Here is a 55,529-nt window from a genome sequence, read left to right as displayed (position 1 = left end):
AACACCAGCACCTGCCGGGCGTGGTCGGGGTGCGGGGCCGCGTGCGCGGGGCCCGCTGCGACGCAGCCGAGGAGCAGGGCGGCTGCCGCAACGGCCGTCGCCGCAAAACCGGTTGAACGCATGGCCGTCTCCTCTCAGCCCGTCGTGAAGGTGAAGTCGTCGACGTCGAACAGGGCGCCGCTGCTCCCCTTGAAGACGAGGTAGAGGGTGGTGGTGCCGTGCGGGGTGCGGGACAGGTCGGCGCTCACGTCCTGGAAGTTCTCCCAGCCGCCGGTCACCGGCACGGTCGCCGCGCCGAGCAGGGTGCCCGTCGCCGATCCCGCACGGACCTCCAGCGTGCCGCCCGCGCCGCCGGACGAGATGCGTGCGGTGATCTTCTGGGCGTTGTCGAGCGCGTACGGAGTGAAGGAGATCCAGTCGCCGTTGTCGATGTCGCCGACCGTCTTGCCGCCGTGTGCGGTCGCCTTGGTGATGACGGAGACGCCCGACGCGTCGCCGAAGTGCTCGGCCTGGCGGTGGCGGGGCTGGGTGACGTGCTGGTCGTGCGAGGTGAGCGGGGCCTGGCCGCCGCCCCCGCCGTCGGTGTACTCGACGTCGACGACCCCGAAGATGTTGGCGTCCTGGTCGTGGCCGCCGTCGGCGCCGGTCTGAATGGTGCCGGAGCAGCCGTTGGCCGAGGTCATCGGGTGGCCGTGGGTGTCGTGGCCGAGGACGAAGGTGACCTTGACCTTCGCGCAGTCGACGGCCGCGCCGTCCTCCGGGTCGGTGACCTTCACTTTGAACGGGACGGCGTCACCGAAGCTGAACAGCTGGCCGTCCTGCGGGAGTTGGAGCACCACCTTGGGCGCGGTGTTGCCGACCACGATCTGCACGCTCGCGCTGCCCGTGCGGCCGGTGGTGTCCTTCGCGGTCAGGGTCGCGGTGTAGGTGCCGTTCGCCTTGTACGTGTGCGCCGGGTCCACCTGCGTGGACCGGGTACCGTCGCCGAAGTCCCAGCTGTACGTGAGCGCGTCGCCGTCCTGGTCGCTCGTGCCCGCGGAGGAGAAGCGGACCCTGAGTCCCGCCTGCCCGGACGTGCGGTCGGCGGCGGCCTGGGCCACCGGTGAGTGGCCGTCGGTGGCGTTCTCGATGCGGTACAGGGCCGAGTTGTCGTCGCCGCCGAACCAGGCGGTGCCGTAGTCGAGGACGTACAGCGCGCCGTCCGGGCCGAAGGCCATGTCCATCACCTGGGTGCCGGTCCACGGGAAGGGGTTGATGGACTGCACGGTGCCGTTGCCGTCGCTCACGATCCGCCTGATCCAGCGCCGGCCGAACTCCCCGGCGAAGAAGTTCCCGTCGTACGCCTGCGGGAACTTGACCGGCGAGTCGAGGGCCGCGTCGTAGTGGTAGACGGGGCCGCCCATCGGGGACTCGGAGCCGTCGCCGAACTCGGGCACGGACGGGCCGTCGTACGGGATCCAGGCGGGCTTGGCCGGAGGCAGGTCGGTGAGGCCGGTGTTGTGGGGCGACGTGTTCTTCGGTGCGTCGCAGTCGAAGGAGGCGCCGGAGGCCTTGGTGCCGAAGTCGTAGTCGACATAGGCGTCGTTGGCGCCCGTGCAGTAGGGCCAGCCGAAGTTGCCGGGGCCGGTGACCCGGGCGAACTCGACCTGGCCGCCGGGGCCGCGCTTCGGGTCGGCGGCGCCCGCGTCGGGGCCGTAGTCACCGACGTAGACGATGCCGGTCTTGCGGTCGACGCTGAAGCGGAAGGGGTTGCGGAAGCCCATCGCGTAGATCTCGGGCCGCGTCTTGTCGGTGCCGGGCGGGAAGAGGTTGCCGTCGGGGACGGAGTACGAGCCGTCGGCGTTCACCTTGATGCGCAGGAGCTTGCCGCGCAGGTCGTTGGTGTTGCCGGCCGAACGCTGGGCGTCGAAGGCGGGGTTGCGGTCGGCGCGCTCGTCGATGGGGGTGTAGCCGTCCGACTGGAAGGGGTTGGTGTCGTCGCCGGTCGACAGGTACAGGTTCCCGGCCGCGTCGAAGTCGATGTCGCCGCCGACGTGGCAGCAGATGCCTCGGGAGGTGGGCACCTCCAGGATCTTCTTCTCGCTCGCCGTGTCGAGGGTGCCGTCCGTCTTCAGAACGAAGCGGGAGAGGCGGTTCACGCCGTCGAAGGGGGCGAAGTCGGCGGCGGTGCCGGTCTCGGGGGCGTCGCCGGGCGGGGTGTTCAACGGGGGCGCGTAGTAGAGGTAGATGAAGCGGTTGTCGGCGAAGTGCGGGTCGACGCCTATGCCTTGGAGGCCTTCCTCGTCGTGCGAGTAGACGTCGAGCTTGCCGGCGAGCCGGGTGTTGCCCGCGGCGTCGGTGAGGCGGAGTTCGCCGTCGCGTGAGGTGTGCAGGACCGAGCGGTCCGGGAGAACGGCGAGCGACATGGGCTCGCCGACCTCCGACTCGCCCTTGGCGAGGGTCACTTGCTGGAAGTCCTCGGCGGCGGATGCGGCCGGGGCGGTGTCCTTCCGGTTCCCCGGGTCGGCGACGGCTGCGCCGGCCTGCGGGCCGGTGAGGGTGAGGGTGGCGCCCGCCAGCAGGGCGCTGCCGAGCAGGGCGATCGCCCTGCGCAGGGACGGGCGTCGTCTGTGCGTCTCGGTTCTGCCGGGGCGGATGGTGCGGTCGTTCCCGTGCACGGATGCCTCCAGAATGGGGCCGGTCGTACGGGGCGGGTGCGTGCGCCGGGATGCGCCGTCATCCCGGAGAGCTGTCGGTGGTACGCGGGCTCAGTTGCCGAACGCCGCGTCGAACGAGGCCGACGGCGGCTCGAAGTCGTAAGCCTTCAGGTGTGCGAGGGCCTCGGGCGCGCCCTGCAGCCGGTCCATTCCGGCGTCCTCCCACTCGACGGAGATCGGACCCTGGTAGCCGATGGAGCGCAGCATGCGGAAGACGTCCTCCCAGGGGACGTCGCCGTGCCCGGCGGACACGAAGTCCCAGCCGCGGCGCGGGTCGCCCCAGGGCAGATGGGAGCCGAGGCGGCCGTTGCGCCCGTCGAGGCGCTTGCGGGCCTCCTTGCAGTCGACGTGGTAGATCCGGTCGCGGAAGTCCCACAGGAAGCCGACGGGGTCGAGGTCCTGCCAGACGAAGTGGGAGGGGTCGAAGTTGAGGCCGAAGGCGGGACGGTGGTCGACGGCGTCCAGTGCGCGCCGGGTTGTCCAGTAGTCGTAGGCGATCTCGCTCGGGTGCACCTCGTGGGCGAACCGCACGCCCTCGGCGTCGAACACGTCGAGGATCGGGTTCCAGCGCTCGGCGAAGTCGTCGTAACCGCGCTCGATCATCGCCTCGGGGGCGGGCGGGAACATCGCGACCAGGTGCCAGATGGCGGAGCCGGTGAAGCCGACGACCGTGTCGACGCCGAAGGCGGCCGCGGCGCGCGCGGTGTCGGCGATCTCGGCCGCGGCACGCCGCCGTACGCCCTCGGCGTCGCCGTCGCCCCAGATGCGGGCGGGCAGGATGGCCCGATGCCGTTCGTCGATGAGGGCGTCGCAGACGGCCTGGCCGACCAGATGGTTGGAGATCGCCCAGCACTTCAGGCCGTACTTGTCGAGGAGTTGATGGCGGGACGTCACGTACGACGAATCGGCGAGGGCCTTGTCGACCTCGAAATGGTCGCCCCAGCAGGCGAGTTCGAGCCCGTCGTAGCCGAAGTCGCGGGCCAGTCGGCAGACCTCCTCCAGGGGCAGGTCGGCCCACTGTCCGGTGAAGAGGGTGAAGGTGCGCGGCATCTGTGGTGGCCTCCTCGGACCGCTTCGGTGGTGTGTCAGACCGCGATGGGCGTGTAGACGGAGTTCTTCTCGGCGCTCTCCTCCACCGCGGCGAGGACGCGCTGGACCTGGAGTCCGTCGGCGAAGGAGGGATCGGGACGGCGTCCCTCGGCGATGGCGTGCACGAGGTCGCGGGCCTGGTGGACGAAGGTGTGCTCGTAGCCGAGGCCGTGGCCCGGGGGCCACCAGGCCTTCAGATAGGGGTGGTCGGGCTCGGTGACGAGGATGCGGCGGAAGCCGGCGTGGGTCGCGGTCTCGGTGCCGTCGTGGTACGACAGCTCGTTGAGCCGCTCCAGGTCGAAGGCCAACGAGCCGCGCTCGCCGTTGAGTTCGATGCGCAAGGCGTTCTTGCGACCGGTGGCGTAGCGGGTGGCCTCGAAGGAGGCGAGGGCGCCGGAGGCGAAGCGGCCGGTGAACAGGGCGGCGTCGTCGACGGTGACGTGACCGCTGCCGCCGGCCGAGACCGCCGACAGTCCGCCGGTCGGGCCGCCGGGCAGGGGCCGCTGCCGTACGAAGGTCTCGGTGAGGCCCGAGACCCCGGTCAGCCGCTCGCCCGCCAGGTACTGCGCGAGGTCGACGATGTGCGCGCCCAGGTCGCCGAGGGCGCCCGAGCCCGCCGCCTCCCTGCGCAGCCGCCAGGTCAGCGGGAACTGCGGGTCCACCAGCCAGTCCTGGAGGTACGACACCCGCACGTGCCGCAGCGTGCCGAGCCGCCCCTCCGCCACCATGTGCCGGGCGAGCGCGGCGGCGGGCACGCGCCGGTAGTTGAAGCCGACCATCGTCACCTGGCCTCGCTCGTACGCCTCTTCGGCCGCCTCCGTCATGGCGACGGCCTCCTCGACGGTGTTCGCGAGGGGCTTCTCGCACAGCACGTGCTTGCCCGCGGCCAGGGCGGCGAGCGCGATCTCGGCGTGGCTGTCGCCGGGGGTGCAGATGTCGACGAGATCGATGTCGTCGCGGGCGACCAGGGCGCGCCAGTCGGTCTCCGCGGCAGCCCAGCCGTGCCGGTCGGCGGCGGCCCGTACGGCTGCCGCGTCGCGGCCGCAGATCGCGGCCAGGACCGGCCGCAGCGGCAGGTCGAAGACGCGGCCCGCGGTGCGCCAGCCCTGGGAGTGGGCGGCGCCCATGAAGGCGTATCCGACCATGCCGACGCGCAGCGCCGGCGCTCCCGCGGGCGACGGTTGCGGGCCCCCTTCCTGCACCGGCCTCACCGGGTCCTCGGGCCCGTCCTGATCGTCCGGCTGCTGGGGCTGTCCCATGCGGATGTCCTCCTCGTCCTCGTCGTGAGGGCGCCGTGGGGTGCGGGCGCCGTGGCGTGGGGGGTGCGGGGCGAAGCGGTCAGCGGAAGCCGGTGGGCATGTACTGGTCGACGTTGTCCTTGTCGACCACGGCCGAGTAGAGGGTGATCGACGCCGGGATCTCGAACTCGGCGAGGCCGCCGACGCCGTTGCCCTGGCCGAGGGCGCGGGCGAGGTCGATCGCGGAGGCGGCCATCGTCGGCGGGTAGAGCACCGTCGCCTTCAACACGCCGTTGTCCCGCTTGATCGCCTGGAACGCGGAGAGCGCCCCGGCCCCGCCGACCATGAGGAAGTCGTCCCGCCCGGCCTGTTCGATGGCGCGCAGCGCTCCCACGCCCTGGTCGTCGTCGTGATTCCACAGAGCGTCGAACTTGGGTTGCGCCTGCAGGAGTTGGGCCATCTTGGCCTGTCCGGACTCGACCGTGAACTCGGCCGCCTGGCGGGCGACCTTCCTGATGTTGGGGTAGTTCTTGAGCGCGTCGTCGAAGCCCTGGGAGCGCTGCTTGGTGAGCTCCAGGTTGTCGAGGCCGGCCAGTTCGACGACGCGGGCGTGCGGCCTGCCCTTGAGCTTCTCGCCGATGTAGTGGCCGGCGTTGAGGCCCATGCCGTAGTTGTCGCCGCCGATCCAGCAGCGATAGGCCTGCGGGGTGTTGAAGATCCGGTCCAGGTTGACCACCGGGATCCCCGCGCGCATCGCCTTCAGCCCGACCTGGGTGAGCGCCTTGCCGTCGGCGGGCAGCACCACCAGCACATCGACCTTCTTGTTGATCAGCGTCTCGATCTGACCGATCTGCGCGGCGGTGTCGTTGGAGCCCTCGGTGATCTCCAGGCGCACGTCCGCGTACTTCTTGGCGCGGCTCTTGGCGTTGTCGTTGATGGCGTTGAGCCAGCCGTGGTCGGCCTGGGGACCGGCGAAGCCGATCGTGACGTGCTTGCCGGGCTTGGCGTCGGCGGCCGGCCGGTCGTTCGCGGCGGCCTTCTCGTCCTTGGGCTCGTTGCTGGTGCAACCCGCGAGGACGGCACCGGCGGACACGGCGGCACTCCCGAGGAGCAGTCCTCTGCGGCTGGTGAGGTGCGACATGACGGTGAACCCTTTCCTCAGGTCGTGCTCGCGGTACGGCGCTGGACCAGCACGGCGGCGACGATGATCGCGCCCTTGGCGATCTGCTGGACGTCGCTCTGCAGGTTGTTCAGGGCGAAGATGTTGGTGATCGTGGTGAAGATCAGGACGCCGAGCACGGAGCCGGTGATGGTGCCGCGTCCCCCGCTGAGCAGCGTGCCGCCGATGATCGCGGCCGCGATGGCGTCGAGCTCGTAGAGGTTGCCGTTGGTGTTCTGGCCGGAGCCGGACAGGATGACCAGCAGGAAGGCGGCGATCCCGCAGCACAGCCCGGACAGCAGGTAGAGGTAGAGCCGCTGGCGGCGCACGTCGATGCCGGCGAGCCGGGCCGCCTCCGCGTTGCCGCCGACGGCGACCGTACGGCGCCCGAAGGTGGTGCGGTTGAGCACCAGCCAGCCGATGGCCGTCACGACCGCGAAGACCAGCACCAGCGGCGGGATGCCGAGGACGTAGGAGTCGCGCTCGCCGAGGTTCAGGACCCCGTCGACAGTCACGATCTGCGTCCTGCCCTCGGTGATCTGCAGGGCGAGGCCGCGCGCCGAGGCCAGCATGGCGAGCGTGGCGATGAACGGGACCATGCCGCCGTAGGCGACGAGCAGCCCGTTGACCAGGCCGCAGCCCACACCGACGACCACCGCGGTGAAGAGGATGCCCGCGAAGCCGTACTCCTGGGTGGCCACCGTGGTCGCCCACACCGAGGCGAGGGCGACGATCGCGCCCACCGAGAGGTCGATGCCGCCGGAGGTGATGACGAAGGTCATGCCGACCGTGACGACGCCGATCACCGAGGCCTGGGTGAGGACGAGTTGGAGGTTGCGGGTGTCGAGGAACTCGTCCGGCTTGGTGGCGCCGCCGATGACGACGAGCACGGCGAGCACCCCGACGAGCGAGAGGGTGCGGACGTCGGCGCGGGCCACCAGGTGGCGCCAGCCGGGGAGCCGACCGGCCGACGGCACCTGGGCCGTGCTGTCCCGCGGCGGGGAGACGGGCTGCGTCATGACGCCGGGCTTCCTTCCAGAACGAGGTCGAGTACGCGGTGTTCGTCCAGTTCGCAGGCCGGCGCCTCGTGTACGACGCTGCCCTCGCGCAGTACCAGGACACGGTCGGCGAGGCCGAGCACCTCGGGCAGCTCGCTGGAGACGAGCAGGACGGCCAGGCCTTCGTCGGCGAGGCGGCGGACGACGGCGTACAGCTCGGCGCGGGCGCCGACATCGACACCCCGGGTCGGTTCGTCGAGCAGCAGCACGCGGCAGCCGCGCAGCAGCCAGCGCGCCAGGACCGCCTTCTGCTGGTTTCCGCCGGAGAGCGTGCGGACCGGCACGGAGGGGTTGTCGGGGCGCAGGGACAGCTCGCGGACGGCCGCGCGCGTCGCGCTCCGTTCGGATCGGCGGTCGATCCAGCCGCCGCGCGAGAAGCGGGACAGAGAGGAGACGGACACATTGCGGGTGACCGACTCCAGCATCAGCAGGGCCTGCGCCTTGCGTTCCTCCGGGGCCAGGCCGACGCCGGCGCGGACCGCGGACCGTACGCTGCCCGGCCGCAACGGGCTGCCGTCGACGAGGACTTGGCCGCCGGTGGGCCTGCGGGCGCCGTAGATCGTTTCCAGGATCTCGGAGCGTCCGGAGCCGACGAGCCCGGCGAGGCCGACGATCTCGCCGGGGTGGACGGCGAGGTCCAGGGGCTCGAACTCGCCCTCGCGGGACAGGCCCCGGACCTCCAGCACCGGCGCGACGTCGGGCACGGGAGCGGGAGTCGGCCGCTCGGGGAAGACGTACTCGACGCTGCGCCCCGTCATCAGCGCCACGACCTCGCGGGTCGGTGTCGTCCTGGCGGGCAGTCCTCCCGCGACCGCCCGGCCGTCCTTCAGCACCGTCACGCGGTCGCCGATGCGCCGGATCTCCTCCAGGCGGTGCGAGATGTAGACGACGGCCACGCCGTCCGCCGTGAGGTCGCCGACGATGCGGAACAGGTTGTCGACCTCGTCCGGGTCGAGCGCGGCTGAGGGCTCGTCCATGACGATGAGCCGTACGTCGTGGGAGAGCGCCCGTGCCATCGACACGATCTGCTGCTGCGCCGCCGACAACTCCCCGACGAGGCGAGTCGGTTGGATCTCCGGGTGCCCGAGTCGCCGTAGCACGGAGGCGGTCGAGGTGCGGGCCGCCTTGCCGCGTACGACGAAGCCGGCGGCGGTGGGCTCGTGGCCGAGGTGGACGTTCTCGGCGACCGGCAGGTGCTCCACCAGGTCGAGTTCCTGGTAGATGGTGGCGATGCCGAGGCGCATCGCGGCGAGGGGCGAGCGGAGCGCGATGGGCTCGCCGCGCCAGCGAATGGTGCCGGTGTCGGGCTGGTGGGCGCCGGCGAGGACCTTGATGAGGGTGGACTTCCCGGCCCCGTTCTGCCCGAGCAGGCAGTGCACTTCCCCGGCCTGGACGTCGAGGTCGACGCCGTCGAGGGCGCGGACGCCGGGGAACGACTTGGTGATGCCGGACATGCTGAGCAGCGGTGGTTCTGGTGCCATCTGTGGTCCCCTCGGCGGGCGTACGGGCCGGTGTCAGGGCGAAACCGCTTGCGGGACAGGCGGTTTCGGGCAGGGCAGAGCAGAGGCGCTGTGCTGTGGACGACGGTCGGACGGTGCGCTGACGCGCGTGCGGACGATGGTGCGCTTACGCGGGTGAGAACAGGTGGTCGCTGATGAGCCGGGCCGCGCCGATGACACCGGCGTTCTGGCCCAACTCCCCCAGGACGATGGGCAGGTTGCCGGTGGCCAGCGGCAGCGACTGGCGGTAGACCTGGGTGCGGATCGCGGCGAGCAGGGTGTGGCCGAGGCCGGTCACCCCGCCGCCGATCACCACCAGGCCGGGGTTGAAGAAGGAGACGAGTCCGGCGATCACCTGACCGGTGCGGGTGCCGCCGTCCCGGATCAGGTCCAGCGAGGTGGCGTCCCCGGCCGCGGCCGCGGCGGCGACGTCCACGGCCGTGAGGCCGCCGTTCGCCTCCAGCCGGGCGGCGAGCTCGGGCGACAGACCCTCCCGGGCGGCCTCCAGCGCGTCGCGGGCGAGTGCCGCGCCGCTGAAGTGGGCTTCAAGGCAGCCGCGGTTGCCGCAGGCGCACGGCCGCCCGTCGGGCACGGCCTGGATGTGCCCGATGTCGCCCGCGCTGCCGGTGACCCCGCGATGGACCTCACCGCCCGCGACGATGCCGCAGCCGATGCCGGTGCCGATCTTGATGCAGAGGAAGTCGCCCACGGAGCGGGCGACGCCCGCGTGCTGCTCCCCCATCGCCATCAGGTTGACGTCGTTGTCGACCATGACCGGGCAGCCGAGTTCCTGGCTGAGCGCCTCCCGCACCGGGAAGCCGTCCCAGCCCGGCATGATCGGGGGCGCCACCGGGACGCCCTCGGGGAAGCGGACAGGGCCGGGGACGCCGATGCCGGCGCCGTCGAACCCCTCCGCGAGCCCGGAAGCCCTCAACTTCCCTGCCATGGAGAGGACTTGCTCGAAGACCGCGACCGGTCCCTCGCGCACGTCCATGGGCTGGTTGAGGTGCCCCAGTATCTCCAGCTCGGCGTTGGTGACCGCGACGTCGACGGAGGTCGCGCCGATGTCGACGCCGAGGAACCGCAGGTTCGGGGCGAGCCGGATGTTGTGCGAGCGGCGGCCACCGCGCGAGGCGGCGAGTCCGTCGGCGACGACCAGGCCCGTGTCGAGCAGGCGGTCGACCTCCACGGCCAGCTTGGACCGCGAGAGGTCGATCTGGTCGCCCAGCTGGGCGCGGGAGTTGGGTCCCCCGTCACGCAACAGCCTGAGCAGCCGGGCCTGATGGGCGTTAGCGGGTCGTGCGGTCATGCGTCTCACGTGCCCCTCCCCGCCTCAACTCGGCTGTCTGGCTCCGGCTTTCGAGGGGAACGTAGCAGCGGCCGCCGAATCTGGGAAGAAGTTGCGCACGTATTGCCGCCGACTTTCGCCACTCCCAGGACAAAGCCCGGTCGCCGGACCACGGGGTCCCGGACCGCGGGACGCCGGAACGCCGGGGCACACGGCCCCGCCCCCCCTACGATCACCTCACCGATCGGTTCAGGGGGCCCCATGAATGCCGCTGCGCAGGAGTCGGAGCGACGCGTCACCACGCTTGAGCTCTTCTTCGACCTCGTCTTCGTCTTCACCCTCACCCAGCTCACGGTGCTGCTCGCCGCCGACCTGTCGTTCGCGACGGCCGGCCGGGTGGCGTTGATCTTCGTCGTGCTGTTCTGGATGTACGCCGCGTACGCGTACCTCACCAACCAGGTGCCGCCCGACCGCCCGTCCCGGCGCCTGCTGCTGATGCTGGGCATGGGCGGCTTCCTGGTGTGCGCACTGGCGATTCCCCGAGTATTCGACGACACCGGCGTGGTCTTCGGGCTCGGCTTCCTGCTCGTCGTGGTCGTGCACACGGCGCTGTACACACGCAGCCACGGCCGGGACTCGGTCTGGTACGGGGTGCCGAACGCGCTGGCCGCCCTCGCGGTGACCGCCGCGGGTCTGGTCGACGGTCTCGCGGCGGACGGGCTGTGGGGGCTGGCGCTCGTCCTGCAGTTCGTGACGCCCTTCGTGGCCGAGCACGGCCCCGGCCGGCGCTGGAGCCGCCTGCGCACCGGCGCCACCGCGCACAGGGAAGCACGTACGGCCGCGACCATGCGGGTCCAGCTGGGCAGTCTCGACCCGGCTCACTTCGTGGAGCGGCACGGGCTGCTGCTGATCATCGCGCTCGGCGAGTCGGTCGTCTCCATCGGCATCGGAATCGGCGATCTGCCGCTCACGCCGGGACTGTTCGGCGGCGCGTTCCTGGCGCTCGCACTCACCGTCGTCCTGTGGTGGACGTACTTCGTGCGCGACGAGGAGGGGGCGGAGGCGGTGTTCCGGGCGACACCGGCGCCGCGGCGCTGGCGCCTGGCGATGAACGCGTACTACTACGCCTTCCTGCCGATGCTGCTGGGCATCGCCTGCCTCGCCGCCGGCCTGAAGAAGACCCTCGGGCACCTCACCGAACACCCGCACCAGGGTCCGGCGCTGGCGCTCGCGGGCGGTGTCGCGCTGTTCCTCCTCGGCGACGTGGCGTTCCGGCTGGTGATGGGGCTTCGTCCCGTACGCCACCGGGTGGCGGCCGTGCCGGTCGTCCTCGCCGTCGCACCGCTCGGCGTGCGGCTGCCGGCCTACGCCGAACTCATCGTTGCGGTAGCCGTGTTGACGGCCATGCTGGCCGCGGAGAACCGCGCGTGCGCCACCTCCTCGCAGCGGCCGGAGGCTGTGCGCGTGTGATCCGCGCCCTGCGGGAACGGTGCCGTCACGCGGTACCGGTCAGGACTCCGCGCGCTCGTGATACGACCGTCGCGTGTGCTCGGTGTGCTCGCGCATCAGCCGCGTGGCCAGCTGTTCGTCGCGGTCGCCGATGGCGGCGATCAGGCCCCGGTGCTCGATCCAGGACTGCTGACCTCGCTGCCGGGCCACGGGCGTGTAGTACCAGCGCACGCGGCGGTCGACCTGCGCGGCGAGCTCGGCGAGGACGGCGTTGCCCGCCAACTCCATGATCTTGGCGTGGAAGCGGGCGTTCAGGGCGACGGCGCCGTCCACGTCGTCCGTGGCGACCGCCTTCTCGCCCTCCGCGCACAGCTCCTCGAGCACGGCGATGCCGGGGCTGCCCGCGTTCGCGGCGGCGAGCCGGGCCGCCTCGGCCTCCAGGAGCGTACGGACGGTGAGGAGCTGGTCGGCCTCGTCCTCGGTCGGCTCGTGCACGAACGCGCCCTGGGCGGGCCGCAGATCGACCCAGCCCTCGGTGTTGAGCCGCTGAAGGGCCTCGCGCACCGGTTGCCGGGAGACGCCCAGATGACCGGCGAGTTCGCTCTCGACGAGGTGCTGGCCGGGGCGCAGCGCACGGGTGGTGATGAGTTCGAGCAGCGCCTCGTAGACGCGGTCGCGCAGCGGGCCGGGCCGTTCGAGCTTGGGCACCGCCCCCTGCGGAAGTCCCTTCGACAACATCGCGCTCCCCCTCCTGGGCGGGGCCGCGCACGGCGGCCGGAAGGCTCGTGCTCACGGGAAGCCCAGTATCGATTGTCTTTCGTCTACAGTCTACGGCGCACAGGTGCCAGGAGGGGCGGGAGTCGGGCGCGGAGTAGGGCACGTCACAGCGCGGCTCGCGCCCCGGCAGCCTTGCGACTCAGGGACTCAGAGGCTCAGGGGCAGCGCACGACCTGACCGGCGTACGACAGGTTGCCGCCGAAGCCGAACAGCAGCACCGGGTCGCCACCGCTGACCGCTCCCCGCTCGACGAGCTTGGAGAGGGCGAGGGGGATGCTGGCCGCGGAGGTGTTGCCCGAGTCGGTGACGTCGCGCGCGACGACCGCGTTGACGGCGCCGAGCTTCTGGGCCAGGGGCTCGATGATGCGCAGGTTGGCCTGGTGCAGGACGACCGCGGCCAGGTCCTCGGGCGCGACCTGGGCCTTCTCGCAGGCGCGGCGGGCGATGGGCGGCAGCTGGGTGGTGGCCCAGCGGTAGACGCTCTGCCCCTCCTGGGTGAACCGCGGCGGCGTGCCCTCGATCCGCACCGCGTTCCCCATCTCCGGCACCGAGCCCCACAGCACCGGCCCGATCCCGGGCTCGTCGGAGGCCTCGACCACGGCGGCCCCCGCACCGTCGCCGACCAGCACACAGGTCGACCGGTCGCTCCAGTCGGTGACGTCGGACATCTTGTCGGCGCCGATCACGAGCGCCCGGGTCGCCGCGCCCGCGCGGACCGTGTGGTCGGCCGTGGCCAGCGCGTGGGTGAACCCGGCGCAGACGACGTTGACGTCCATGGCGGCCGGCTGCGGGATCCCGAGCCGGGCGGCGACCCGGGCCGCGGTGTTGGGGGAACGGTCGACGGCCGTGGACGTGGCGACGAGGACCAGATCGATGTCGGCGGGAGTGAGGCCGGCCGCCGCGAGGGCCTTGGCGGCGGCGTGCGCGGCCAGCTCGTCGACCGGCTCGTCGGGCCCGGCGATGTGCCGGGTGCGGATGCCCACGCGGCTGCGGATCCACTCGTCGCTGGTGTCGACCATGCCCGCCAGGTCCTCGTTGGTGAGCACCTTGGCGGGCTGGTAGTGGCCGAGCGCGGCGATGCGCGAGCCGTTCATCTGGTGTCCCCCTCATTGCGTGGGTAGCGGGATCCACCAGTCTCGTCCGTGACTCGCGGGTACGACGGCAGGTGAAGTCACAGGAATCGGGCGCCCGTATTGTCGGCTTCCGTCAGACCCTCAGACGCCCGCCCGAACATTCAACCCGTGAACAGTTGCGTGGCCTTCTGTACGAGCTCGTACAGGCCATAGGCGAGAGGCACCCCCACCCACAGCCAGGCGAAGGCGATCAGGCCCCGCCGGCTAGGCGGACTGGTGTCGCTGGGCATCGGAGGCCTCCCTCTGGGCGGGGATGTGGTGGCGTGCGTGCACGGGACGGACGAGCTCGTTGGCGACGAAGCCGACGACGAGCAGGCCGATCATGATGGCGAACGACAGGCCGTACAGGGACGAGCCGTGCTTGCCCGCCGCCTCCTGCCGATCGGCGATCCAGTTCACGATCAGCGGCCCGAGCACGCCGGCGGTGGACCACGCGGTCAGCAGCCGGCCGTGGATCGCGCCCACCTCGTACGTCCCGAACAGGTCCTTGAGATAGGCCGGGACCGTCGCGAAGCCGCCGCCGTAGAAGGAGAGGATGACCAGCGCGCACAGGACGAACAGCGGCTTGGAGGAGTCCCCGAACAGGGCGATGAGCAGGTACATCAGCGCCCCGACGCCGAGGTAGACGCGGTAGATGTTCTTGCGCCCGATCAGGTCGGAGGTGGACGACCAGCCGATACGGCCCGCCATGTTGGCCGCCGACAGCAGCGCCACGAATCCGGCGGCCGCGGAGACCGAGACCGGGGTGGCGGTGTCCGCGAAGAAGTCGCCGATCATCGGGGCGGCCTTCTCCAGGATGCCGATACCGGCCGTGACGTTCATGCAGAGCACGATCCACAGGCACCAGAACTGCGGGGTGCGCACCGCCGTGGAGGCCGACACCTGCACACCGTCGAGGCCGCCCGGCCCACTGGCCGCGCCCGCCGTGCCCGTCGTGCTCGCGGCGCTCTCGGCGCGCGGCACCCGCACCAGGAGCACGCCCAGCGCCATGAAGACGGCGTACGACAGCCCGTGCACGAGGAACGCGAGCGCGATCCCGGAGTGGTCCGAGCCGAAGGACTTGAGCATCTGGGCCGACCAGGGCGAGGCGATGAGTGCGCCGCCCCCGAAGCCCATGATGGCGATGCCGGTGGCCATGCCGGGACGGTCCGGGAACCACTTGATCAGGGTGGAGACGGGCGAGATGTAGCCGATGCCGAGGCCGATCCCGCCGACGAAGCCGTAGCCGAGGACGATCAGCCAGTACTGCTGCGTCTCGGCACCCAGCGCCGAGATCAGGAAGCCGGAGGAGAAGCAGACGAGGGCCACGGACATCGCCCAGCGCGGCCCGTTGCGCTCGACGAGCGTGCCGCCGAACGCGGCCGACAGTCCGAGCATCACGATGGCCAGCTGGAACGGCAGCGCGCTCTCGGTGCCGCTGAGGTGGAGCGAGGACTCCAGCGGCGGCTTGAACACGCTCCAGGCGTAGGCCTGACCGATGGAGAGGTGGACGGAGAGTGCGGCCGGCGGGACGAGCCAGCGGCTCCATCCCGGCAGCGCGACAGGTGGGCTGCTCATGAGTCCCGAACGGTAGGGCTCCGCAGGGCAGTTGAGAAGGAGTCCGTCGACCGTATGCGATGAACGGTATCCAGTCTGCGGCGAACGGTCACCGGGCCGTGATGTTCCCGCGAACGGCCGCACACCCCCCGGCCGGATGACTCGTTGTTTCAGGCGAGTTCAACGGGTCATGCCCTGTGCGGCCCGTCGTCCCGTAGGAGGCAGTCACGTGGATGCCGGCACCACCCTGGTCGGCTCGTTGCTGGCCTGTGCGGGCGTGCTGGGCGCGGCCGTCGTGGCGTACCTGGGCAAGCGCGGGGAGAACGCCCTGAACGGCTACTCCAGTCTGACCGAGAAGCTCCAGGCCGAGCGTGACCGGCTGGAGCGCCAGGTGGCGGAGCGCGATACGCGCATCAGCGAACTGGCCTCGCTGCACTTCGCCGACCAGTCGGAGATCGCGCGGCTCAGGCTCGACGTCCACCGACTGGGAGGTACGCCGTGACGGCCCGTTTCGAGCGGCTGCTCGCCCGGCGCTGGCGCAGCGTGGCCCTCGTCTGCGTGCTCATCGCGCTCTGCGGCGTCGCGGTGATCCTGTGGGCGCGCATCGACGCCGGCGACCGGCGGGCCGACCAGATGCGCGCCGAGGCCGACCGGCGCGGCAAGGCGCTGTCCACCCTCGCCGCGGACGTCCGCACCCTGCGCGCCCAGGTCAGGGCCGGGGGCGGCATCCCGGCGGCGCCCGACCCGTCCGAGGCCGTGCGGGACCTCCATGACCGCGTCCGGGTGCCCGCCGGGCAGACCGGTGTCCCGGGTGCGAAGGGCGACAAGGGAGACAGTGGGGCCAGGGGGGCCGCGGGCGCGGCCGGGGCCCAGGGCACGGGCGGCACGGCCGGGCCGTCGGGTCCGCCCGGGGCGGCAGGCTCCCCGGGGCCGTCCGGGCCGCCCGGCGAGGCCGGGCCGCAGGGGCCCGCGGGCGCCGACGGGGCTGCCGGGCCGGCGGGCGGCAACGGGGCCGACGGCAGCCAGGGCGGGGCCGGCCCCAAGGGTGACAAGGGGGACAAGGGCGATCCGGGGCCGAAGGGCGATCCCGGGCCCGCCTGCCCCGACGGCTACGCGCTCCAGGCCCCGGCCGACGATCCCGACGCCCTGGTCTGCCGGAGGGCGGGGGCGGCATCGGCGTCGCCCGGTCCGGGGTCGGCGACGGCGCTTCCGGTCCTTCCGTTCGCCCGCCCCCCGCACCACCGGAAGCCGCACCGTCGCAAGCCGGGCCGGTCGCATGCCCCCTGAAGTGGCCGCACGCTCCTTGTGGGGCACTCGGGGGCCAACTAACGTCGATGAAGCGCACGTTGGACGTGGGATGTTCGGATCTCCGGATGTACGGATGTGCGGATGTCGTGCCGTCCCGATGCCTCTTTCTCGACGCATGAAGGGCAGGTCGCACATGCCGTCAGGAATCCGCGCCCGTCTGAGAACGACCCTGGCCGTCGCCCTCACGGCCGCCGCACTGCTGGTCCTGCCGAACCCGGCGCGGGCCCAACAAGCCGCCGACACCCCGGGGTTCGAGCAGCAGGTCCTCTTCAAGGCGTCCCGGGATCCGGGCTACGCCTGCTTCCGCATCCCCGCCGTCGTCAGGACGAACGACGGCACGCTGCTGGCGTTCGCCGAGGGCCGGGTCCTCAACTGCGGGGACTCCGCCGACATCGACATCGTGCTCAAGCGCTCCACGGACGGCGGGCGCACCTGGAGCCCGCTCCAGGTGGTCGACGAGGGTGCGGGCGACACCCACGGCAACCCGGCGCCGATCGTGGACCGCGAGACCGGCCGCGTCCTGCTGGCCGAGACGTACAACACCGGCCGTACGGACAGCGCCAGTTGCCAGGTCCCGTGCGACCGCACCCCGCACCTGCGGTACAGCGACGACGACGGCCGCACCTGGTCCGCGCCGCGCGATCTGAGCCCCGAGATCCTGCCCGCCGACTGGAACTCCTGGTACGCGACCGGCCCGGTGCACGGCATCCAGCTCACCCGGGGCACATACGCCGGACGGCTGGTGTTCGGTGTCAACACCGAGACCTGGCACGGCAGTCGGGTCACCGCCAACCACGCGGCCCTCATCGTGAGCGACGACGGCGGCGACCACTGGCGGACCGGGGCCACGGACACCTGGCCGATCGCCGACGACAACACCTTCCGGCAGAAGCCGTCCGAGCTGACGATGACCGAGCGCGGCGACGGCTCGATCCTGGTCAGCGGCCGCGAACAGGACGGCACCGACCTCGGCCACCGCACCCAGACGGTCAGCCGCGACGGCGGCACCGGCTTCACCGCACCCTTCCGTGACGTCCCGGACCTCTACGCGCCGCAGGTGCAGGGCTCGACGCTGCGCCTCGGCGACCGCATCCTGCTGGCCTGCCCGGGCGACCCCGACCGCCGACGCACGATGATGATCCGCTCCTCGTACGACGGCGGGCGCACCTGGGACAGCGTGGACCGGGGCACGGTCGTCACGACCGACTGGTCGGGCTACTCCGACCTGGTGCGCATCGGCCACGACACCGTGGGGCTGATGTACGAGGGCGGGGCGGTCGACGCGCGCGACGAGATCCGCTTCGCCCGCTTCACCGAGGACTGGCTCCGGCCGCGCCGCGGGCCCGACCCCACCACCCGCGACCGTGCCCCGTACGCGCGGCGCGCGGCCGTGCTCGGTGGCGCGCGGGAGACGGACGGCGTGTCAGGGGGCGCCCTGGAGTTCGACGGCGCCGACGACGCCGTACGACTGCCGTACAGCGATCGACTCCCGCTCGGCACCAAGGACTTCACCGCGTCGCTGTGGTTCCGGTACACGGCCGCCTCCGGCGAGCAGCCGCTGCTGTGGATGGGCGGCATCGGCACGACCCAGCCCCAGGTGTGGCTGCGCGGGGAGCCCGCGAGCAACCGGATCCGCGGGCTCATCACCGTACGGGAGGGCGCCACGGCCGTGCGCACGGCGGCGGTGGGTACGACGAGCGCGTACAACGACGGGCAGTGGCATCACGTCGTGCTGCGCAGGGGCGGAGGGGAGTTGTCGCTCTTCGTCGACGGCGTACGGTCCACCGTCGCCGACGTGTCCGGCTCGGTCAGCCGTAACTCGCCCTTCGGCGTACACATCGGCCAACGCATGGACAGCCGGGCCTTCTTCACCGGTTCCATCGACGAAGTGCACGTCTGGGACCGCGCGTTGAGCGACGCGGAGCTGTCCGACCCGCAGGCGCTGCGGTCGGCGCGCGACACGGTGCTGTGGCTGCCCATGGACGAGGTGAGCGGCGGCTGACGCCACGGCAGGGGTTACGCGGGGGCGTGGGGGCGTGGGGGCCGGCCACGACGGCCCGGCCCCGCTCCCCCGTCGGGCTCGGCCGACGGTCAGGCCTCCTCCGACAGCAGCCCCGCGCTGCCGAACCAGACGCGGTCGAGCGCGACGCCCTGCCGGACGTACTCCGTGACCGCGTCCCACGGCGCGTCCGCGGGCAGCGGGTCGAGGCCGACAGCGACCGCCAGGGCGGCCCTCCGGCGCGCCAGCAGGACCACCTCGGGGGACGCCGGCAGCACGAGCGTGTAGGCCGCCGCGGCGAATCACAGGGCCAGTTGGGACGCGGAGGACACGTGCATCAGCTGTCCGATGTCCGGTATCGGCTCCGAGGCGGGCGTCATCCCGGCCGACTCGGCCAGGGCCCGCACCGCTCGCGCCACGGTCCGTCCGGCCTGTGGGGGAGGCGCGAGAAGCGCGATCGCCACCGGGCGCTCCGGAGCCCCCGCGCCCCAGGTCCACCGGCCCATCGCGCCCAGGAGGCGGGAGTCGAGGAGCGCGCCCGCGGCGGGCGTGAGGTGTGTCTCGTCGGCGCGTGCCCACCGTAACTCCTCTGATTCCAGCAGGAGTTGACGTGATGCGGCACCGCCCGCGAGATCTGCCATGACGTCAACTGTGGGGCGATAGAGACGTCCACGCAACCAGCTCGACGATAATTTCGTGACGTCAGTTTTGCCCTGGGCAAGACGAGACACGCGTGGCAGACTGCCCGTCACCATTGATCCGGGAGGTAGGGCGTGGCCGACGCGCGTCCATGGACGGGGGCGGGCATCGCACCCACGGTGCGACGGGTCGTCCTCAGTCACCAGCTCGCACAGTTACGGAAAGAAGCCGGGGTCTCACTGGACGAGGCCGCCGGCCTGATCCACACCACCGCGCTGACGGTCCGCCGCATCGAGCGCGCCGAGTTCGCGGTGCGCCTGGTGTACGTGCAGCAGTTGCTGCCGTACTACCTGCGCGACCGCCCCGCCGAGGAACGCGAGCGGATCACCGCGGACCTGCTGGAGCTGGCCGGCGACGCCAACCAGCCGGGCTGGTGGGCGGACTACCGCGACGCGATGCCCACCTGGCTCAGCCCACTGCTCAGCCTGGAGGACGAGGCCTCCCTCATCCGCTCGTACAACCCGCACTTCGTGCCCGGCATCCTGCAGACGGCCGAGTACGCGCGGGCGCAGCTCCTCATGGGCGCGCCGGACGCACCGGCCGAGCAGATCGAACGCGCCGTCCAGGTACGGCTGCTGCGGCAGGAGCGGCTCGAGCGGCACACGACGCCGGTACGGCTGTGGCTGCTGCTGGAGCAGAACGTGTTCGCACGCCCGGTGGGCGACGCCGCCGTCATGCGCGGCCAGATGGACCGGCTCCTCGACCTGTGGGACCAGGAGCACATCACCCTGCAAGTGCTGCCGTTCACCTCGGGTGCCCACCCCGGCGCGTACGGCGCCTATTCCCTCTACCGGCTGCGCACCCAGGTCCTGCCCGACGTGGTCTACGTCGAGAACCTGACGCGGGGCTCCTACATCGACGACCCCGACGAAGTCGGCACCTACCTGGAAACACTGGACCGCATGGCCGGCAGCTACGCGGTCTCCCGCAGCGCCACCAGGAACTATCTCGAGCACGTCCGCAAGGAGTACGTATGACCGCCGTCCACCCCGCCGACGACGCGGTGGCCGCGACCGCCCCTGACGACGACGGCCTCGTGAGCGGGATGCCGGCGTACCGGCTCGGGAGGCACGGCTGGGAGTGCCCGTGGTCCAGCCCGAACGGCGGCGACTGCGTCGAGGTCAAGCGGCTGCCCGGCGGCCGCGTCGCCTTCCGGCAGTCGAAGGACCCGGACGGCCCCGCCCTGATCTACGACGCGGACGAGATCTCCGCCTTCCTCCGCGGAGTGAAGCGCGGCCTGGCCGACCATCTGTACGCGGCGCAGAGCAGCACCGTCTTCGCCGTATGAGAGCACCGATCGAGGGAGCACGCATGCCCGCGCAGGACCCGTCCCTGGCCCTACGGACGACCGCCCCGCACTCCGCCCGGATGTACGACTACTACCTGGGCGGCAAGGACAACTACCCGGTGGACAGGGAAGCCGCCGAGGCGGTCCTCAGCGTCCTGCCCAACGCCAGGATCATCGCGCGGAGCACACGGGAGTTCATGCACCGTGCCACCCGGTGGTTCGCCGCCCAGGGCATACGCCAGTTCCTGGACATCGGCACCGGCATCCCCACCGAACCCAACCTGCACCAGGTGGCCCAGCGCGAGGCGCCCGAGTCGCGCGTGGTGTACGTGGACCACGACCCGATCGTGCTGGCCCACGCGGACGCGCTGCTGCGCTCGGCGCCCGAGGGGCGCACGGCGTATCTGCACGGGGACGTGTACGCCCCGGAGCACATCCTGGGCTCGCCGGAACTGGAGCGGACACTGGACCTGTCCCAGCCGGTCGCCCTGTCGATGAACGCGCTCTTCCACTTCATCCCCGACGAGGACGACCCGGTCGGCATCATCCGCCGGATGATCAAGCCGCTCGCCCCGGGCAGCTATCTGTCCCTCACCCACGGGACCGCCGACTTCCTCGATCCCGAGGCCGCCGCGAGGGCGAGGGCGGTGTACCAGAAGGGCGGTATCCCCGCGGTGACGCGCAACAAGACGGAGTTCGAGGCCCTTTTCGCCGGGCTCGAGCCGGTGGAGCCGGGCATCGTCCCCGCATACCGCTGGCACCCCGACGGCCCGCCCAGAAAGGACGAGACCGACGAGACCACGTCCATCTACGGGGGCGTCGCGATCAAGCGGTGAGCGGGGTCGGCCACGGGCCTCGACCCACCGCGGTCACGGACGCTTCGGGGCGTCAGCGGGAACGCAGCCCCGAACCGACCGCGGTCCGTGACTCCGCGACCGGCGCGGGCGCGGGCGCGGCCTTCTCCGGGTCGCGCGCCCGGCGCTTGGCGAGGACCGCGCACACCATGAGCTGCATCTGGTGGAAGAGCATCAGCGGCAGCACGGCGAGGGAGGCGTGCGCGCCGAACAGGACGCTCGCCATGGGCAGTCCGGCCGCGAGGGACTTCTTCGACCCGGCGAACTGGATGGCGATCCGGTCCTCGCGGTCGAACCGCAGCGCCTTGCCGCCGTACCAGGTCAGCACGAGCATCACGGCGAGGAGCACGGCCTCGACGCCGAGCAGCACGGCCAGCCGGACGGGGCTCACCTGGTGCCAGATGCCCTGCACCATGCCCTCGCTGAACGCGGTGTAGACGACGAGCAGGATCGAGCCGCGGTCGACCAGCCCGAGCCCCTTCTTGTGCCGGGTGACGAAGCCCCCGATCCAGGGCCGCAGCGCCTGCCCGGCGAGGAAGGGCACCAGCAGCTGAAGCACGATCTTGAGCAGCGAGTCGGCCGAGAAGCCGCCGCCGCTGTTGCCGAGCAGCACGGCCGCGAGCAGCGGGGTGAGCACGATGCCGACCAGCGAGGAGAAGGAGCCGGCGCAGATCGCGGCGGGCACGTTGCCGCGGGCGATCGAGGTGAACGCGATCGACGACTGGATCGTCGACGGCACCAGGGTGAGGAACAGCAGGCCCTGGTAGAGCGGGTGGGTCAGGAGCGTCGGCACGAGCCCGCGGGCGGCCAGGCCGAGCAGCGGGAAGACGACGAACGTACAGGCCAGCACCATGATGTGGAGCCGCCAGTGGCGGAGTCCGTCGAGCGCCTCCCGGGTGGACAGGCGGACGCCGTACAGGAAGAAGAGGAAGGCGATCGCGGCGGTGGACGCGCCCGACGCCACGTCGGCGGCCGTGCCCCGGGCCGGGAAGAGCGCGGCGAGGCCCACCGTCCCGAGCAGAAGCAGGATGTAGGGGTCGATCGGCATCCAACTCGGCCAGTGCAGGCGTTTCACGGTGCTCCACTTGCTGTGCGTCGTGCTGTGGGTCGGTCCGGGGCCGGACGGCCCCTCTCCATCGTCCTCCTCCCTTTCGTGATCGGGAATCCGGCACACCACACTGACTGTCATCACGTTCCGCGATAGCCTCGCGGTGTGTACGACCCCTCGCACCTGCGGACGTTCCTGGCGGTCGCCCAGACGCTCAGCTTCACGCAGGCCGCCCGGCGGCTCGGGCTGCGGCAGTCCACGGTCAGCCAGCACGTGCGACGCCTGGAGGACGCCACGGGGCGGCAGCTGTTCCTGCGTGACACGCACTCCGTGGAGCTGACCGAGGACGGCGAGGCCATGCTGGGCTTCGCGCGCCGGATCCTGGCGGTGCACGAGCAGGCGACGGCGTTCTTCACCGGCACCCGGGTGCGCGGCCGGCTGCGGTTCGGCGCCTCGGAGGACTTCGTGCTGACCTGGCTGCCACAGATCCTGGAGGCCTTCCGCTACGACCACCCCGAGGTCGACCTGGAGCTGACGGTGGAGCTGTCCGGCACGCTGTACGAGCGGCTGGCGGCCGGGAAGCTGGACCTGGTGCTGGCCAAGCGGCGCCCGGAGGATCCGCGCGGTGAGCCGGTCTGGCACGACGAGCTGGTGTGGATCGGCGCGGAGCGGCTGCGCCTGGACCCGGGCGGCCCCGTGCCGCTCATCGTGTTCCCGCCGCCTGGCATCACCCGGGCGCGGGCGCTGGAGGCGCTGGAGCGGCAGGGCCGGCCGTGGCGCATCGTGTGCACGAGTGGCAGCCTCAACGGCCTCATCGCGGCCGCGCGCGCCGGACTCGGGGTCATGGCGCACTCCCGGCGACTGGTGCCGCCCGGGCTGTTCCGGGTGCCCGAGCGGGCGGGGCTGCCGGAGCTGGGCGAGGTCGACTTCGTGCTGGTGCACGGCCGACGGCGGGCCTCGGCCGCACAGGCGGCGGACGCGCTGGCGGCGGCGATCCTGGCGGGCGGGGAGCGACTGCTCCGGCCCGGCGGATAGCCGGCCGGCCCTCGGGGCGACGGGTGTGTGCATGCCCGGCCCGGACCCCGGCATGTAGCGCGAAACGAACGGTCGGACACCCACTTCGCAGGCGCCAGGCATGGTGACCAGGGCGTACAGATTCAGTGGAGATTGCGGCACCGAAACCTACGGAACCGTAAGAATTATGTCCGGCCCTTCCCCTTGTGCGGGCATTTTCCGGGCGCTACCCCCCGCGCACAAGGGCGTTGACCGGTTTCAACCCCCCTCCCGCCTCGTGAACAGGTGGGGTAGCTTTCACGGCGCTGCGCTGAGCGCACACGAAGAGCGAGGATCGGGGAGCGGGGAGTGCACGAGTTCACCAACCCTCAATGGGCGTCGATGCCGCCGGTTGGCGGTCTGGCCGACACCGTCTTCGAACTGGCGGCCGACGATCCACTCCATGTCGCGTTCGGCCGCAAGGACGAGAACGGGGAATGGCGGAATGTGACCGCCGCGGAGTTCCGGGACGAGGTCCTCGCGCTCGCCAAGGGGCTTCTCGCGGGCGGCATACGCTTCGGTGACCGGGTCGCCATCATGTCCCGCACCCGCTACGAGTGGACGCTGTTCGACTTCGCGCTGTGGACCATCGGCGCCCAGGTGGTGCCGATCTACCCCACCTCCTCCGCCGAGCAGTGCTTCTGGATGCTGTACGACGCCGAGGTGTCGGCGGCGATCGTGGAGCACGAGGACCACGCGATGACGATCGCCACGGTCATCGACCGGCTCCCGCAGCTGCGCCAGCTGTGGCAGCTGGACTCGGGCTGCGTGCAGGAGCTGTACGACGCGGGCGCGCACATCGACGACGACGTGGTGCAACGGCACCGGCGGGCCATCACCCCCGAGTCGATCGCCACGATCATCTACACCTCGGGCACCACAGGGCGCCCCAAGGGCTGTGTCCTCTCGCACGGGAACTTCATGTTCGAGTCCGAGACCATGGCCACCAAGTGGGAGCCGGTCTTCCACTCGAAGAAGGGCGACGAGGCGTCGACGCTGCTCTTCCTGCCGCTGGCGCACGTCTTCGGGCGGATGGTCGAGATCACGGCGTTCCGCGGCAAGGTGCGCCTCGGCCACCAGCCGCAGCTCAACGCCTCCGCTCTGCTACCCGATCTCGCCGCGTTCAAGCCGACGTTCATCACCGCGGTGCCGTACATCTTCGAGAAGGTGTTCAACGCGTCCCGCCGCAAGGCGGAGCGGGACGGCAAGTCCGGGCCGTTCGAGAAGGCCGTCGACGTCGCGGTGCGGTACGCGGACGCGGTGGAGGCGAAGGCGTGGGGCACCGGGCCCGGCCCTTCCGCCGGGCTGCGCCTGCAGCACCAGTTCTTCGACAAGGTCGTCTACGCGAAGGTGCGCGCCGCGATGGGCGGCCGTATCCGCAACTCCATGTCCGGCGGCTCCGGCATGGACCGCAGGCTGGGCCTGTTCTTCGCGGGCGCGGGCGTGCAGATCTACGAGGGGTACGGCCTCACGGAGTCGACGGCGGCCGCGACCGCCAACCCGCCCTACCGCACCCGCTACGGCACCGTCGGCCAGGCGATCCCGGGCGTCACCGTGCACATCGCGGACGACGGGGAGATCTGGCTGCACGGCGGCAACATCTTCCAGGGCTACCTCAACAACCCGAAGGCGACCGACGAGGCGCTGCACGAGGGCTGGCTGGCCACCGGCGACCTGGGCGCCCTGGACGAGGACGGCTTCCTCACCATCACCGGCCGCAAGAAGGAGATCCTGGTGACCTCCGGCGGCAAGAGCGTCTCGCCCGGCGTGCTGGAGGAGCGCGTCCGCGACCATCCGCTGGTCAACCAGTGCATCGTCGTCGGCAACGACCGCCCCTACATCGCGGCCCTGGTGACCATCGACCAGGAGGCCGTCGAGCACTGGCTGACCATGCGGGGCAAGCCGCAGCTGTCCGCCGCCCAGCTGGTGCGCGACCCCGATCTGGAGACCGAGGTGCGGCGTGCGGTGGTGGCCGCCAACACGCTGGTCTCCCAGGCCGAGTCGATCCGCACGTTCCGCATCCTCGCCCAGCCGTTCACCGAGGAACAGGGCCTGCTGACACCGTCGTTGAAGCTGAAGCGCAAGGCGATCGAGAAGGCGTACGAGAACGAGGTGGAGGCGCTCTACCGCGCGTGACCGGCCACGCCGGCCCGGCGGATTCCGCGGTCAGGAATGCGCGACGGCCCGTGGTCGTTGACGATGGGAGTACCACCTGTCGACAAACAAAGGATCAAGAGCTCGTGAGCAGCAAGGTCCCCCCGATCATCCTCAACAACGGCGTCGAGATGCCCCAGCTGGGCTTCGGCGTCTGGCAGGTGCCGGACGACGAGGCCGAGCAGGCGGTCGCCACGGCTCTTGAGGCCGGGTACCGCAGCATCGACACAGCGGCGATCTACGGCAACGAAGAGGGCACCGGCAAGGCCATCGCTGCCTCCGGCGTCCCCCGCGAGGACATTTTCGTCACCACCAAGCTCTGGAACAGCGAGCAGGGGTACGACAGCACCCTGCGCGCCTTCGACACGTCGCTGGAGAAGCTGGGCCTCGACCACCTCGACCTGTACCTGATCCACTGGCCGCTGCCGGGCCAGGACAAGTACATCGACACGTACAAGGCGCTGGAGAAGTTGTACAGCGACGGCCGTGTCCGTGCCATCGGCGTCTCCAACTTCCTTCCGGAGCACCTGGAGCGGCTGATCTCCGAGACCTCGGTCATCCCGGCGGTCAATCAGATCGAGCTCCACCCGCAGCTACAGCAGCACGCGGCGCGCGAGTTCCACGCCGAGCAGGGCATCCGCACCGAGGCCTGGTCGCCGCTCGGTTCGGGCAAGGGCCTGCTGGACGTTCCGGCCATCATCGCGATCGCCCAGAAGCACAACCGCACCCCGGCCCAGATCGTGCTGCGCTGGCACATCCAGCAGGGCAACATCGTGATCCCGAAGTCCGTGACGCCGTCCCGGATCATGGAGAACATCGACGTCTTCGACTTCAACCTGGACCCCGAGGACCTCGGGGCGATCAGCGCGCTGAACGAGGACCGCCGCCTGGGTCCCGACCCGGCGACGTTCGACATGGTCTGAGCCCCGCTTCCCGTACGCACGGTGTCGTGCGTACGGCCGGACGCCCCGCCGCGCGCCTTCCCGCACGGCGGGGCGTCCGCGTTCACGGCCCGCGGGCCGAGGAGGCCGGTCAACTCCCTTGAGGGGCGGCTCGGTCGGGGTGCACGTCCTCGTGGATGACCTCGAACTCCTCCTGTCCGACCACGGCCGTGTGGGACTTGACCGCCCCTTCGCGCCGCAACGCCGCGTGGCCCGCGCGGGACGCGGCCAGGGAGTCACGGTCGAGGAAGAGGGCGTCCGAGAGGCCCTGCCCCCGTTCCGGGTCCACGAACAGGGAGGCCCGGGCCAGCCCGTGCAGGCTCTCCAGCCGGGGCAGCACGGCCGTACGGAACGTGTCGACGAGCAGGTCCGCGTCGGCCGGGTCGAACTCCAGCCTGCTGACGCGCAGTCCGCCGCCGGCCCGCGGATGCTGCGCGGCGTGGAAGACCGCCACCTCGTAGTTGCGGACCGCCACCGTCCCGCCGAACGGCCCCATCAGGGCTCCCCGTCGCTCCCGCATCACCTCGTCGCTGTTGTGTCTCGCCTCCGCGGAGCCCCACCAGCTCACGGCCAGCAGCGTGCCGCGCTCCCGGTCCACGAAGACGCCTGCTCCGCGGTATCCCGGACGTTCTTCGAGCAGATCGCGCCCCTCCGTGTTCAGGGCCCTGATGGCTGTGTCGATCTTCGCGGGGTCGCCGGTCGCGTAAACGGTGCGGACGAACATGACGCCTCTCCCTGAAGCCGCGTGGCTCGTGAACTCTCGAGGAATTTCCAGGTTCAATGTCCGGAATGTCCAATATTCCCAGTTTTCCCGCAGGCGGCCAGTCGCCGCAAACGGCACAGCGGGCCGGGGATGCCATCGGACGACTTGACGGGGCCACGCAAAAGGCCGGTTCACCTCGGACCACGTCGAGTGACGGAAACTTTCCCTACAGAAGGGTCCACGCACCGTGCGCATGCGAACACCGACCTTCGCCGCAGTCTCGACAGCGTTGCTGCTGGCCGCCGGAGCACTCTCCGCGGGTGCCGCCCGCTTCCCCGTCGCTGCCTATGTCAGAAAGGACGCGGCCTGGGAGGGCTCCGTCAGGGCGGCCGACCTGCTCGCCAAGGTGACGTCCTGCAAGCGGGTTTCGCACGGCTTGTACCGGACCGACGCCGGCACCGCGGCCACGATCCCGGTGTGCGGCAAGAACGGCGCGGTGTTCTGGAAGGCCGACATGGACATCGACTGCGACGGCCAGAGCACCACGCACTGCAACGCGGACAACAGCCCCTGGTTCCAGGGGGACACGGCGTTCCACCAGTCCAACGGCGAGCCCCTGAGGTCCGATGCGCTGCCCTACGTCGTCGTGCCCGGCCCGAGCTCCATCTGGAACTACGCCGACTACGGCATCAAGGGCGGCGGCGTGGCCGCCGTCATCCACGGCGGCAAGGTCGAGTACGCGGTCGTCGGCGACACCGGACCCGCGAACATCATCGGCGAGGCCTCGTACGCCACCGCAAGAGCCCTCGGCGTCAACTCGGACCCGGCGACCGGGGGCATCCCGTCCGGCGTGACGTACATCCTCTTCAAGAACTCCCGCGTCTCCCCCATCGAGAGCCACAGCGCGGCCGTCTCCCTCGGGAATCGGCTGGCCCAGCAGTTCCTGCGCGACAACTGACCCCGGATGGCGGCGCAGCCCGGTACCGCGCCCCGCGCGGGCGCCGTGCCGGGCTTGCGGGACAGGTCAGTTGGGCTGCCCGAGCGGCCGTACGACGACGGCGCCGACGGCACCCATGGCGCCGCCCGTCACACGGGCCGTACCGCCGTGTGCACCGTGTACGCCGTCAGCACGAACAGGTCCGGGCGCCGGTGCACGCTCGCCGGGTCGGCCGGGTCGAGGAGGCGGTCCAGCGTGGCGATGTCGTCGGCGTCGAGGTCGTCGGCGAAGTCGTCACGGAAGCGGGAGAGGGACGCGGCGGCGTAGGAGCGGGCCCGCTCGGACGCCGGTGCGGGCAGATCCAGCAGGAAGCTGCGCGTGCGGGTGTGCTTCAGCCCCGCCGCCGTCAGCAGCGCGGCCCAGTCCTCGGTCTCCGCGACACTGCCCGGGAGGTCGGCCCGCATCCGCGCGAACCAGTCCTCCTGCAGGACGTCGAGCCGTGCCTGCAGCCCCGGCCGGCCGATGCCGATGTCCCGGGGCAGGAACCGGACGGGCAGACCGCCCTCCAGAACGGCCACGATGCCGCCGGGCGCGAGCCGGGCGCCGCACGCGGCGAGCGCGGCCCGCTGGTCGCCGAGGTGATGCAGACTGCGGCTCGCCCACAGCAGATCGGCCGGCTGGTCCAACTCGGCCAGAACGGCGGGGAGTTCACCGGCAAGGGTGTCGAACCGGTCGGCGACGCCCTGGCCCACGGCCCGCTCGCGGGCCCGCTCCAGCAGCGGCTCGGCGCCGTCCACCGCGACGACCCGCGCGCCCGGGAACGCCTCGGCGAACAGGCACGACACCACCCCCGGACCGCTGCCCGCGTCGACGATCAACCCCGGCCCGGTCACCTCCTCCGCGAGCCAGGCCATGGCCCGCTCGTACAGCGGGGCGAACAGCTCCGCCTGCGCCTCCAGCAGCGGGGCCATCTCGGCCCAGTCGAGGTCGGTGTGGTCGTGACGGTGACCGTGGTGGTGCCGGTGGTCGCGGTCGTCGTGCGGGGGGTGTGCCATGGAGGTCAGCCTCTCGTCGGGGTGCGCCCCAGCGTGCGCCGACGCACCGTCCGCCTGCCAGCCTTGTTGCCGAAGCGGCAAAAACGGGGGCCACTCGGTCAAGGGCTGCGGACTTCACCCGGCGGCTTGCGGAACGCCCTTACGGCGAAGCGAGGGTCGGCGCGGGGGCGGTCCTGGTCGGGGAGGCGGGCCAGGCCCTCGGCGACCCGCTCGGCGAGGGGGCTGCCGGGCGGCATGGTGGTGAACCAGCCGCGCCGTAGGTCGGCGACCATGCGGCGGGGGCTGGGGCCCTGGCCGATGCCGGGGAAGGATGTCTGTCCGGCCGGGTGCAGGCCGTGCTCGGCGGCATGGGCGGCGACGGTGTCGGCAGCGTCCGCGGCGCAGCGGTGCGGGCGCGGGGCGAGGACGGCGTCGATGTCGCTGCCCACGTCGTGCGCGGCGGCCTTGTCGACCGTGGTGACGTACACGCCGCCGGGCCGCAGCACGCGGGCGCACTCGGCGACGACGGACCGTACGTCGGCGGGGTCGGCCAACAGGTGCAGCAGCCACACGCTGGTCACCGCGTCGAACGTGCCGTCGGTGAACGGCAGTCGGCGGCTGTCGGCCAGCAGGATCGAGCCGGGCAGCCGGGCCGCGGCCCTTCGCGCCATGTTGGGCGCGAGGTCCGCCCCCGTCACCCGCAGCCCCGGCCGGCCCGCCGCCAGCCTTCGCGTCACGATCCCGGTGCCGCAGGCGAGGTCGAGGAGGCGACGGGCCCCGTCGGGGATCAGGCCGAGGGCGGCACCGGCGGCGGCTTCGGCCCGTGCCTCGCCGCCGCGTGACGCGTCGTAGGTGTCGGCTTCCTTGTCGTAGTCCAGCACATCCGTCAGTGTGCTCCGTGGCCTGGGGCCAGGTCCTCCACCCTGCGGGCGAGCTCGAAGTCCTTCTCGGTGACGGCGCCGCCGACGCTGTGCGTGTTCATCGTCAGGGACACGGTGTTGTAGCCGAGGGTCAGCTCGGAGTGGTGGTCGAGCTCCTCCTGGACCTGGGCGATGTGCACGACCATCGCCGTCGCCGCCGAGTGCGAGCCGAGCCGGTACGAGCGGGCGATGCGGTCCCCTTCCAGCGACCAGCCCGGCAGCTCGGCCAGCCGGTCCTCGATCTCCTGCTGGGACAGCGGTGCGACGGCCATGGTCTGGTTCCTTCCCGGGGCTGGTGCGCTTACCTGTTCAGCCTCCCACCTCACGCCGCCGCGCACGCGGGCCCACGCCCTTGCCGTCGGCGCAAGTACCCGGGATCGCTGAAGGGTTGACGCCCGGTAACTTCGGATGCCCGCGGCGGACCCGTGTGCGGCGGGGATCTCGCGTGCCACACTGCTCGCACATGCGACGCGGAGGGAGGGTGGGGCGTGAGCGAGCGGCGGGCCGCACCCACCGTGGGCCAGGTGGTGCTCGGCAGACGCCTGCGGGAACTGCGAGAGGCGGCGGGCCTGGGGCGTGAGGAGGCGGCCCGCGTGCTGCGGGTGGCCCCGGCGACCGTACGGCGGATGGAGACGGCCGAGGTCGCGCTGAAGATCCCCTACGTGCAGGTGCTGCTGGCCACCTACGAGGTGCCCGCCGAGGAACGCGCCGCGTTCGTGGCGCTGGCCGAGGAGGCCAACCAGCCGGGCTGGTGGCAGCGGTTCCACGACGTGCTGCCGGACTGGTTCAGCATGTACGTGAGCCTGGAGGGCGCCGCCCGCATCATCCGCTCCTACGAGCCGCACTTCGTGCCCGGCCTGCTGCAGACCGAGGCGTACGCGCGCGCCGTGCTGGAGGCCGGGACCATCGGTCAGGCCCGCCCGGAGACGATCGAGCGCCATGTCTCCCTGCGCATGGCCCGGCAGCGGCTCCTGGAGCGGGACGACCCGCCCCACCTGTGGGTGATCATGGACGAGACGGTGCTGCGGCGCCCGGTGAGCGTGCACGCGGGCGTGATGCGCGACCAGCTGGACAAGCTGCTGGAGTACGCCGAGCGGGGCCGGATCACCCTCCAGCTCGCCGAGTTCGCGGCCGGCCCGCACCCGGGGACGTACGCGCCCTTCACGCTGTTCCGGTTCGCCGAGCCGGAGCTGCCCGACATGGTCTTCACCGAGTACCTGACCGGCGCGCTCTACCTGGACTCGCGCCAGGAGGTGGCGACGCATCTGGAGGTCCTGGACCACATGACGGCGCGGGCCGCGTCGGCGCCGCGCACCAGGAAGCTCCTGCGCGAGCACCGCGAGACCCTCTGAAGACCCTGGAGCGGGGCGGCCTGCCGCAAGGCCGCCCCGGATGTCAGGCCGCGCCGCCCTTCGTGTCCCGCTCTTCGTCGACGATCTCCGCGTCCACGACGCCTTCCTCCTCCTGTTCCTCGGCGGGCCCGGCGCTCTGCGTGGGCGGCTGCTGCTGGGCCTGGGCGTACATGGCCTGCCCCATCTTCTGGCTGACGGAGGCGAGTTTCTCGACGCCGGCGCGCAGGGCCGCCGTCTCGGCGTTCTGCTCCAGCAGGGTCTTCAGCTCCGCTGCGGCCGCCTCGACCTCGGCCTTGGTGTCGGCGGGCACCCGGCCCTCGTTGTCCCGGACGAACTTCTCGGTCTGGTAGACGAGTTGCTCGGCCTGATTGCGGGTCTCGGCCGACTCCCGGCGCTTCCGGTCCTCCTCGGCGTACTGCTCGGCCTCCCGCATCATGCGGTCGATGTCGTCCTTCGGCAGGGCCGAGCCGCCGGTGACGGTCATCTTCTGCTCGCGTCCCGTGGCGAGGTCCTTCGCGGAGACGTGCATGATCCCGTTGGCGTCGATGTCGAAGGCCACCTCGATCTGCGGCACCCCGCGCGGGGCGGGCGGCAGCCCGGTCAGGTCGAAGACGCCGAGCTTCTTGTTGTAGGCGGCGATCTCCCGTTCGCCCTGGTAGACCTGGATGCCGACGGAGGGCTGGTTGTCGGCGGCCGTCGTGAAGATCTCCGAACGGCGCGTCGGGATCGTCGTGTTGCGCTCGATCAGCTTGGTCATGATGCCGCCCTTGGTCTCGATGCCCAGGGACAGCGGGGTGACGTCGAGAAGCAGCACGTCCTTGACATCGCCGCGGATGACGCCCGCCTGGAGCGTGGCGCCGACGGCCACCACCTCGTCCGGGTTGACGCCCTTGTGCGGGTCCTTGCCCGTGAGCTCCTTGACCAGGTCGGTGACCGCGGGCATCCGGGTGGAGCCGCCGACGAGGATGACGTGGTCCACGGCGGAGAGCTGCACGTTCGCGTCCTTGACCGCCTGGTGGAACGGGGCCTTGCAGCGGTCCAGCAGATCGGCGGTGAGCTCCTGGAACTGGGCGCGGGTCAGCTTCTCGTCGAGGTGCAGCGGGCCCTCGGCGGAGGCGGTGATGTAGGGGAGGTTGACGGACGTCTCGGACGAGGACGACAGCTCGATCTTGGCCTTCTCGGCGCCCTCGCGCAGCCGCTGCAGCGCCATCTTGTCGCCCGCGAGGTCGATGCCGTACTGCCCCTTGAACTTCTTGACCAGGTACTCGACGATGCGCTGGTCCCAGTCGTCGCCGCCCAGGTGCGTGTCGCCGTTGGTGGCCTTGACCTCGATGACGCCGTCGCCGATCTCCAGCAGGGACACGTCGAAGGTGCCGCCGCCGAGGTCGAAGACGAGGACGGTCTGCTCCTCGCCGCGGTCGAGGCCGTAGGCGAGGGCGGCGGCCGTCGGCTCGTTGATGATCCTCAGCACGTTCAGACCGGCGATCTCCCCGGCCTCCTTGGTCGCCTGCCGCTGGGCGTCGTCGAAGTACGCCGGTACGGTGATCACCGCGTCGGTGACGTCCTCGCCCAGGTAGGCCTCCGCGTCCCGCTTCAGCTTCTGCAGCACGCGCGCCGACAGCTCCTGCGCCCGGTAGCGGGTGCCGTCCACGGAGCCGCTCTCCGGGAAGCGCCAGGCGCCGTCGCCCATGTGCCGCTTGACCGAGCGCGCGGTGCGCTCCACGTTGGTCACGGCCTGCCGCTTGGCGACCTCGCCGACCAACACCTCGGCGTTCTTGGCGAAGGCCACGACCGAGGGCGTGGTCCGCGCGCCTTCGGCGTTGGCGACGACGGTGGGCTCACCGCCCTCCAGGACGGCCACCACCGAGTTCGTCGTCCCCAGATCGATCCCGACCGCACGAGCCATCTCCGTCCCCTTCCGCACAGGGCGCATCCGTCGAATCCAGCACAAAACCTGACCGCGCCGTTGTCAATGCCACCTGATCCGGGCGGGCGGATACGACGGTGCCGCGCCCCTGTGCGTGCGGGGCGCGGCACCGGAGACGTACGGCGGTCAGGCGAGCTTCGCCGTCAGGGTGATCGGCGTGCCGGTCAGGGCCTGGCTGACCGGGCAGTTCTTCTTGGCGTCCTCGGCGGCGGCCTGGAAGGTGTCCTGGTCCACGCCGGGGACCGTCCCCTCGACGGTCAGGTGGATGCCGGTGATGCCCTCACCCGGCTGCAAGGTGACGTCCGCCGAGGTGACGAGCCTGGTGGGCTGGTGGCCGGCGCTGCTCAGGCCGTGCGACAGGGCCATGGAGTAGCAGGCGGAGTGCGCGGCGGCGATCAGCTCCTCGGGGCTGGTCTTGCCGTTCGGCTCCTCGGCGCGCGAGGGCCACGACACCGGGTACGTGCCGATGCCGGAGGAGTCGAAGGTGACGTCGCCGCCGCCCTGGAGCAGGTTGCCTTCCCAGACGGTGTGTGCGGTGCGCGTGGTGGCCACGGTGGTTCCTTTCGTGTGTGATCCCTTGGTCCCCGTTGGTTCCCGGTTCCCCGCTCCGGGTCCCGGTCCCCATCCGACCACATGCGGGCTCACCGCACCCGGAGCGCCGGACCGCCCGGGTGGATGTACGGCGGGCGGCCGCCCCGCGGGATCGTCCTTGGTGAGCACCCAAGGGCTTCGGGAGGGCTACCGGCCGTCGTACCCCGCGGTCGGCATCGACAGCCGCCGGTGGACGCGGGCCTTCATCTGCGCGTCGTACGACGGCTCCGCGCAGCCGACCGTCTCGACGCGCACCTCGCGCCGGGCGCACTCCGCGAGGAACTGGTCGACGGACGACAGCGCGCTCTCCAGCACGCGCCGGCTGGGCGCGACGAACAGGTCCACGCCGGGCCGGACCCCGTCCCACAGCACGCAGTGGTCGGGCCGCAGCCCCCGTACCAGCAACTCCCGTGCGACGACGTACCCGTGCTCGGCGGCCCAGCGGGCGCACATCGCGTGCTGGCTGCGGGAATCCACGAGGAAGGGATCCGCCTCCAGTTCCTCGAGCGGCGTCAGACTCGCGATCGCCGTGACCCGAACCGGTCTCATGGCGTCCCCCTCACCTCCGGGTTTCGCCGCCGACCCTACTCCTGCCCGCAGGCTTCACGGGAGTCGCGCGAAAGAGGCAAACACGGTGCCGCCCGCGCCGGGTGCGCGCCTGCTGCCGCCTGCGGTCTACGCCAGCACCCGTGAGCCTCCCACCGGAACGTCCCACAGGTCCTCGCGGTCCAGGCCCTCCTTCTCCCACGCGTCCCGTACCCGGGTGAGCGGCTCCAGGACGGGCTCGGCGGACAGGACGAACGTGCCCCAGTGCATGGGGGCCATCCGGCGGGCGCCGAGGTCCTGGGCGGCGCGCACCGCCTCCTCCGGGTCGCAGTGGACGTCGCTGAGCCACCAGCGCGGGTGGTACGCGCCGATGGGGAGCAGCGCGAGGTCGATGCCGGGGTAGCGGCGGCCGATGCGGGAGAACCAGTGGCCGTAGCCCGTGTCGCCGGCGAAGTGGACGCGCTGTCCGTCCGGCGCGGTGAGCACCCAGCCGCCCCACAGGCTGCGGCACGTGTCGGTGAGGGTGCGCTTGGACCAGTGGTGGGCGGGCACGAAGTCGAAGCGGACGCCGGACAGTTCGGACGCCTCCCACCAGTCCAGTTCGGTGACGGTGGTGAACCGGCGCCGCCGGAACCAGCGGCCGAGGCCCGCGGGCACGAACACCGGGGTGTGGCGCGGGAGTCGGCGCAGGGTCGGGGCGTCCAGATGGTCGTAGTGGTTGTGGCTGATGACGACGGCGTCGATGCGTGGCAGCGCGCTCCAGGCGAGGCCCACGGGGGTGATGCGGGCCGGGGTGCCGAGGATCCGGCGTGACCAGACCGGGTCGGTGAGGACGACGAGGCCGCCGATCTGGACGACCCAACTGGCGTGCCCCGCCCAGCTGACGGCGATCGTGGGGGCGTCGAGGCGGGGCACCGGGCCCGGCTCGTAGGGGATGTGGCGGATGTCGGCGAGGCCCTCGGGTCCGGGCCGTACGGAGCCCTCCCGGGCGAAGCGGGCGAAGGCCTTGAGTCCGGGCAGGGGGGCGGTGAGCCGGTCGTGGAACAGCCGTGGCCAGAAGCGGTGTTCGCCCAGCGGGCGGGGTTCGGCGAGCGGCGGGAAGGGGGGCGCGAGGGGGGTCGGGGCGGTGGGTGCGGGGGCGCCGGGGGCTGCGGCTTCCCCGGCTGTCATGGTCGTGGTGGTCGACCCGGACGGCGGCGTCTGCTGCGTCATCGAGGAGGCTCCCATCGCTGAGCGTCGTCGCGAAGGTCGTCGAAGACCGACCTCAAGGAGATCAACGCGCGTTGCACGTGTGGCAGTTCCCACGGTGAGGGTGAGGTGAGGCATGCGGCGCGTTCCTCGTCGGTCCCGCGCAGCAGCGGGCCGGTCGCGAGCCGCACGCGCAGCGCCCCGAGGTCGTCGCCGAAACGGTGGCCGCCGGGCGCCGGCATCCCGAGCCGGGCGGTGAGGAAGTCCTCCAACTCCTGTGCGTCGCCGACGCCTTGCGCTTCGAGCGAGTCCCGCAGCGGATCGAGGTCGACGTAGAGGTGCCGCCCGGCCTGCGGCGGGCGGGACAGGGCCACGGCGGCCACGGCGGCGTGCACGGCGGCGGCCACGCGCGCGTGCAGGCGCACGGCGGCGTCGCGGCGTATGGTGACCGGCTCGGGTTCGTCGAGCGCGTACTCGGCGGCGGCTGCGACCGGCTCCGCGACCCGCGCCCCCAGAGCGGTGAGGACGTCGAGCACGCGCGCGTGGAGCTGCTCCCCCGCCTCTCCGGCCGGGAACCGGGCGACGGCCGCGGGCCAGCCGGGCGGCAGCAGGGCGCCGGCCAGGTCGGTGACGACGGTGACCCCGTCGGGCAGCATCTCGGCGGGGCCGAGCAGCACGGTGTCGTGCGGGGCGTGCACGGTGTCGCGCCAGGTCTCGTCGCTGACCAGGTGCAGCCCCTCGCCCTCGGCGACCTCGACGGTCTCGTGCACCAGCTCGGGCGGGGCGACGGTGGCGGTCGGGTCGTCGGCGACGGAGAGCACGAGCAGGCGCGGGTCGCCGCCCTCCGCGCGCACGCGGCGCACGGTCTCCATGAGGGCGTACGGGTCCGGCACGCCGCCGCACTCGGCGGGGGTCGCCACGGGGAACAGGGGTCTGCCCAGCAGGCGGGCGTACGGCCCCCACCAGGCGGCGCAAGGCCGCGGCACCAGCACGTCGCCGCCGAGCGCGGCGGTCAGCGCGAGCAGCAGGGACGGCGCGCCGGGGCCCGCGGCCACCTGGACCGGTTCGGTGGGCAGTCCGCGGCGCGTCCAGTAGCCGCACGCCGCGTCGAGGACCGCGGGGGCGCCGCCGACCGGCTGCGGCCCGGCCCGGTCGGCCGCCGCGGCGAGCACGTCGGAGAGTGCGGGGAGGACGGGCAGTCCGTCGTCGGGGAAGGGGGGACCGTAGCGGACGGGGCCGTGGCCCTCGTGGTCCGTCCGCCGCATGTCCGCCTCCGTGCGGTCCGTGGTGCCGTGGCCTGTCCCAGTCCCGTCCGTGCTTCGCCGCGGGCGTCCGCCGCTGTTGTGTCCCGCGTTCCGCGTCAGCCCCACGCGTCCGTCCTGCGCTGGAGCAGCCGGTGTACGGCGGCCCCGAGCGCACCCAGGATCAGCACGGCGCCGGCGACCAGCGCCGGTACGGACCCGTTGCCGACGCTCCCCTCTCCGGCCTGCACCCCGTGCTCGGTGGCGTCCGAGCCGCAGGTGTCGTCTCCCGTGGGCTCGTCGCACGTACGGCCCTCGTCACAGGATGCCCCCTGGGACTCCTCGCACGCTGAACTTCCGTCACAGGACTTGGAGTTGCCGCACTGCTGCGCGTCGGCGGAGGCGCCTCCGTCATCGGTGTCGCCGCTGTCATCACTGTCACCGGGATCTGCGGCGGCGTCGGGGTCTTTGGTGCCGGAGTTCCCGACGCCTTGGTCGCTGCCGCCACCGGGACCATCGGTGCTGCCGGTGCTGCCGGTGCCTCCGAACCCGCTGTCACCCGTGCCCGTGCCCGTACCGGCCCCCGCACCGGCGTCGTCCCCCGTGCTCTTGCCACCTGGAGGCACCGTCAACTCCGTGCTCCACGGTTGCCCTTTCGTACCGGCCGAGGCCGGGCAGTCGCCGTCGACCGTCCACGTGCCGTCCTGCCCGGGAGCCCCGGAAGCCCCGAACGCCTTCGGGCCGGGTGACTTCGAGTCGGAGGAGGCCTTCGAGTCGGAGGCCTTCGGGGCGGGTACGGCGTTCGCGCCCGGCGCGATGCGCGCGGTGCCCCGGTAGGCGGGGGCGGACGCCTGGCCGGCGGCGCCGGGGACCCGGCTCAGCCGCACCGTTCCCTTCTCGAAGGCGAGGGAGGAGGCGTTGATGGTGTCCGGGGCGGTCGCGCGGGTCGGGGCACAGGTCACGGACACGGTGACGCTGTCGCCTCGCTGGACGGTGGCCGGGCTGACCTTCGCGGCGGGGCCCGCGGAGGCGGCCTCCGCGAACGCGGCCGGGGCGGTGCCCACGGCCACGCCGGCCAGGGCGACGACGAGGGCACGGGCGGTGCGGCGCATGAACGAGCTCCTTGGACCGACGGCTGCGGGGGCACGACGGTCGTGCCCCCGCAGCCATCACAGCTCGCCTGCCCGCGGCCCGCGCGCGGCCGGGCCCCATTAGCGGGACGCGAACGGCCTATCGGGTGACCCGGACGGCTATGCGACGTCCCGCATCACCTGGTCCCGGAGCCGGTTGCAGCAGCGGTTGATCAGCCGGGAGACGTGCATCTGCGAGATGCCGAGCTGCTCGGCGATGCGGCTCTGCGTCATGTCCCCGAAGAAGCGCAGGTAGAGGATGGTCCGCTCCCGCTCGGGCAGCACGGCCAGCCGGGGCGCCACGGCCTCGCGGTCCACCACCGCGTCCAGCGCGGGATCGGACGAGCCGAGGGTGTCGCTCAGCGAGTACCCGTCGTCGCTGCCGGGCGCCTCCGCGTCCAGCGACAGCGCGGTGCAGCCGTCCAGCGCCTCGAGACCGTCGCGTACGTCGGCCTCGCTCAGGTCCGCGTGCTCGGCGATCTCCGCGACGCTGGGCCGTCCGCCCGGCGCGCTCTGCGTGAGGTCCTGGCCGGCGGCCCGCACCTGGTTGCGCAGGTCCTGGAGCCGACGGGGGACGTGCACCGTCCACATGTGGTCGCGGAAGTGCCGTTTGATCTCGCCGGTGATGGTGGGCACGGCGTAGCTCTCGAAGGCATGGCCGCGTCCGGGGTCGTACCGGTCGACCGCCTTGACGAGGCCGAGCGCCGCGACCTGGCGCAGGTCCTCGAAGTTCTCGCCGCGGCCGCGGAAGCGCCCCGCGAGCCGTTCGGCCATCGGCAGCCAGGCCTCGACGATCTCGTCACGAAGCGTGTCGCGCCGTCGGCCCGGCGGCAGTGCGGCGAGCCTGCGGAAGGCAGCCGCGGTGTCGGGGGCGTCGTCGTGCGGGTGGTGCAGCGTGCTCGCTCGTTTCGGCATGGTGCGTCGCAACTCCCTTGGAGCGCTGGGTCGGACGGTCCCCGTGGGAACGCCTGCCGCGATCGGACAGGCTCTCCCGCGGCGACGACGTGCCACTCCCACGGGCGTGCCTCCTGTCCGAAGCACTGACAGTTCGCCTGCCCCGGCCTCCGGGCCCAAAACCGGTCGTCCGTCGGCGGCGTGTGTCGGCCGCCGCTCATTCGGGTACGCGGTGCGCACGCCCTGAGATTCTGGAGGGAGCCATGCAGCGAGGCAGCGACCGGTTGAGCGTCTACCGGGACGACGTCATGAAGCACGAGTTCCAGGGCCTGCTCAGGTCCGGACACCCGACCCGCGCCGAGGCGTGGCGCGACCCCGAGCCCCCCGCCGACGACGACCCCGAGATCTGGCGGGGCCCGGTGGTGCCGGCGAGCGGCTCACGGACGTCGTTGGAGACGGCACGGCTGGAACTGGCCCAGTTCCTGGGACGCGAGGCCTTCCCCGCTAGCGCGGGCGAACTGGCCGGTGCCCTGCGCCGCGGGAACGCGCCCGACGAGCTGGTCCAGGCGGTACGGCGGCTGCGGGGGTCGGAGCGCTACGACAACATGGAGATGCTGGCCGAGGCACTCCTGTAACGCGGAGTGCCGTTCAGTCACCCGGAGTGATGGTGCCCGCACAGCCCCGTTCGCGGGCACCCTCACGGGTGCGGTTCGCCGCGACCACGCGGCGCGGGTTGCGGCGCAGATACTCGCCTTCGAGCTGGGCCATGCGCTCGTTGTGGGCCCGCAGCGCGTCGTTCGAGCCGTAGAGCAGCGTGTCGTGGCGCGTGCGGTGGATCGTCTCCAGCTCCTTCATGAGCTGCTGGTCGTCCAGCCGGTCAGGTTCGACTCCGGTCATGGTGGTGCCCCGCTCGTCGTGATCGGTCAACCGGTCCGGCACCCGCCGATGAGGCACCGCCCCAAGCGGCGTCCGGCAGGTTGCCGTCGAGCTCATGTTCCTGAATCCACTGTACGAAGCCCCTGCCCCGCCCGCTCCACGTGGTGCGTCCGGACGGCCCTCAGCGGGCCCTCTCCACGCGCCGTTCGTCCCAGACCGGCTCGGCCGTCTCCCGTACCCGGCCGTCGCTGCCGAAGACCAGGAAGCGGTCGAAGGAGCGGGCGAACCAGCGGTCGTGGGTGACCGCGAGGACCGTGCCCTCGAAGGCCTCCAGGCCCTCCTGCAGGGCCTCGGCGGACTCAAGGTCGAGGTTGTCGGTCGGCTCGTCCAGCAGCAGGGCCGTGGCGCCCGCCAGCTCCAGCAGGAGGATCTGGAAGCGGGCCTGCTGGCCGCCGGAGAGCCGGTCGAAGGACTGCTCGGCCTGGCCGGTCAGCTCGTAGCGGCGCAGCCGGGACATGGCCTGGCCCCGGTCCTGGGCGTGCTCCTTCCACAGGATGTCGAGGAGGGTGCGGCCCGCCAGTTCGGGATGGGCGTGGGTCTGCGCGAAGTGTCCGGGGACGACGCGCGCGCCGAGCTTCCACTCCCCCGCGTGCGCCACGTCGTCACCGGCGAGCAGGCGCAGGAAGTGCGACTTGCCGGAGCCGTTGGAGCCGAGGACGGCGACCCGTTCGCCGTAGAAGACCTCCAGGTCGAAGGGGTTCATCAGGCCGGTGAGCTCAAGTCCCTTGCAGGTGACGGCCCTTACGCCCGTACGGCCGCCCTTCAGCCGCATGGTGATGTCCTGCTCGCGCGGCGGCTCGGGCGGCGGCCCCGCCTCCTCAAACTTGCGCAGCCGGGTCTGGGCGGCCTGGTAGCGGGAGGCCAACTCATGGCTGACGGAGGCGGCTTGGCGCAGGTTCAGCACCAGCTTCTTCAGCTGCGCGTGCTTCTCGTCCCAGCGCCGGCGCAACTCCTCGAAGCGGGCGAAGCGTTCTTGCCGCGCCTCGTGGTAGGTCGCGAAGCCGCCGCCGTGCACCCAGGCGTCGGCACCGGCGGGCGAGGGTTCGACGGAGATGATCTTCTCGGCGGCGCGGGAGAGGAGTTCGCGGTCGTGGGAGACGAAGAGGACCGTCTTGCGGGTCTCCTTCAGCCGCTCCTCCAGCCAGCGCTTGCCGGGCACGTCGAGGTAGTTGTCGGGCTCGTCGAGGAGCAGCACCTCGTCGGTGCCGCGCAGCAGCGCCTCCAGCACCAGGCGCTTCTGCTCACCGCCGGAGAGCGTGCGCACCTGCCGCCACTGGGCCTTCTCATAGGGCACGCCGAGCGCGGCCGTGGTGCACATGTCCCACAGCGTCTCGGCCTCGTAGCCGCGCACCTCGGCCCAGTCGGCGAGGGCCTGGGCGTAGGCGAGCTGGGCGGCCTCGTCGTCGACGGTCATGACGGCGTGCTCGGCCCGCTCGACAGCCTGGGCGGCCTCGCGGATGCGGGGCGGCGCGACCGACACCAGCAGGTCGCGCACGGTCGTCTCGTCCCGTACGGAGCCCACGAACTGGCGCATCACACCGAGGCCGCCGCTCACGGTGACCGTGCCCCCGTGCGGCTTCAGCTCGCCGGAGATCAGCCGGAGCAGGGTCGTCTTGCCCGCTCCGTTGGGGCCGACCAGCGCGACGGAGGCGCCTTCGCCGACCCGGAAGGAGACATCGCCGAGCAATGCCCTCCCGTCGGGGAGGTGGTACTCGAGGTGCGCGGCTTCCAGGTGTCCCATGAGGAGGCATTCTGCGCGGCGCCCAGGATCCCGGGCAAACCGATATCCGGATGTCCCGGCCGAGCGGCCGTCCTCCAGGGCCTTTCTTCCGGATCAGGCCGACCCGAGCCGGGGGCGATGGGGGCGACCCCGGCAAGATCCGGAAGAGAGGTCCTAGGGTGCGGCGTCCCCGCGCACCGGCTCGCCGGTCGGGCCGCCCTCTCCCGTGGGTGCCACGACCGCGCCCGCCCAGGACAGCGCCTTCCAGCCGTCGGCCGGGGAGCCCTCCAGGACCACGACACCGGTGTTCGCCAGCGGGCGCGCGGCGGCGAACGGCACGTCGACGTTGTCGGCGCGCGCCGCCGTCCACAGGCGGATGGCCGCGCCGTGGCTGACCAGGGCGACGGTGCCGGCGCCGCTGTCCGCGGCCTCGGCGACCACGGCGTCGTAACGCGCCAGCGCCTCCGTGCCGCTCTCCCCGCCGGGAATCCGCAGCTCGGTGTCCCCGGCGGCCCAGGCGAACACGGTCTTCATGTACAGCTTGCCCGGCTCCGAGTCGCCGGGCAGCATCTCCAGGTCGCCCGCAGACACCTCGCGGATGCCGTCCCGGACGATCACGTCGAGGCCGCGGGCGGCGGCCAGCGGGGCGGCCGTCAGCCGCGTGCGGAGGAGGGTGGAGGCGTAGACCGCGTCGATGTCCTCGCCGGCGAGCGCCTCGGGCAGGGCGGCGGCCTGCTGCTCCCCGAGGGAGGTCAGGCCGGGTCCCGGTGAGACCGTGTCCAGCAGCCAGTCGACATTGGACGGCGTCTGACCGTGGCGGACGAGGAGCAGGCGCATGTCGGGTTTCCTCTCCGTTCCTGCACTCGATCACTCGATCGCACCGTCGGAAAGCAACAACGGGCCACTTCAGGGTACCCGCCGCTCATGAGCCCAGATGTCGATCTCACCGTCCTGAAGCCCGGCCGGCACGCGGTGCGCGCGTGGCTGCTCGGCCTCGACAACCGTCTCTTCGAGGTGGCCGCCGAGCGCCACTGGCCGGGTGCGCAGCGAGTGCTGCCGCGGCTCAGCCGGAGCGCGAACCACGGGGTGCTGTGGTGCGCGGCGGCGGCCGCGATGGCGGCGATCCGCACCCCGCGCGCCCGCAGGGCCGCCGCCCGCGGCCTCGTCTCCCTGAGCCTCGCCTCCCTGACCATCAACACCGTCGGCAAGCGCACGGTGCGCCGTCCCCGGCCGGTCCTGGACCCGGTCCCGATGATCAGGCAGCTGAAGCGGCAGCCGATCACCACGTCGTTCCCGTCCGGTCACGCCGCCTCCGCGGCCGCGTTCGCCACCGGCGTCGCACTGGAGTCCCCGGCCTGGGGCGCGGTGGTGGCACCGGTGGCGTTCTCGGTCGCGATGTCCCGTGTCTACACCGGCGTCCACTTCCCGAGCGACGTCCTCGCGGGCGCCGCCCTCGGTGCGGGGGCCGCGTTCGTCGTACGGTCGCTGGTACCGGCCCGTGTCCCCGTGACGCCGCCCGTCCGGCGGCCGTCTCCGCGGCCCGTGGCGCCGCCCCTGCCCGACGGCGAGGGTCTGGTGCTCGTCGCCAACGCGGCATCGGGCACCGCCGACCGGGTGCGCACGCTGCGGGACGCGCTGCCGAAGGCGGAGGTCGTGGAGTGCGAACCGGGCGTCATCGCGGACGAGTTGGAGAAGGCCGCCGCACGCGCGCGGGTGCTCGGTGTGTGCGGCGGCGACGGCACGGTGAACGCGGCCGCCGCGGCCGCCCTGCGCCACGGCCGGCCGCTCGCGGTGCTGCCCGGCGGAACGCTCAACCACTTCGCGTACGACCTCGGCGTGGAGGACGTGGGGGACCTCGCCGAGGCCATCCGGCGGGGCGAGTCCGTGCGCGTGGACGTCGGCCGCTTCACGTCGGCCGACCGGGAGGGCATCTTCCTCAACACCTTGAGCCTGGGCGTCTATCCGGAGCTGGTGCGGGTGCGGGACCACTGGTCGGGCCGGATCGGCGGCTGGCCGGCCGGGGTGCTCGCGGCGCTGCGCGTGCTGCGCACCGACAGCCATCCGCTTGAGGTCGAACTCGGCGGCTCGGTACGCCCGTTGTGGCTGCTGTTCGCCGGCAACTGCATGTACCACCGCATGGGACTCGCGCCCGGCCGCCGGCTCGACCTGGAGGACGGAAAGCTCGACGTACGGGTCGTGCACGGCGGCCGCCGGCCCACGCCGCGCCTGCTCGCCGCCGCCCTGGCGGGCCCGCTGACCCGCTCCCCGGCCCACGCCGCGATCCAGGTGAAGCGGCTGCGCCTGGACGGTGTCGCGCCCGCCACGCCACTGGCGTACGACGGCGAAGTCACCGACGTGACGGGCGAGGTGACGCTGGAGAAGCTCCCCCGGGCCCTCACGGTCTACCGGCCGCTGCCGGAGAGCCGATGAGGCGTCGGTCGCGCAGCGGGTCGAGTCCGTCCATCATGCGATACGCGGGTCCCGCCATTCGATACGCGCGCGTACGGTGCTGCGTACCGCGCAACGGTGCCGGACCACGAAGGGGCAGACCATGCCGAAGTCACAGGAGACCGCCGTCTACACCCATGGACACCACGAGTCGGTGCTGCGTTCGCACACCTGGCGCACCGCCGCCAACTCCGCGGCCTATCTGCTCGGTTCACTCAAACCGCACATGAAGATCCTGGACATCGGCTGCGGCCCGGGCACCATCACCGCGGACCTGGCGGCCCTGGTCCCGGACGGTCATGTCACCGGCGTCGACCACGCGCCGGGCATCCTCGACCAGGCCCGCGCCACAGCCGCCGAACGCGGCCTGGACAACGTCGACTTCACGATCGGGGACGTGCACGCCCTGGACTTCCCGGACGACACGTTCTGCGTCGTCCACGCCCACCAGGTGCTGCAGCACGTCGGCGATCCGGTGCAGGCGCTGCGCGAGATGCGCCGCGTGACCAGGCCGGGCGGGTTCATCGCCGCTCGCGACGGGGACTACGCGGCGATGACCTGGTACCCCGACGTGCCGGGGCTGACGGACTGGCTGGACCTGTACCGGCGGGTGGCCCGCGCCAACGGCGGCGAGCCGGACGCCGGGCGGCGGCTGCGTTCCTGGGCGCTGGCCGCCGGACTGACGGACATCACCGCCACGTCCGGCACATGGACCTTCGCCACGCCGGACGAGCGGGAGTGGTGGAGCGGGCTGTGGGCGGACCGCACCGTCGCCTCGTCGTACGCCGAACGGGCCACGCAGCTCGGGGAGGCGACCGACGACCGGCTGCGGGCGGTGGCGGAGGCCTGGCGGGAGTGGGGGAAGCAGGAGGACGGCTGGTTCGGGGTCCTGCACGGGGAGATCCTCTGCCGGAAGTAGACCTCCCGGATCCCCACCGTGCGGCGGCCCGCCCGTACCGTCCGCACGGCGTCGGTCACAGCACGACCGCCTCCTCCACCAGCAGCCGTGCGGCCGTGGCGATCGCCTCGGCGTCGATGCCCGCGGCCTGCAGCTGCTCGTCGGGGGCGGCGGAGCCCGGCATCGTCCGCACGGCGAGCCGCACCAGGCGGGGCACGGGCCTGCCGTCGACGAACGCCTCGGCGACGGCGTCCCCGAGGCCGCCCTCCTCGCGGTGGTCCTCGACGGTGACCAGACAGCCGGTCTCCTCGGCGGCCCGGCGCAGCGTCTCCCGGTCGACGGGCTTCACGGAGTACAGGTCGACGACCCGGACGCGGATGCCCTCCCCGGCGAGCGCGTCGGCGGCGGCGAGGGCCTCGTGCACGGTGACACCGGCCGCGACGACGGTCAGCCGGTCCTCGTCCGAGGAGCGCAGCACCTTGCTGCCGCCGATCGGGAACTCCTCGTCCGGCGAGTAGATGACCGGGCTCGCGCCGCGCGAGGTGCGCAGGTAGCGCACGCCGTCCCGGTCGGCCATCGCCGCGACGAGCCGGGCGGCCTGGTTGGCGTCGCACGGGTACAGCACGGTCGAGCCGTACACCGCCCTGAACATCGCCAGGTCCTCCAGACCCATCTGAGAGGGCCCGTCCTGGCCGATCGCGACACCGGCGTGCGAGCCGACGAGGTTGATGCCGGAACCGCTGATCGACGCCATGCGCACAAAATCGAACGCTCGTGTGAAGAACGCCGCGAAGGTCGACGCGTACGGCACCCAGCCGCGCGACGCGAGCCCGACGGCCGAGGCGACCATCTGCTGTTCGGCGATGTAGCACTCGAAGAACCGGTCGGGATGCTCCTTGGCGAAGAACTCGGTACGGGTGGAGTCGCCGACCTCGCCGTCCAGCGCGACGACGTCACCGCGCGCGGTGCCGAGCGCGGCCAGCGCCCGGCCGAAGGCGTCCCGGGTGGCCACCTCGTCCCCCAGGTCGTAGCGCGGGAGCTCCAGCGGGCTCATGGACACCGGGGGCCGCACCCGGTCGGCCGGCGGCCCCTGCACCGAGACGGTCAGGTCACGGACGCCGCCCAGCTCGGCGACGGCCTCCTCGGGGTCCGGCAGGGGCTTGCCGTGCAGGCCCTCGCGGTCCTGGACGGAGGCGACGCCCTTGCCCTTGAGGGTGCGGGCGAGGATCGCGGTGGGCTGCCCGGTGCTGGACTCGGCCTCGGCGTAGGCGCGGTCCACGGCGTCGACGTCGTGCCCGTCGACCTCCACCGTGTGCCAGCCGAAGGCCTGGAAGCGGCGGGCGTACGCGTCGAGGTCGTGGCCGTGCCGGGTGGGGCCGCGCTGGCCGAGCCGGTTGACGTCCACGATCAGCGTGAGATTGTCCAGGTGCTCGTACGCCGCCTGCTCCGCGGCCTCCCAGACTGAGCCCTCGGCCAGCTCGCTGTCCCCGCACAGCACCCACACCCGGTAGCCGGTGTGGTCCAGCCGCTTCCCGGCCAGCGCGATGCCGACGCCGATCGGCAGTCCCTGCCCGAGCGAGCCGGTGGCGGTCTCCACCCACGGCAGCCGGCGCGGGGTCGGGTGCCCTTCGAGCCGGCTGCCCAGCTTGCGGAAGGTGAGCAGTTCGGCGTCGTCGACGGCTCCGGCCGCCTTGTACGCCGAATAGAGCAGGGGCGAGGCGTGTCCCTTGGAGAGCACGAAGCGGTCGTTGGCCGGGTGGTCGGGGTGCTCGAAGTCGTAGCGCAGGTGCCGGGCGAGCAGCACCGCCATCAGGTCCGCGGCGGACATCGAGGACGTCGGATGCCCGGACTTCGCCGCGGCGGCGGCACGCACGCTGTCCACGCGCAACTGCTGGGCGAGTTCAACGAGTTCATCGGTGTTCATGAGGCTCCTTCCGCGGGGTGTCGGGGCGCCGTGGTGTGCGACCGGCGCGGCCCGGCCGTACGGCGCCGCCTGCGACGCTGCTCGCACAGCCCGTCGCCCACGGTCTCACGCGCCGCCCGCGTCGGCTCGTCGACCAGACGCTTGTCCGGGCGCCTGTCCCGGCGTCCGAGATGTCCGAGGTGATCCAGGCTGTCCATCCCCGCCGGGTACCCGAGGGCCCGTACGCGTAACGCGGCCCCCCGGCGGTCCCACGACTGCCCCACGGCGACCCCGCACACGGCCTCGCCCAGCCCCGCACGGACCCGCCCGGCACGGCTCGCGGGCGTCGATCACCCGAAGTGGATCTCTTCGGCCGACCACCCCAACTAGGCTCGTCCGCATGGAAATTCTGGGCGCCTCACTGCGCATCTGCGTCGACGACATCGAAGCCGCGATCCCCTTCTACGAACGCCTCGCGGGCGGCAGAGCGCACCGGTCCGAGCGGGCCGGCGTCCAGGTCGCCGCGGTCGGCTCGTTCCTGCTGATGAGCGGCCCCGAGGCAGAGCTGGAGCTGCTGCGCAAGGTGGCCGCGACCATCGCGGTGAAGGACGTGGACGAGGCCCACCAGATCCTCACGGACCTCGGCGCCCACGTCGTCGCGGGCCCGGTGTCGACGCCGGCGGGCCACACTCTGCTCGCCGTGCATCCGGACGGAACAGTGTTCGAGTACGTGGATCACCGGGTCTGAGCCCCTCTACGTGGCCGGCCGCATGCGGAAGTCGTAGCGCGGGGGCAGCGGTGCGTCGTCGCCCAGACGACGCCACAACCGGTCGATCGTCTCCGCGCCCTCCCGCAGGTCCGCCACCTCGAAGCCGTCGTCGAAGACCGCCCGGGCCTCGTCGCGCCGCCCCTCGGCCAGCAGCAACTCGGCCTCCAGGAGCCGGAAGCGGCCGCGCACCCGGGTCGCGGGGTCGAGCCGTTCCCACACGGCACGGGCCCGCTCCGGCCGCCGCACCCCCAGCAGGGCCTCGATAGCCTCGCGCCCGAGCGCGGCGGTGACGGCGGTCCACGTCGCGGTGGACGTCGCCGCGTCGCCGTCGCGCCCCTCGAGGCACAGCTCCTCGAACGCCTCGGCGTAGCGGTCGGCGGCCCGTGGATGGTGCCCCGACTCCCGGTCCGCGACGGCGAGACAGCGCAGCAACGGCCAGCGGGAGGGGACGAGTCGGAGGGCCCGCTCCCAGCTGCGCACCGCCTGCGCACGGTCGCCGGAGTGCCACTGGGCCACGCCGAGGTGGTACTCGGCGAGCGGCGTGGCGGGGGCCGTCTCCAGCAGGTCCCGCCAGTGCGGGGCGACCAGTGTCTCGCCGGGCAGCCGCAACCGCGACGGCTCGCGGAAGGAACCCGCACGCAGCAGCTCCAGCCACGGCGCCTGCGCGTCGTCCAGCGTGGTCTCGCCGAAAGGCGTGCCGGGCAACTTCCAGCCGCTGCACAACACTTCGAGCGCTCCCCAGCCGGAGCCGGTGGCGAGGATCTCGCCGGGTTCGGTGTCGGCGTACGGCTTCCAGGCGGCGTACGCGGCGTCGACGGCCGCGCGCGGCAGGACCGACTCCAGCCGCTCCTCGGCCGTGCGCAGCACCTCGGACCACTCGCCCTCCGGCGGCGCGGCCAGGGGGCCGTACGCCTCCAGCCAGGACACCTCGCTCTCCGCCTCCAGCCGGACGTGCTCCAGCTGGGTGCGGGCGAGCCCGGCCTGGATCTCGCAGTACCCGCCGGTGCCGGGCTCGGTGAGCCACTGTTGCCAGCGCCGCCCGCCGGGCCCCGAGCCCCATGCGAACAGCTTGCGGCCGCACAGGCCGTCGGTGGAGGTCTGCGCGAGCCCGTGCCCGTCGGCGTCGAGCGCGGCGATCCAGCGGCGCCACCCGTCCGGCACCTCGTAGAAGTAGTCGGCGGCGTAAGGGCTGTTGACGGGATACGTGCGGTCGATTCCGTCGTACGACGGGACGGGCACCCGGCGCAGCTTGCGCTCGTAGCCGAAGTGCCAGGCCTCGTCGGCCGGGACGAGCACCCGGCACTCCTCGGGGACGGCGATGTTGGACCACCAGTAGGCGGGCACGGGCCGCTCGTGCGGATTGCGGACGCGGACGCCGACGTACAGGAAGTCGGATCCGTCGGGCAGCCACAGGTCGACCTGGAACGGCAGGTCGCGCAGCCGCTCCCACTCCCACAGGCGCAGCATCTCCCCGCCGTCGGGGGCCGGGACACGGGCCGCGTGCAGGGGCGAGCAGGAGAGGGCGGTGTGGCCGGTCGCACCGATGTTCCACTCGATGCCGCCGGAGTACCAGGCGCCGTTCAGGGCGAAGTTGGCCGGCTGGAACACCGGGTTGCGGTAGAGGAGTTCGCGGCCGGTCGGCAGGTGGACCAGGGAGGCGATCCGGCCGCCGAGGCCGGGCAGGACGGTGGCGCGCAGCCGGTCGTTCTCGATGACGAGGGCGTCGATCGCGCGCGGCTCGCGCGTCCTGCCGTACCCGTCCCGGACGCGCACCGGCAGCAGGCTGTGCAGCGGCTCGTAGCCGACCTGCCGGGCCATGTCCCGGGGCAGCTCCGCACGGTCGCGGTCCTCGATGCGGTGGACCTCGTCGAGCGTCCCCAGCGGCGGCAGCGGGTTGTCCGGCCCCAACTCGGCGGCGGGCAGCGTCAGTACGTCACGTCGGATCGTCGTCACGATCACCATGGAACCCGGCGTCCCGCGAGCCGACCAGGGGACCTGCCGGTCAGGATTCCGCAAAGGCGGCGACCACGAGGTCGGCGAGCAGGGCGCCGGCCGTGCCGTCCGGGTCCAGGTCGGGGTCGTAGATGGTGACGTTGAGGCCGACGCAGTACGCGGAGGCGAGCAACGGGCGAAGCAGGGCGAGGAGTTCTTCCGGCAGCAGGCCGCCCGGGTCGGGGCTGTCGACGGCGGGCATCACCGACGGGTCGAGGACATCGGCGTCCAAGTGCACCCAGAAGCCGTCGAGTTGCGGGACCTCGAAGCTGTGCACGGTGGCCCGTCCGAGGGGATCGGCGCCCCACTGGCGCAGGTCGGAGACGGTGACGACCGGGATCTTCAGCGCCGCCAACTCGGCCCTTTCCTCGTGGAAGAAGTCGCGGATGCCGAAGAACCGCACGTCCTCGTCCCGGAGATAGGGACCGAGCCCCTCCAGGTCCGTCAGGTCCCGCTGCCCGCGCCCGGTGGCCAGCGCGACCTCCTCGCCGCCCGCCGCCCCGATCCGGTCGGAGTTGCCGGGGTGCCGGAAGTCCGGGGAGGCGTCGACGGCGGCCAGCCCGAACCGCCCGAGGCGGCGCAGCGCGAGCGACGCGCCGAGCTGGATGGAGCAGTCGCCGCCGAGGACGACGGGGAAGTCCCCTGCGCGGACGTGGCGTTCGATGCGGTCGGCCAGTTGGACGGTGTACGCCGCTATGGCGCCCGCGTGGAAGACGCCGTCGCCCTCCTGCCAGTTCCCGCGGTCGTAGCGCGGCGGCGGCACGACGCCGCCCTCCCGTGCCCCGAGCCGCGGCAGGATCCGCTCCCGGCGCAGGGCCCGGGCGAGTTGGTAGCAGCCGGGCTCGATTCCGGGGGCGGGCGGGCGCAGGCCCAGATTGGACGGGGCGTCGAGCACTACGAGATTTGACATGCGGCCGATCTTCACCGACCGGAGGTCGGCCGTCCAGTTGTTCGCGCCTCGACGGTGATCGCCCACCGCTCGTGGTCCCGCCAGGCCCCGTCGATGAAGAGCATCTTCGGCGAGAAGCCCTCCAGACGGAAGCCGGCGCCACGGGCGAGGGCGATGGAGGCGGCGTTGCCGGGCTGCACGCTGATCTCCAGCCGGTGCAGCCGCATCGGCCCGAAGGCGTGGTCCATCACCAGGCCCATGCCCTCCCGCATGAGCCCGCGCCCGGCCGCGTGCACGAAGGCGCCGTAACCGAGGGCACCGGACCGGAAGGAGCCCTCGACGATGTTGTTGATGTTGATGAACCCGGCGATGGCCCCGCCGTCCTTCTCGCACACCAGGAACCCGGCCTTCGCCGGGTCCTCGATCATCCGCGTCACATACGCGGCGTACGCCTCGTCGCTGGTCGGCGGGAACAGCCACGGATGGTGCAGGTCCTTGCTCTCCCGGGCGCGGGCGGTGAACTCCGGGCCGTCCTCGGGGGTGAAGGGGCGTATGCCCACCCGGGGTCCCTCGGCGAGATAGCGGGATGCGCTGTGCGGCATACGGCCACCCTACGCCGGTCGGCCCACGCCGCCGCCGGATTCATTCGCGCCGCTTCCTGCAGTACGCCCCGCACAGCGCGCCGATGGTCCCGGTGCCGAGCAGGGCCATCCACAGCGGCACGGTGACCTCGTGGACCAGCAGCCGGATCCGGGTGGGGCGGGTGTTCTGGAAGACCAGGACCAGCGCGAGGACGACGAGCGCCATGACGGTGATCCGGCCGGACGACATCGCCCCGTCGCGGGAACCGCTCTTCGCGCCGGCCGCGCCGCCGCTCTCGGAGGTCTTCGGGCTCATGCGAACCAGGGTGGGCCCGCGCCCTCCCTCCCGCACGACGAGGGACACCCACCGGGTGACGAGGCGACGCGGTGACGGGACGACGGGGCGAGCCCACTACCGACCGGTCGGTACCGGCGGCCGGCCGGCGGCGGGAGCGCAGATCAGCACAGCGCCGGCTCGTCGAGCGTCAATGTGCCCGTGTCCGCGTCCAGTTCGGCCGTCACCCCGAAGGGCACCGTCAGTGCCTCGTCGCAGTGCCCGAACCCCAACTCCTCGGCCACCGGCACCCCGAGGCCGCCGAGCCGGTCGACAAGGACGGGGCGCAGCTCCTCGTACGGCCCGCATCGCGCCCAGGACCCGAGCCCGATGCCCGTGACGCCGTCGAGCCAGCCGGAGCGCAGGAGTTGGGTCAGCAATCGGTCGATGCAGTACGGCTGTTCGCCGACCTCCTCTAGCAGCAGCAGTCCGCCGCGGGCGCCCGGGTGGGCGAGCGGCGTGCCGAGGTCGGTGGCGAGCAGGGCGAGGCAGCCGCCGAGCGTGACGCCCCTGGCCCGCCCCGGGACCAGGGCCGTACCACCGGTCGCGACGGTCCGCACCGTCTCCGGGGCGAAGAGGGTGGCCCTCAGGTGTTCCTGCGCGTGCGTGCTCTTGATGAAGTCCACGCCCGCGGCCGCGGGCCCATGCAGCGTGACCAGGCCCAGCCGGGTGGCGAAGGCCTGGTGCAGCACGGTGACGTCGCTGAAGCCGACGAGCACCTTCGGCCCGGCGGCCCGCATCGCGTCCCAGTCGAGCAGGTCGACCATGCGCTGCGCGCCGTAGCCGCCGCGGGCGCACAGCACGGCCGACACCGTCGGATCGCACCAGGCCCGCTGGAGGTCGGCGGCCCGGTCGGCGTCCGCGCCCGCCAGGTAGCCCAACTCGCCGTGCCGGTCCAGCACATGGGGCGCCACGACCGGGTCGAGGTCCCAGCCGCGCAGGATGTCGAGGCCGGCCTGGAGCCGCTCCTCCGGCACGGGCCCGCTCGGGGCGACCACCGCCACCCGGGCACCGGGGGCAAGGCGCGGCGGCCGCAGAAGTTCCTTCACGCGGGTTCCTTCACTCACGTTCCGTCATTCGGACAGCTCCAGCTTGCGGATGTCGGGCACGGTCAGCCCGAACACCTGGGCGTACAGGGAGAGTTCGGCCTCCAGGGCGCGCACCATCGTGTCGGCCCGCCGGAAGCCGTGGCCCTCGCCCTCGAAGGTGAGGTAGGCGTGCGGCACCCGGCGCCCCTCGATCCGCGTGAGGAAGCGCTCGCACTGTACGGGCGGGCAGATCACGTCGTCGAGGCCCTGGAGCAGCAGGAAGGGCGCGGTGATCTTGTCGGCGTGCTCGCTGGGCGAACGCTCGGCGTACCGTTCAGGCACCTCGGCGAGCGGTCCGACGAGGCTCTCCAGATACCGCGACTCGAAGTCGTGGGTCTCCCCCGTGCCCCAGCCGGTGAGGTCGAAGATCGGATAGCTGATCGTGCCGCAGGCGTAGACGTCGGTGGTGGTCAGGGACGCGGCGGTGGTCCAGCCGCCCGCGCTGCCGCCCCGGATGGCGAGCCGGGCGCGGTCGGCGGTGCCCTCGTCGGCGAGGGCGACGGCGACGGCCGCGCAGTCCTCGACGTCGACGACGCCCCACTGCTCGCGCAGCCGGTCGCGGTACTCCCTGCCGTACCCGGTCGAGCCGCCGTAGTTGACCTCGGCGACCCCGATGCCGCGCGAGGTGAAGTAGGCGATCTCCAGGTCCAGCACCAGCGGCGCCCGGCTGGTGGGGCCGCCGTGCGCCCAGACGACGTACGGCGGAAGCTCGCCCTCGGGGGCGGCGCAGTCGGGATGGCGGGGCGGGTAGATGTGCGCGTGCACCTCGCGTCCGCCGGGGCCGGTGAAGGTGCGGATCCGCGGCTCGGGGTAGTGGGCGGGGTCGACCGGGTCGCTGTGCGGGGCGCCGATCACCCGGGTGCGGCCGGTGCGGGTGTCCAGCTCGACGACCTCGTACCCGCGGTGGGGTCCCGCGCCCACGGCGACGACCCGGTCGCCGTGGGCCGCGAGCGTGGGCGCGAACTCGGTCCAGGGTCCGGGCACGTCGACGACCTCGCCGGTCTCCGGGTCCAGGATGCCGAGCACCTTGGCGCCGTGCCCGTGCACGACGGCGATCAGGCCGCTGTCGAGCGGGGCGAACCAGCGGTGCCCGAGCTTCCACAGCGGTCCGCCGAACTCCTCCTCGCGCGGGCACACCGGCGCGCCGTCGCGGTACAGGTTCCACCAGCCGGTGCGGTCGCTCGCGTGGAGCAGACGGCCGTCGTGCGACCACTCGGCCTGGGCGACGGACTCCTCGGGTCCGCCGGCGACGGTCCGCGCCCCGCGCAGGGTGCCGTCCTCGCCGACGTCGGCCACGACGAGTTCCGTGCCGTCCCACGGCATGCGCGGATGGTCCCAGGCGAGCCATGCGGCGCGCCGGCCGTCGGGCGACAGTCGCGGACCGGTCACGAACCGGTGCCGCTCGCCGGTCAGTTCACGGACGGCACCGCGGTCCTCGGCGGCCGAGCCGTCGAGCGGTACGGCGGCGGGCACGCGGCGCACATCGCCCGGTCCGTCACCGGTGAACTCCTCAAGCACGCACCACACTTCGCCGCGCACCAGATCCAACACCGGCTCCGCCCAGCGCAGTCCGCCGCCGACCGGCGACACGGGGGTCAGCGGGCGCGGCGGCGCGCCTGAGGGTTCGTACGCGTACAGCCGCTGGTCGGCGAAGTGGACGAACACCACGAGCGGTTGCCCGTCCCGCACCGTCCCCGCCCAGGGCTGCCCGCCGTATTCGATGACCCGGCTGCGCACGTTCCACGGCGCGGGGAGGACGGACTCCTCCGTGCCGTCGGCGCGGCGCCGTACGAGGGTCCGGCGGCCGCCCTCGGCGGACCGGGGCTCGGTCCACCAGGTCTCGTCGCCGACGAAGCCCACCCACTCGGGCTGCCCGTCGTGCGCGGCCGCCAGGGCGGCGCCGATCGGCGAGGGCCAGGAGCCGTACGCCATGGTCTGCATGTCGTCCCCCAATGGTCTAAGCGGTGCGCAGGAAACGGTCGAGGACACGGACGCCGAAGTGCAGGGCCTCGACCGGCACCCGCTCGTCGACGCCGTGGAAGAGCTTGCCGTAGTCGAAGCCCTCCGGGAGCTTCAGCGGGGCGAACCCGTACCCGGTGATGCCCAGCCGCGAGAACTGCTTGGCGTCCGTGCCGCCGGTCATGCAGAACGGCACCACGTGCCCCTCGGGCGCGAACTCCTCGACGGCGGCCCGCATCCGGGCGTACGTCGGCGAGTCCACCGGCGCTTCGAGGGCGACCTCCCGGTGCGCGAACTCCCAGTCGACGTCCGGTCCGGTCAGCAGGTCGAGGGTGGCGCGGAACTCCTCCTCGCCGCCCGGCACACAGCGTCCGTCGACGTAGGCGACGGCCTCGCCGGGGATCACGTTGACCTTGTAACCGGCGTCCAGCATGGTCGGGTTGGCGCTGTTGCGGAGGGTGGCCTCGACGAGCTGAGCGGCCGGGCCGAGCTTCTCCAGCAGCCCGTCCACGTCGCTCAAGTCCGCCTCGATGCCGTACAGCGCGGCGAGTTCGGTGAGGGAGGCGCGCACGGTCGGGGTCATCCGCAGCGGCCATGCGTGCTCGCCGATCCGGGTGATCGCGGCGGCGAGCCGGGTGACCGCGTTCTCCCGGTTGACCTTGGAGCCGTGTCCGGCCCGGCCGCGCGCGGTGAGCTTCAGCCAGGCGGTGCCGCGCTCTCCGGCGGCGATGGGATAGATCTGCCGTCCGGCGCCGTCGTGGAAGGTGAACGCGCCCGACTCGCTGATGCCCTCCGTGCACCCCTCGAACAGCGCGCCGTGCTCGTCGGCGAGGTACCCGGAGCCGTCCTCGGCGCTGGCCTCCTCGTCGGCGGTGAACGCGACGACGATGTCCCGGCGGGGCCGTACGCCCACGCGCGCCCAGTTCCGTACGACCGCGAGGATCATCGCGTCCATGTTCTTCATGTCGACCGCGCCCCGGCCCCACACGACGCCGTCGCGGATCTCCCCGGAGAACGGGTGCACGCTCCAGTCCGCCGCCTGGGCAGGCACGACGTCGAGGTGACCGTGCACGAGCAGCGCGTCGGCGGCCGGGTCGGTGCCCTCGATGCGCGCGACGACATTCGTCCGGCCGGAGGAGCGCTCCAGGAGCAGGGGTTCGAGGCCCGCGCCCGCCAGCTGCTCGGCGGCGTACTCGGCGGCGGGCCGCTCCCGGCAGTCGCCCCCGCCCCGGTTGGTGGTGTCGATCCGAATCAGGTCGGACGTGAACCGCACGACCTCGTCC

53 protein-coding genes (2 of these 53 running past the window's edge) are annotated in these 55,529 nt (G+C 72.4%); 16 read left to right on the top strand and 37 right to left on the bottom strand.

Annotation, left to right across the window (positions count from 1 at the left end; all coding sequences use genetic code 11):
- The 8 genes from ABZ910_RS01470 to ABZ910_RS01435 all read right to left on the bottom strand — a co-directional run.
- Positions 1-122, bottom strand: partial view of a ThuA domain-containing protein gene (locus ABZ910_RS01470; RefSeq protein ID WP_361357390.1) — the start only. It extends 1,231 nt beyond the left edge of the window; only the first 122 of its 1,353 coding nucleotides appear in the window; the start codon lies at positions 120-122; the stop codon falls past the left edge of the window.
- A gap of 12 nt (positions 123-134) precedes the next feature.
- Positions 135-2,657 carry a carbohydrate-binding protein gene (locus ABZ910_RS01465; RefSeq protein ID WP_361357387.1) on the bottom strand — a complete coding sequence of 841 codons (2,523 nt, stop codon included), beginning with the start codon at positions 2,655-2,657 and terminating at the stop codon, positions 135-137.
- Positions 2,658-2,747: 90 nt separating this feature from the next.
- Entirely contained in the window at positions 2,748-3,746 is a 999-nt protein-coding gene (locus ABZ910_RS01460; RefSeq protein ID WP_361357384.1) for a sugar phosphate isomerase/epimerase family protein, read from the bottom strand.
- A gap of 35 nt (positions 3,747-3,781) precedes the next feature.
- Positions 3,782-5,044 carry a Gfo/Idh/MocA family oxidoreductase gene (locus tag ABZ910_RS01455; protein WP_361357381.1) on the bottom strand — a complete coding sequence of 421 codons (1,263 nt, stop codon included), beginning with the start codon at positions 5,042-5,044 and terminating at the stop codon, positions 3,782-3,784.
- A 79-nt stretch (positions 5,045-5,123) separates the two neighbouring features.
- The gene (locus ABZ910_RS01450) at positions 5,124-6,164 is read right to left on the bottom strand and encodes a substrate-binding domain-containing protein (RefSeq protein WP_361357379.1); all 1,041 of its coding nucleotides are present in this window, start codon (positions 6,162-6,164) and stop codon (positions 5,124-5,126) included.
- A gap of 17 nt (positions 6,165-6,181) precedes the next feature.
- Positions 6,182-7,201, bottom strand: a complete 1,020-nt coding sequence (locus ABZ910_RS01445) for an ABC transporter permease (protein WP_361357375.1) — start codon at positions 7,199-7,201, stop codon at positions 6,182-6,184.
- Positions 7,198-8,721, bottom strand: coding sequence for a sugar ABC transporter ATP-binding protein (locus ABZ910_RS01440; RefSeq protein WP_361357372.1), 1,524 nt, complete (start codon positions 8,719-8,721; stop codon positions 7,198-7,200). The genes ABZ910_RS01445 and ABZ910_RS01440 overlap by 4 nt, the downstream gene beginning before the upstream one ends.
- Before the next feature lie 145 nt (positions 8,722-8,866).
- Entirely contained in the window at positions 8,867-10,048 is a 1,182-nt protein-coding gene (locus ABZ910_RS01435; RefSeq protein ID WP_361357369.1) for an ROK family transcriptional regulator, read from the bottom strand.
- Between the two features lie 240 nt (positions 10,049-10,288).
- Here ABZ910_RS01435 and ABZ910_RS01430 point away from each other — a divergent pair, with 240 nt between their 5' ends.
- Positions 10,289-11,497, top strand: a complete 1,209-nt coding sequence (locus ABZ910_RS01430; protein WP_361357366.1) for a low temperature requirement protein A — start codon at positions 10,289-10,291, stop codon at positions 11,495-11,497.
- Between the two features lie 39 nt (positions 11,498-11,536).
- Here ABZ910_RS01430 and ABZ910_RS01425 read toward each other — a convergent pair whose 3' ends face one another.
- From ABZ910_RS01425 to ABZ910_RS01410, 4 genes are all read right to left on the bottom strand, one after another.
- Positions 11,537-12,214 (bottom strand): GntR family transcriptional regulator, encoded by a 678-nt coding sequence (locus tag ABZ910_RS01425; protein WP_361357364.1) that lies wholly within the window; start codon positions 12,212-12,214, stop codon positions 11,537-11,539.
- Between the two features lie 194 nt (positions 12,215-12,408).
- Positions 12,409-13,347 carry a beta-ketoacyl-ACP synthase III gene (locus tag ABZ910_RS01420; RefSeq protein ID WP_361357361.1) on the bottom strand — a complete coding sequence of 313 codons (939 nt, stop codon included), beginning with the start codon at positions 13,345-13,347 and terminating at the stop codon, positions 12,409-12,411.
- A gap of 140 nt (positions 13,348-13,487) precedes the next feature.
- Positions 13,488-13,616 (bottom strand): hypothetical protein, encoded by a 129-nt coding sequence (locus ABZ910_RS01415; RefSeq protein WP_361357358.1) that lies wholly within the window; start codon positions 13,614-13,616, stop codon positions 13,488-13,490.
- Positions 13,591-14,943: an OFA family MFS transporter gene (locus tag ABZ910_RS01410; RefSeq protein WP_361357355.1), complete on the bottom strand. Its 1,353-nt coding sequence runs from the start codon at positions 14,941-14,943 to the stop codon at positions 13,591-13,593. The genes ABZ910_RS01415 and ABZ910_RS01410 overlap by 26 nt, the downstream gene beginning before the upstream one ends.
- Before the next feature lie 208 nt (positions 14,944-15,151).
- On the opposite strand from ABZ910_RS01410, the gene ABZ910_RS01405 reads away from it, so the two are divergent.
- The 3 genes from ABZ910_RS01405 to ABZ910_RS01395 all read left to right on the top strand — a co-directional run bounded on the left by ABZ910_RS01405 (position 15,152) and on the right by ABZ910_RS01395 (position 18,232).
- Positions 15,152-15,424, top strand: a complete 273-nt coding sequence (locus ABZ910_RS01405; protein ID WP_361357352.1) for a hypothetical protein — start codon at positions 15,152-15,154, stop codon at positions 15,422-15,424.
- Positions 15,421-16,209, top strand: coding sequence for a collagen-like protein (locus ABZ910_RS01400; protein WP_361357349.1), 789 nt, complete (start codon positions 15,421-15,423; stop codon positions 16,207-16,209). Before ABZ910_RS01405 ends, ABZ910_RS01400 begins: the two co-directional genes overlap by 4 nt.
- A 154-nt stretch (positions 16,210-16,363) precedes the next feature.
- Positions 16,364-18,232 (top strand): sialidase family protein, encoded by a 1,869-nt coding sequence (locus tag ABZ910_RS01395; protein ID WP_361357346.1) that lies wholly within the window; start codon positions 16,364-16,366, stop codon positions 18,230-18,232.
- Between the two features lie 89 nt (positions 18,233-18,321).
- On the opposite strand, the gene ABZ910_RS01390 is transcribed toward ABZ910_RS01395, so the two are convergent.
- Positions 18,322-18,507, bottom strand: a complete 186-nt coding sequence (locus tag ABZ910_RS01390; protein ID WP_361357343.1) for a hypothetical protein — start codon at positions 18,505-18,507, stop codon at positions 18,322-18,324.
- Between the two features lie 24 nt (positions 18,508-18,531).
- Complete coding sequence (locus ABZ910_RS01385; protein WP_361357341.1) at positions 18,532-18,870, bottom strand: hypothetical protein; 339 nt, start codon at positions 18,868-18,870, stop codon at positions 18,532-18,534.
- A gap of 132 nt (positions 18,871-19,002) precedes the next feature.
- On the opposite strand from ABZ910_RS01385, the gene ABZ910_RS01380 reads away from it, so the two are divergent.
- Genes ABZ910_RS01380 through ABZ910_RS01370 form a run of 3 tightly spaced genes read left to right on the top strand, consistent with a single transcriptional unit; the run spans position 19,003 to position 21,052 of the window.
- Positions 19,003-19,905, top strand: coding sequence for a DUF5753 domain-containing protein (locus ABZ910_RS01380; RefSeq protein ID WP_361357338.1), 903 nt, complete (start codon positions 19,003-19,005; stop codon positions 19,903-19,905).
- Positions 19,902-20,216, top strand: coding sequence for a DUF397 domain-containing protein (locus tag ABZ910_RS01375; protein WP_361357335.1), 315 nt, complete (start codon positions 19,902-19,904; stop codon positions 20,214-20,216). Before ABZ910_RS01380 ends, ABZ910_RS01375 begins: the two co-directional genes overlap by 4 nt.
- A gap of 23 nt (positions 20,217-20,239) precedes the next feature.
- Positions 20,240-21,052, top strand: coding sequence for an SAM-dependent methyltransferase (locus tag ABZ910_RS01370; RefSeq protein ID WP_361357333.1), 813 nt, complete (start codon positions 20,240-20,242; stop codon positions 21,050-21,052).
- A gap of 52 nt (positions 21,053-21,104) precedes the next feature.
- On the opposite strand, the gene ABZ910_RS01365 is transcribed toward ABZ910_RS01370, so the two are convergent.
- Positions 21,105-22,118 (bottom strand): bile acid:sodium symporter family protein, encoded by a 1,014-nt coding sequence (locus tag ABZ910_RS01365; RefSeq protein ID WP_361358089.1) that lies wholly within the window; start codon positions 22,116-22,118, stop codon positions 21,105-21,107.
- A 165-nt stretch (positions 22,119-22,283) separates the two neighbouring features.
- Between ABZ910_RS01365 and ABZ910_RS01360 the strand changes: the two genes are divergently transcribed.
- The 3 genes from ABZ910_RS01360 to ABZ910_RS01350 all read left to right on the top strand — a co-directional run bounded on the left by ABZ910_RS01360 (position 22,284) and on the right by ABZ910_RS01350 (position 26,248).
- Positions 22,284-23,153, top strand: a complete 870-nt coding sequence (locus ABZ910_RS01360) for a LysR substrate-binding domain-containing protein (protein ID WP_361357330.1) — start codon at positions 22,284-22,286, stop codon at positions 23,151-23,153.
- 327 nt (positions 23,154-23,480) lie between these two features.
- Positions 23,481-25,307 (top strand): long-chain fatty acid--CoA ligase, encoded by a 1,827-nt coding sequence (locus tag ABZ910_RS01355; RefSeq protein WP_361357328.1) that lies wholly within the window; start codon positions 23,481-23,483, stop codon positions 25,305-25,307.
- Positions 25,308-25,411: 104 nt separating this feature from the next.
- A complete protein-coding gene (locus ABZ910_RS01350) occupies positions 25,412-26,248 on the top strand; it encodes an aldo/keto reductase (protein ID WP_361357325.1) in 837 nt (278 codons plus the stop codon).
- Positions 26,249-26,357: 109 nt separating this feature from the next.
- Here ABZ910_RS01350 and ABZ910_RS01345 read toward each other — a convergent pair whose 3' ends face one another.
- Positions 26,358-26,990, bottom strand: a complete 633-nt coding sequence (locus ABZ910_RS01345; protein WP_361357322.1) for a hypothetical protein — start codon at positions 26,988-26,990, stop codon at positions 26,358-26,360.
- Between the two features lie 226 nt (positions 26,991-27,216).
- Here ABZ910_RS01345 and ABZ910_RS01340 point away from each other — a divergent pair, with 226 nt between their 5' ends.
- Entirely contained in the window at positions 27,217-27,927 is a 711-nt protein-coding gene (locus tag ABZ910_RS01340; RefSeq protein ID WP_361357320.1) for a glycoside hydrolase family 75 protein, read from the top strand.
- Between the two features lie 128 nt (positions 27,928-28,055).
- On the opposite strand, the gene ABZ910_RS01335 is transcribed toward ABZ910_RS01340, so the two are convergent.
- The 3 genes from ABZ910_RS01335 to ABZ910_RS01325 all read right to left on the bottom strand — a co-directional run bounded on the left by ABZ910_RS01335 (position 28,056) and on the right by ABZ910_RS01325 (position 30,132).
- The gene (locus ABZ910_RS01335) at positions 28,056-28,961 is read right to left on the bottom strand and encodes a class I SAM-dependent methyltransferase (RefSeq protein WP_361357317.1); all 906 of its coding nucleotides are present in this window, start codon (positions 28,959-28,961) and stop codon (positions 28,056-28,058) included.
- 98 nt (positions 28,962-29,059) lie between these two features.
- Positions 29,060-29,821: a class I SAM-dependent methyltransferase gene (locus ABZ910_RS01330; RefSeq protein ID WP_361357314.1), complete on the bottom strand. Its 762-nt coding sequence runs from the start codon at positions 29,819-29,821 to the stop codon at positions 29,060-29,062.
- Positions 29,822-29,826: 5 nt separating this feature from the next.
- The gene (locus ABZ910_RS01325; RefSeq protein ID WP_361357311.1) at positions 29,827-30,132 is read right to left on the bottom strand and encodes a 4a-hydroxytetrahydrobiopterin dehydratase; all 306 of its coding nucleotides are present in this window, start codon (positions 30,130-30,132) and stop codon (positions 29,827-29,829) included.
- 216 nt (positions 30,133-30,348) lie between these two features.
- On the opposite strand from ABZ910_RS01325, the gene ABZ910_RS01320 reads away from it, so the two are divergent.
- Complete coding sequence (locus ABZ910_RS01320) at positions 30,349-31,212, top strand: helix-turn-helix transcriptional regulator (RefSeq protein WP_361357308.1); 864 nt, start codon at positions 30,349-30,351, stop codon at positions 31,210-31,212.
- A 43-nt stretch (positions 31,213-31,255) separates the two neighbouring features.
- Here the strand turns inward: ABZ910_RS01320 and dnaK are convergent, their stop codons facing one another.
- From dnaK to ABZ910_RS01285, 7 genes are all read right to left on the bottom strand, one after another.
- Positions 31,256-33,118, bottom strand: coding sequence for a molecular chaperone DnaK (gene dnaK, locus ABZ910_RS01315; protein ID WP_361357305.1), 1,863 nt, complete (start codon positions 33,116-33,118; stop codon positions 31,256-31,258).
- Between the two features lie 147 nt (positions 33,119-33,265).
- A complete protein-coding gene (locus ABZ910_RS01310; protein ID WP_361357303.1) occupies positions 33,266-33,691 on the bottom strand; it encodes an OsmC family protein in 426 nt (141 codons plus the stop codon).
- Positions 33,692-33,877: 186 nt separating this feature from the next.
- Positions 33,878-34,279 carry a hypothetical protein gene (locus tag ABZ910_RS01305; RefSeq protein WP_361357300.1) on the bottom strand — a complete coding sequence of 134 codons (402 nt, stop codon included), beginning with the start codon at positions 34,277-34,279 and terminating at the stop codon, positions 33,878-33,880.
- 126 nt (positions 34,280-34,405) lie between these two features.
- The gene (locus ABZ910_RS01300) at positions 34,406-35,488 is read right to left on the bottom strand and encodes an MBL fold metallo-hydrolase (protein WP_361357297.1); all 1,083 of its coding nucleotides are present in this window, start codon (positions 35,486-35,488) and stop codon (positions 34,406-34,408) included.
- Positions 35,485-36,729, bottom strand: a complete 1,245-nt coding sequence (locus tag ABZ910_RS01295; RefSeq protein ID WP_361357294.1) for an aminotransferase class I/II-fold pyridoxal phosphate-dependent enzyme — start codon at positions 36,727-36,729, stop codon at positions 35,485-35,487. Before ABZ910_RS01295 ends, ABZ910_RS01300 begins: the two co-directional genes overlap by 4 nt.
- A gap of 95 nt (positions 36,730-36,824) precedes the next feature.
- Complete coding sequence (locus ABZ910_RS01290; protein ID WP_361357291.1) at positions 36,825-37,817, bottom strand: hypothetical protein; 993 nt, start codon at positions 37,815-37,817, stop codon at positions 36,825-36,827.
- A 138-nt stretch (positions 37,818-37,955) separates the two neighbouring features.
- Entirely contained in the window at positions 37,956-38,750 is a 795-nt protein-coding gene (locus tag ABZ910_RS01285) for an RNA polymerase sigma factor SigF (RefSeq protein WP_361357288.1), read from the bottom strand.
- A 242-nt stretch (positions 38,751-38,992) separates the two neighbouring features.
- On the opposite strand from ABZ910_RS01285, the gene ABZ910_RS01280 reads away from it, so the two are divergent.
- Positions 38,993-39,364 (top strand): DUF2795 domain-containing protein, encoded by a 372-nt coding sequence (locus tag ABZ910_RS01280; protein WP_361357285.1) that lies wholly within the window; start codon positions 38,993-38,995, stop codon positions 39,362-39,364.
- 13 nt (positions 39,365-39,377) lie between these two features.
- Here ABZ910_RS01280 and ABZ910_RS01275 read toward each other — a convergent pair whose 3' ends face one another.
- The 3 genes from ABZ910_RS01275 to ABZ910_RS01265 all read right to left on the bottom strand — a co-directional run bounded on the left by ABZ910_RS01275 (position 39,378) and on the right by ABZ910_RS01265 (position 42,222).
- Entirely contained in the window at positions 39,378-39,656 is a 279-nt protein-coding gene (locus ABZ910_RS01275) for a DUF6158 family protein (protein ID WP_361357282.1), read from the bottom strand.
- Between the two features lie 130 nt (positions 39,657-39,786).
- Positions 39,787-41,406 (bottom strand): ATP-binding cassette domain-containing protein, encoded by a 1,620-nt coding sequence (locus ABZ910_RS01270; protein ID WP_361357279.1) that lies wholly within the window; start codon positions 41,404-41,406, stop codon positions 39,787-39,789.
- 153 nt (positions 41,407-41,559) lie between these two features.
- The gene (locus ABZ910_RS01265) at positions 41,560-42,222 is read right to left on the bottom strand and encodes a histidine phosphatase family protein (protein ID WP_361357276.1); all 663 of its coding nucleotides are present in this window, start codon (positions 42,220-42,222) and stop codon (positions 41,560-41,562) included.
- A gap of 87 nt (positions 42,223-42,309) precedes the next feature.
- On the opposite strand from ABZ910_RS01265, the gene ABZ910_RS01260 reads away from it, so the two are divergent.
- A complete protein-coding gene (locus ABZ910_RS01260) occupies positions 42,310-43,815 on the top strand; it encodes a phosphatase PAP2 family protein (RefSeq protein ID WP_361357273.1) in 1,506 nt (501 codons plus the stop codon).
- Positions 43,816-43,936: 121 nt separating this feature from the next.
- Positions 43,937-44,752: a class I SAM-dependent methyltransferase gene (locus tag ABZ910_RS01255; RefSeq protein WP_361357270.1), complete on the top strand. Its 816-nt coding sequence runs from the start codon at positions 43,937-43,939 to the stop codon at positions 44,750-44,752.
- A gap of 55 nt (positions 44,753-44,807) precedes the next feature.
- Here ABZ910_RS01255 and ABZ910_RS01250 read toward each other — a convergent pair whose 3' ends face one another.
- Positions 44,808-46,655: a transketolase gene (locus ABZ910_RS01250; RefSeq protein ID WP_361357267.1), complete on the bottom strand. Its 1,848-nt coding sequence runs from the start codon at positions 46,653-46,655 to the stop codon at positions 44,808-44,810.
- 379 nt (positions 46,656-47,034) lie between these two features.
- Between ABZ910_RS01250 and ABZ910_RS01245 the strand changes: the two genes are divergently transcribed.
- The gene (locus ABZ910_RS01245; protein ID WP_361357264.1) at positions 47,035-47,382 is read left to right on the top strand and encodes a VOC family protein; all 348 of its coding nucleotides are present in this window, start codon (positions 47,035-47,037) and stop codon (positions 47,380-47,382) included.
- Positions 47,383-47,388: 6 nt separating this feature from the next.
- Here the strand turns inward: ABZ910_RS01245 and ABZ910_RS01240 are convergent, their stop codons facing one another.
- The 7 genes from ABZ910_RS01240 to ABZ910_RS01210 all read right to left on the bottom strand — a co-directional run.
- Positions 47,389-49,365, bottom strand: coding sequence for a DUF5107 domain-containing protein (locus ABZ910_RS01240; protein WP_361357262.1), 1,977 nt, complete (start codon positions 49,363-49,365; stop codon positions 47,389-47,391).
- Between the two features lie 40 nt (positions 49,366-49,405).
- Positions 49,406-50,305 carry an arginase family protein gene (locus tag ABZ910_RS01235; RefSeq protein ID WP_361357258.1) on the bottom strand — a complete coding sequence of 300 codons (900 nt, stop codon included), beginning with the start codon at positions 50,303-50,305 and terminating at the stop codon, positions 49,406-49,408.
- Positions 50,306-50,316: 11 nt separating this feature from the next.
- Positions 50,317-50,886 (bottom strand): GNAT family protein, encoded by a 570-nt coding sequence (locus ABZ910_RS01230; RefSeq protein WP_361357255.1) that lies wholly within the window; start codon positions 50,884-50,886, stop codon positions 50,317-50,319.
- Positions 50,887-50,926: 40 nt separating this feature from the next.
- Positions 50,927-51,181 carry a LapA family protein gene (locus ABZ910_RS01225; RefSeq protein WP_361357253.1) on the bottom strand — a complete coding sequence of 85 codons (255 nt, stop codon included), beginning with the start codon at positions 51,179-51,181 and terminating at the stop codon, positions 50,927-50,929.
- Positions 51,182-51,324: 143 nt separating this feature from the next.
- The gene (locus tag ABZ910_RS01220) at positions 51,325-52,248 is read right to left on the bottom strand and encodes an LD-carboxypeptidase (protein ID WP_361357251.1); all 924 of its coding nucleotides are present in this window, start codon (positions 52,246-52,248) and stop codon (positions 51,325-51,327) included.
- 24 nt (positions 52,249-52,272) lie between these two features.
- Complete coding sequence (locus ABZ910_RS01215; RefSeq protein WP_361357248.1) at positions 52,273-54,228, bottom strand: prolyl oligopeptidase family serine peptidase; 1,956 nt, start codon at positions 54,226-54,228, stop codon at positions 52,273-52,275.
- Positions 54,229-54,244: 16 nt separating this feature from the next.
- On the bottom strand, positions 54,245-55,529 hold the 3' portion of the coding sequence (locus ABZ910_RS01210) for a M20/M25/M40 family metallo-hydrolase (RefSeq protein WP_361357245.1). It continues 20 nt past the right edge of the window; 1,285 of the gene's 1,305 nt are visible here — the last part of the coding sequence; the start codon falls outside the window, past its right edge — the gene reads right to left on this strand; its stop codon occupies positions 54,245-54,247.

The organism is Streptomyces sp. NPDC046805 (genome assembly GCF_040645355.1).
GTDB lineage: Bacteria > Actinomycetota > Actinomycetes > Streptomycetales > Streptomycetaceae > Streptomyces.
This window is presented reverse-complemented; position numbering and strand designations above follow the sequence as displayed.

Coding starts and splice junctions, on each gene's coding strand:
- ABZ910_RS01225 (WP_361357253.1), bottom strand. CDS start 51,181: ATGAGCCCGAAGACCTCCGAGAGCGGCGGCGCGGCCGGCGCGAAGAGC.
- ABZ910_RS01265 (WP_361357276.1), bottom strand. CDS start 42,222: ATGCGCCTGCTCCTCGTCCGCCACGGTCAGACGCCGTCCAATGTCGAC.
- ABZ910_RS01250 (WP_361357267.1), bottom strand. CDS start 46,655: ATGAACACCGATGAACTCGTTGAACTCGCCCAGCAGTTGCGCGTGGAC.
- ABZ910_RS01305 (WP_361357300.1), bottom strand. CDS start 34,279: ATGAGACCGGTTCGGGTCACGGCGATCGCGAGTCTGACGCCGCTCGAG.
- ABZ910_RS01280 (WP_361357285.1), top strand. CDS start 38,993: ATGCAGCGAGGCAGCGACCGGTTGAGCGTCTACCGGGACGACGTCATG.
- ABZ910_RS01370 (WP_361357333.1), top strand. CDS start 20,240: ATGCCCGCGCAGGACCCGTCCCTGGCCCTACGGACGACCGCCCCGCAC.
- ABZ910_RS01215 (WP_361357248.1), bottom strand. CDS start 54,228: ATGCAGACCATGGCGTACGGCTCCTGGCCCTCGCCGATCGGCGCCGCC.
- ABZ910_RS01235 (WP_361357258.1), bottom strand. CDS start 50,305: ATGTCAAATCTCGTAGTGCTCGACGCCCCGTCCAATCTGGGCCTGCGC.
- ABZ910_RS01375 (WP_361357335.1), top strand. CDS start 19,902: ATGACCGCCGTCCACCCCGCCGACGACGCGGTGGCCGCGACCGCCCCT.
- ABZ910_RS01300 (WP_361357297.1), bottom strand. CDS start 35,488: ATGACGCAGCAGACGCCGCCGTCCGGGTCGACCACCACGACCATGACA.
- ABZ910_RS01240 (WP_361357262.1), bottom strand. CDS start 49,365: ATGGTGATCGTGACGACGATCCGACGTGACGTACTGACGCTGCCCGCC.
- ABZ910_RS01415 (WP_361357358.1), bottom strand. CDS start 13,616: ATGCCCAGCGACACCAGTCCGCCTAGCCGGCGGGGCCTGATCGCCTTC.
- ABZ910_RS01255 (WP_361357270.1), top strand. CDS start 43,937: ATGCCGAAGTCACAGGAGACCGCCGTCTACACCCATGGACACCACGAG.
- ABZ910_RS01295 (WP_361357294.1), bottom strand. CDS start 36,729: ATGCGGCGGACGGACCACGAGGGCCACGGCCCCGTCCGCTACGGTCCC.
- ABZ910_RS01450 (WP_361357379.1), bottom strand. CDS start 6,164: ATGTCGCACCTCACCAGCCGCAGAGGACTGCTCCTCGGGAGTGCCGCC.
- ABZ910_RS01290 (WP_361357291.1), bottom strand. CDS start 37,817: ATGCGCCGCACCGCCCGTGCCCTCGTCGTCGCCCTGGCCGGCGTGGCC.
- ABZ910_RS01410 (WP_361357355.1), bottom strand. CDS start 14,943: ATGAGCAGCCCACCTGTCGCGCTGCCGGGATGGAGCCGCTGGCTCGTC.
- ABZ910_RS01230 (WP_361357255.1), bottom strand. CDS start 50,886: ATGCCGCACAGCGCATCCCGCTATCTCGCCGAGGGACCCCGGGTGGGC.
- ABZ910_RS01245 (WP_361357264.1), top strand. CDS start 47,035: ATGGAAATTCTGGGCGCCTCACTGCGCATCTGCGTCGACGACATCGAA.
- ABZ910_RS01460 (WP_361357384.1), bottom strand. CDS start 3,746: ATGCCGCGCACCTTCACCCTCTTCACCGGACAGTGGGCCGACCTGCCC.
- ABZ910_RS01335 (WP_361357317.1), bottom strand. CDS start 28,961: ATGGCACACCCCCCGCACGACGACCGCGACCACCGGCACCACCACGGT.
- ABZ910_RS01270 (WP_361357279.1), bottom strand. CDS start 41,406: ATGGGACACCTGGAAGCCGCGCACCTCGAGTACCACCTCCCCGACGGG.
- ABZ910_RS01440 (WP_361357372.1), bottom strand. CDS start 8,721: ATGGCACCAGAACCACCGCTGCTCAGCATGTCCGGCATCACCAAGTCG.
- ABZ910_RS01420 (WP_361357361.1), bottom strand. CDS start 13,347: ATGAACGGCTCGCGCATCGCCGCGCTCGGCCACTACCAGCCCGCCAAG.
- ABZ910_RS01425 (WP_361357364.1), bottom strand. CDS start 12,214: ATGTTGTCGAAGGGACTTCCGCAGGGGGCGGTGCCCAAGCTCGAACGG.
- ABZ910_RS01430 (WP_361357366.1), top strand. CDS start 10,289: ATGAATGCCGCTGCGCAGGAGTCGGAGCGACGCGTCACCACGCTTGAG.
- ABZ910_RS01385 (WP_361357341.1), bottom strand. CDS start 18,870: ATGGCAGATCTCGCGGGCGGTGCCGCATCACGTCAACTCCTGCTGGAA.
- ABZ910_RS01260 (WP_361357273.1), top strand. CDS start 42,310: ATGAGCCCAGATGTCGATCTCACCGTCCTGAAGCCCGGCCGGCACGCG.
- ABZ910_RS01445 (WP_361357375.1), bottom strand. CDS start 7,201: ATGACGCAGCCCGTCTCCCCGCCGCGGGACAGCACGGCCCAGGTGCCG.
- dnaK (WP_361357305.1), bottom strand. CDS start 33,118: ATGGCTCGTGCGGTCGGGATCGATCTGGGGACGACGAACTCGGTGGTG.
- ABZ910_RS01455 (WP_361357381.1), bottom strand. CDS start 5,044: ATGGGACAGCCCCAGCAGCCGGACGATCAGGACGGGCCCGAGGACCCG.
- ABZ910_RS01345 (WP_361357322.1), bottom strand. CDS start 26,990: ATGTTCGTCCGCACCGTTTACGCGACCGGCGACCCCGCGAAGATCGAC.
- ABZ910_RS01285 (WP_361357288.1), bottom strand. CDS start 38,750: ATGCCGAAACGAGCGAGCACGCTGCACCACCCGCACGACGACGCCCCC.
- ABZ910_RS01325 (WP_361357311.1), bottom strand. CDS start 30,132: ATGGCCGTCGCACCGCTGTCCCAGCAGGAGATCGAGGACCGGCTGGCC.
- ABZ910_RS01435 (WP_361357369.1), bottom strand. CDS start 10,048: ATGACCGCACGACCCGCTAACGCCCATCAGGCCCGGCTGCTCAGGCTG.
- ABZ910_RS01365 (WP_361358089.1), bottom strand. CDS start 22,118: ATGCCGATCGACCCCTACATCCTGCTTCTGCTCGGGACGGTGGGCCTC.
- ABZ910_RS01395 (WP_361357346.1), top strand. CDS start 16,364: ATGCCGTCAGGAATCCGCGCCCGTCTGAGAACGACCCTGGCCGTCGCC.